We start from the raw sequence: 57,671 nt of genomic DNA, 5'->3' as shown, positions 1-57,671 counted from the left end.
CTCCGGCTTGCGGATCGACTTGACCTTCTTCAGACCCAGCAGTGCCGCGACACCGGCGATGACCAGCATCAAAACGAAAACGATGAGGAATGCAGCCCAGGTTGGCAGCCAAACATCCAGCAGCCAGCCGAGGAAGAAGAAAAAGAAGAACGAGGAGTACAGCGCGACGACGCCGGCAACCGCGAAGAAGCCACCGCCAACTGCGCCCTTCTTAGCCTCGCCAGCAATTTCGGCCTTGGCCAGCTCAATTTCAGAGCGAACCAGAGCGGAAATCTGCGAAGAAGCATTAGACACGAGCTGGCCGACGCTAGCATCACCCGATGCGTTGCTATCCACATCACTCAGCGGGATAGCGGTAACACGCGGTTCGGTGCCGTCGGTAAAGAGACCCTTCGTATCGTCGTTGCTCACGTGTACTTCCTCCTACGCAGATGGTTGGAAAAGATGGTTTGAAACTTTAAAACTGCAGTTACAAACTGCCATACTACCTCTGATTGTGGGTAGGGCGCGCCATAAGGGCGAAAAAGCCAAGAACTCGTTGAAGTTTTTCTCATCTTTGACCATTTCTATATAAGTTTGTCACTTACTTAGCGGTGAAGAATTAGGGTGTGGGATATGAACAATCAGCCTGAGAACGTGCGTGGAGCCGATGGAGTTGGTGCCGGTGCTGGCAATGGTGACGGCAATGGCGCCGGTGTCGGAAAGGGTGGCCTAGCTGGCATGAGCCTGGGTGTGTCCTCCGTGTCGGCGAAGAAGCGCGCAGAGCGTGAGGCAGCGCAGGCGAAGGCATCTGAATCGGGTGCCGGTGGCGCTGACAGTGCTCCCGCCGCTGCTATTCCGCAGCTTGACCCCAAGGACCCCCTCGCGCCCCTGTGGCAGCTCGACGGCGTTGCACACGCGGCTGATGTCGCGGCCAAGGCCATCCAGGCCGTCCACAGGCACAAGGCCAACCTGCGCAAGCACAACGTCACCGGCTCCGAGTCGGTCCTTCGTGGCGCTCGGGCATCGGCGTGGCTAGAAGGCGGCGAGCCATCGCTTCCCGACGACGGCAACATCACCGATCCCGTACTCGCAGCAGCCCTTCGGGTTGCCGACACCATTTCCCCGGAGTCAATTGGTGAGACCACTCGCGTGTGGCAGCGCGCTCCGCAGCAGGTGCTGGCCAAGTTTGCGTTGAACGCATCGCCCGCAGGTGAGACTGAAGACGGTTCCGAGGCGCGGATGAAAGCCGGGCGTCCGGTTGGTGACGACAAGCTCTCGTCTGCGATGAAGGAACAGCGTCTGCACGTGCTCGGTGACTTCATCACTGGCCGCAGCCAGATCCATGCTGGTGTGCTCTCGGCGATTGTGCACGGTGAACTGCTGACTCTGCGCCCCTTTGAGTACCACAACGGCATCATCGCCCGCGCCGCCTCGCGGCTGACGACTGTCGCAACCGGCCTGGATCCGCGTGGCTTGGCCGTGCCCGAGGTCTACTGGACGCGCCACCGCCAGGAGTATTTCGAGGCCGCAGAGGGGTTCGCGTCGGGAAACGCCGATGGCCTGCGTTCGTGGATTCTCCTGCATCTGGAGGGGCTGAAGGCCGGTGCCGTGGAAGCGCGCGGTATCGCCGAAGCGGTGTAGGCGGGCCGGCTGCTGGATGGTGGGTTAGTCGGCCTTTGGCTCGTCGTCGTTTTTGCGCAGTGCCAACAGCGTCGCACCCGCGCCAAGCGCCAGTGTGACGCCGGCAAGAATTGCAGCATTGCGTTTCGACGGCGCGCGAAACAGCGGGACGGGATTCCGGAATTGGCGCACAGGCCACTCACGCTCTGCCGCAATCTTGCGCAGAGCGCGATCGGGATTGACCACAACGGGATGGCCGACTGCAGCCAGCATGGGCTCATCAGTGATGGAATCCGAGTACGCAAAGCATTCGGCCAGGTTGAACTGGCGCTTTTCCGCTATCCGACGCATCTGCACAGCCTTGTTTTCGCCTCGGCAGAAGAACTCCGTTTCACCCGTGAAGAACCCATCGCGGACCTCCAGCTCGGTGGCCACCACGTTGTAGACACCGAGCGCCTGCGCAATGGGCTCAACAATCTGCCGGGCTGATGCCGAGATAATGAACACCTGATGCCCCTGTGCGCGGTGTTTACGAATGAGCTCCAATGCCTCGGCGTAGATGTACGGCGTGATGTTCTGCTCTAGGGTTTCGATGGCGACCTGGCGCAGCTCCCTGGCGCTGTGACCAGCGATAAGGGCGGAAAACTGCTCGCGGGTGGCCTCCATTTGCGCCTCATCGTGCCCCTGCGACATGTACAGGGCATGGCTGAGCGCCATTTGCAGCATGTCCGTCGGCGAAATGATGCCGCGCTCGAGGAATTGCTTGTTGAACGCATATGCCGAGCTCTTGGCAATAATGGTTTTATCCAGGTCAAAGAACGCAGCGACGCGAGAGTCAGCGGTGGCGTGGAGGCCTGCAGCGATTTGGGCATCTTTAGAGCTGCTCGTGTCCGTAGAAGCGCGCGGCTGCGGCGTTGTTGAAGCCTTGTTCTCGCCGGTGTTCATAGACTCCGAGCTTACCCATGGATGTCGGGCACGGGGAGAGCATTATGAGTGTTTAACTGCTGGGTGGGGGACTGGGGGATTGGGGCAGTGGCGGTCGTGGGGGCTTGGCGGCGATTGGGGCGCGGCATTTCCTGGGCGCGATTAATCGAGGAAACGTGACATCGAACATATTGGGCATTAAATCCTTTGTAAGGTATTTGCAGATTCCTCGGGATATGTAATACTTGGACGTGGCTGGCCCCTTCTTGTTCTTTTTAGAAACAGACTGCGAGGCCGCCCCGGCTCAATCCCCCCCCCGAGCCGGTTAAAGACGCCTCGCGCCAATCCCCCCCCGGCGCGGGGCGTCGCCCCTTTTTGGCCCAATGGTGAGGGGTATGTAGTAAAAATTGCGGGCTGCAAATGTGAAACTGAATGAGTTTATGACACTTTCAAGCCATTTTTCGTGCCATTTTTGTCATAAACGCAGTCACTAACTTGCATTGGCTAGGCCGCGCAGTAGTCATGCTACGCAGTAGCATAAGGCAAAGGCGACGTGGCGTTCTGCAGTTATCCACAGTCTGAAAATTATCCACAGACAGCGAGGTTTTGGCCCCTTGTGGGCATCATTGAATCCGCCCTGTAGTGCACGCTATGGCCATGGCGATCAAGAAACTGTCCATGGCTCAGCGAACCGAGGCTCCAACAAATCCAGTAGTCAACGCCGTCGATGATGAAGCGCTGCGTGAAGAGGTTGCGCTCATAGTCGCTGCTACCGGTCGTGACTGTGTGCAGGAGACCGTGCCACCTGTGGCTGCAGCGCCAGTGGCCGCACAAACATTTGCTTCGCCGCCAGCATCACTATCATCATCAGCCCCAGAGCCTTCCCCATCGTCAGTATCGACAGGAGCGGGAGTTTCATCGGCCCTGTGGCGTCGGGCACCAGCGGTGTTCGTCGATGCACCGGCAGCCCGAAGATTAGCCGGGCGGCCTCATTGTGAGGGAGCAATCTTTCTGGTCCGCAGTGATACTGAGGCGGAAGATGCGCAGGTAGCGAAGGTTTTAGCTCCTGTTTACAGTGCTAGTTTGCCCGCGGATAACGTCGATATTGTCGAGCTGCTCGGCCGTGGCGACGTACGCCCGGATGCTCCGAATCCCACCAATCACCAAAACGGCTCGAGCCTCCTGAACCACCATCAGAACCCAGCGTCACCTGCAAGCACCGACGTGATTACGGCACCGGGTACAGAGCCCGTATCGAACACGCCGGCGACTACAACCGACTCCACGGCAACGTGCCTGATGTTGGTTCCTGCGGTCGGCGGTGCCGGGGCTTCCATTGTTGCGGCGGCGAGTGCATTGGTTCTATCCCGTGAAAAGCCAGTCTGTTTGGTGGACTCGGACGCACTGGCAGGAGGCATTGATCTGGTGCTCGGGATGGAAACGGAACCGGGACTGAGGTGGCAGGACTTCTCGGCTGCTGATGGTCGTCTCGACGGGGCGGCACTCTACGAAGCACTGCCATCCTGCCCGCGATCACCCGCTCTGAAAGTGTTGACGTGGACTCGCAGTCGCACGCCCGAGACGACTTACAACCACGCCTCTGCGAACAACAAATTCGACAGCGCCGACAGAACCGACAGGCCCGACGATGTCCGGCACATTGCCAGCACCATTAGTTGCCTTATTCATGCCGGAATTACGGTCATCGTGGACTGCCCGAAGCAGGTGGAGTACGTCACCACTCTCGGCGCACTTGCCGATGACACCGTCATAGTCCTGCCCACCTCCGTTCGAGCTATCGCAGCCGCTGGCCCCTTGGCGAGCATCTGTGCACAGGCGGGGTTCACCCCAAATCTTGCAGTGAGGTACCAGCAGCACCGCGATATCAGTGTCGAAGAGGTGGAATACGCTCTCGACCTGCCCATTGTTGGTGAGATTGAGTACTGCAAGAAGGTAGCTCACGAGATAGATGTGGGCGGGCTCGCAGGAACCGTCGGCAAGCTGACGCGGGGATTGGAAGCGATGTTTGCCCTTGTCGGCGGTGGTGGCGATGGATGACGTCAGGCTGTTAGCGGCGGTGCGGGCGGCGCTTGCGGAGCGGCCTGGGGTGGCATCGCATAGCGAGGTCGCCGACATCATTCGCGCAGAGACCTCGGGGGTTGTCTCCGATGTGAAGGTGCTGGAGATTCTACGCACGATTCGCGAGGAAACAGTGGGCGCGGGTGTGTTGGATGCGCTGTTGCGACGCCCGGGTGTCAGCGATGTGCTGGTAACCGCGCCGGGCGAGGTCTGGGTCGACGCGGGCAACGGACTGGAGCGCGCCGAGATTTCCTTCGCGGACGAGGGCGAGGTGCGCGCGTATGCGGTGCGGCTCGCGTCGCGGTGTGGACGAAGGCTTGACGACGCGCAACCCTGGGCTGACGGCCATATTCCTGGTGGTGTCGGCGGCTGTGGTGTGCGAGTTCATGCGGTGCTTTCACCACCGTCGGCGACCGGCACTCAGATTAGCCTGCGGGTGTTGCGTCCGGCTCGTCGCGGACTTGCGGAGCTATGCGATGTCGGGCTATTTCCACCGGAAATTCTGCCGGTGTTGCGGGGAATCGTGGCGAGACAGCTGTCGTTTATTGTCGCCGGTGGCACGGGTGCGGGAAAGACCACGCTATTGGCGGCGATGCTCTCAGAAGTTAATCCTGACCAGCGCATTGTGTGTATCGAGGACACTCCGGAGTTGCAACCTCAGCACCCGCATGTGGTGAAGCTGGTGACCAGGGCCGCCAACCTGGAGGGTGCCGGTGCGATTGGGCAGCAGGAGTTGCTGAAGCAGGCGCTGCGCATGCGTCCCGACCGCATTGTTGTCGGTGAGATTCGAGGCGCCGAAGTGGTGGATCTGCTGGCAGCGTTGAATACGGGGCATCGCGGTGGGGCGGGGACAATTCACGCCAACCGGATTGGGGATGTCGTCGCGCGCTTTGAGGCCCTGGGGTTGATCGGTGGCCTTGGTCGCGCCGGGCTGCATGCGCAGTTGGTCTCGGCGGTGCAGGTGGTGTTGGTGGTCGAACGCGCTGATGTTCGCCGGCTGGCACAGATCGGGCTGCTGCGCGGTAACCCACCGGAGGTGGTGGAGGTCTGGACTGCTCGGGATGGGCCTGGGCCGGGTTGGGAAGCGTTGCAGAAGTTGCTGGTTGGCGGGGAATAACCGGTGGAATAACCGGTGGAATAACCGATGGAATGACTAGAGGAAAAGTCAGGGGATTAGACGGGGAGATTAACAGCTATGGGGGAAGGGTTTAGCGTGGCGATGTTCATTGGGGGAGCGGCTGCGGCAGTCGCTATCTGGCCGGACAGCTCGGCGGCGGTGCGCTCGCGAGCACTGGCAGGCCGTGCCCGCGAGGTGTCCGGCGGGCTGAAGTGGTTGCAGCGCATGGTTGGGCTTGGTGCTGGTTCCACGGGGTCGAGTCCAGCAAGCACTGGCAGTGCGAATCGAACTGCAGGGCTATCGATTCTCATCGTTGCAGGCCCGGCACTTGTGTTGCTGTGGCTCGCCGGGATTCCAGGTGGCATAGCCGGGCTATTGCTGGGCCGCACCGCAGGAGCCGTAGTGCGCGCTGTGGGGGAGAGGCGCTGTGAACGTCGGGAAGCGGACAGCGCTGCGGTAGCGCTGGAAACCTTGACCGCGCAGTTGCGCGCAGGTGCGGCGGCCTCAAGAGCGCTCAACGCGGCAGCAGCGGAATTGCGCAGGGCAGAGGACATGACTGTGTTGGCCGATCATCTTGCGCACGCGGCGCACCGCGCGAACTTCGCCGACCCGTGGGAGACCAAAGAATCTTCGGAGCAACTGCGTCGGATTGGGCGTATGTGGACGGTGGCGCAGCAACATGGTCTAAGTTTGGCCGGGTTACTGGACTGCGCGCGGGGTGATCTGCAGGCTCGTCAGGCACATCGCTCACAGACGTCGGCCGCGCTGGCGGGACCACGTATGACGATTGCCATTTTGGCTTCGCTCCCAGTCTTCGGGCTGATTATGGGGCAAGCTTTCGGAGCGTCCCCCTTCGAGTTCCTCAGTCGCGGTATTGGAGGAATTGTGCTGGTCATTGGTGTCGGGCTGGTGTGCGCGGGCATTGAATGGGCCGTCGCCATCATCGATCGTGCGGAGGCCGGACAATGATCGCTGCCGCACTTCTCATCGCCGTCTACCTCTGCTTGCCGACGTTCAATCCCGTCCGCAGCCGACTGCCCGAATTGGTAGCGGAGTCGGATGCTCGTACGCGAGGAGGCGTGTGGAGGCAGGTGACCAGTCGGGTGTCGCGGATTGTCGCACAGGTGCGGGAACGTGTGCGAACTGTCATTGGCGGGGAGCGCCTCAGCCCGGCTGTGCTGCTCGATGCCGCAGCGGCCCTGGACATCATTGGCGCTTGTTTGAGCTCCGGTATGCCGTTGTCGCAGGCCATGGCAGCAGCTGCCGATGGCGCAAACCCGGAGTTGGCCGAGCCACTTCGACAGTGTTCCGCCAGGTTGTCTGTGGGCGCGCACTCCGCTTGGGACAGCCTTGCTGCCACACCCGCGCTCGTGCCTCTGGCGACGGCTGGGCGCCGCGCAAGCGAATCCGGCACCGTTCTGGCGCAGGCCTTGGAGGACACCGCTGCCACGTACCGCAGTCAAGCGCACGATGCGGCGCAAGCCGTCGCTGAAAAGGCTGGTGTCCTCATTGCCGGGCCGCTGGCGTTGTGCTTTCTACCCGCGTTTGTGGTGCTGGGTTTGGTGCCCACCATCGCTGGGCTTGCCGACGAAATGTTTGCAGGACTGATGCCGTCATGAAGCGTGGACACTTCTGCGCCCAGCCTCGCGCGCTGGCACGCGCCAGACGCAGAGTTGGTTGCGCTTTCGATTGCGATCTCGTTTGTGCGCGCGGGCCGCCTGCCGCGCTGCAATCCAACACGCATCAACGCGGATCGGCGCGCGCCAATGCGCACCACACCTCACAACTGACCTGTCACTCGACATCCACATAGGGGGAAAGATTCATGACCGCTCAAAACTCCAACCGTCCAACCAGCCTTCCAACCAACTCTTCAACCAATCCGCTGACCGCTGCGCAGTCCCAGCTGCGCTCGTATTTGCACAAGCGCCTGCGCGCACTGGTAACCGAGGAAAACGGCATGTCAACTGTGGAATATGCTCTCGGAACGATCGCTGCCGCCGCTTTCGGGGCCCTGCTCTACACCGTAGTGACCGGCGGCGATATCACCCAGGCGCTCACCGACATCATCGAAAGGGCGCTCAACACCGATGTCTAGCCGCATCCGCTCTACGCTTCATCGCCTGTGCGTCGGCGACGAAGGCCAAACCACGGTAGAGACCGCTTTCGGTCTCGCGGCACTGGTCACGGTCATGGTCACGGCTCTGTCAGGGCTGGTCACCATCGCAATGTACCTAGGGCTTACCGACGCAGCCGGAGCCATCGCACGGGCTGAGGCGCGGGGCGATGCGGAGACAGTAGCCGAGCTTCGCGCAGACGCGGATGGGCAGGTCGCGATATCGGAAACCTCCGGTACCGTGCGCGTGACCATTCGGCGCTCAGCGGGGCCATTTTCGCTGGAAGCACGCGCGGTCGCACTGCGGGAAAGAGCGGCATCGTCATGAGAAACGTGACAGCCCGCCTTCTCCGCGAAGAAGAAGGTTCCACCACAGTCGCAGCTGCACTGTTCATCGCCGCTTTCGTCGTTCTGACTTTGGTTGGAGTTACAGCCGGGGTGAGGGTGGTGCAGGCTCGGCAAGCAGCGGTAGCAGCGGATCTGGCCGCGGTGGCAGGTGCCGTGGCTGCGCAAGAGAGCGACGACGCCTGCAAAGCTGCGGGGGCAATCGCAAAAGCTAACCACGCACGCCTTGTGGCCTGCGAGATTGATGGGGAGGACGTGCAGGTCAGCGTCCAACGAAAGGAGAGAAAAGCCACGTCCAGAGCAGGGCCGGTAGCGGTGAAGGATGCTGCTACTGGCCGCCGTTAAGCGCGCGCGACACCCCACTGAGCACCTTGATTGCGCCGGCCTTGTCCAACGGATCGTTGCCATTGCCGCACTTGGGCGACTGGATGCACGATGGGCAGCCGGATTCGCACTCGCAGGCGGCGACGGCATCGCGGGTCGCGCGAATCCACTGAGCGAAGGCCTCGTAGCCACGGTCGGCAAACCCCGCACCACCAGGGTGCCCGTCGTACACAAAAACGGTGGGCTGCTGGGTATCGGCGTGCATGACCGTGGAAACACCGCCGATGTCCCAGCGGTCGCAGGTGGCAATCAGTGGCAGCATGCCGATAGCCGCGTGCTCGGCTGCGTGAAGAGCCCCCGGCGCGATGTCGGAGCCCACACCCCACGAGCGCAGGGTGGACTCGGGCATTGTGTAGGCCACGGCGCGCGTGACCAAACGTTGCGGAGGGTAGTCAAGTTCAACACTGTCGAGAATCTCGCCGGTATCCAGGCGACGAAGATAGGAGGTGACCTGGTGAAAGACCTCGACCTGGCACGAGGCGACCTGTAAGCCCTGGTAGCGGCGCATATCGTCAACATCGAGGATGCGGATGGTGGTGTCCATGCGCGAGCTGGTGGAATAGCGTGGCTGCTCGGGGTGGACTAGGGCGACGAGGCTGTCGAAGTCCAGCTGGTCGACAAGGTAGGACTCACCGCGGTGCAAGTAGACGGCACCGTCGTGGACCTGCTGCATCGCACGGCCAAGATCGATGGTGCCAAGCAGTCGACCATCGGTCTGGTCGACGATAGCTACTTCCTGACCATCGCCGCCACGGACGTTCACGGCATCGTGGGCAGTGGCAATGCGCGGTCCCTCATCGCGGTCGGTCGGGTAGTAGACGGGCTCTTGTCCGTCCCAGGTGCGCTTGCGCAACCAGCCTGCTGTCACCATGTCCTCGGCTACGGGTAGGGTTCCCCACGCTTGAAGCTGGCTGGTGGTGACGGGTTTCTCCACAGCCGCGCAGTAGAGGTGCGACCACACCACATGCGGGTTGCGGGGATCGAAGACGGTCTTCTCCACCGGTCGGCCCAGCAGCGCGGACGGGTTGTGGACCAAGTGCGTGTCCATGGGGTCATCGCGAGCCACCAACACCACCAGCGCTCCCTGGCCACGACGGCCCGCGCGGCCGGCCTGCTGCCAGAACGAAGCGACCGTGCCCGGGAAACCGGCCTGTACCACCGCGTCGAGGCCGCCGACGTCAATGCCCAGCTCCAGTGCATTGGTGGTGGCCACACCTAGCAGAGTGCCGTCATCGAGCATGCGCTCGATGTCGCGGCGCTCTTCGGCCAGGTAGCCGGCCCGGTAAGACTCGATGCGCTCAGCGATATCGCTGCGGCGACGCTTCTCCAGGCGCTCGCGCACGCCGAGCGCTACCTTCTCAGCACTGCTTCGCGAACGGGTGAAGGTCAGGGTGCGGGCGCCCTCGACAAGCAGGTCGGCCATGATATCCGCGGCCTCGGTCGGGGCGGGGCGGCGCACGGGGGCGCCGTTCTCGCCTTGGAGGTCGGGGAGCAGGCCGGGTTCCCACAGGGCGATAGTCCGCTCGCCGACCGGGGCGCCGTCTTCGGTGATGGCCTCGACAGGCTCGCCGATGAGGCGACGAGCCTGGTCAGCGGGGTCGTTGGTCGTCGCAGAGGCAAAAATCACGGTCGGCGAGGCACCGTACTCACGGGATAGCCGCAGGAGGCGACGCAGAATCTGAGAGACGTTGGCGCCGAACACGCCTCGATAGGCATGGCATTCGTCGACGACGATATAACGCAGGTTGCGCAGCATCCGCGTCCACCGAACATGGTTGCCGAGGACCGAAACATGCAGCATATCGGGGTTGGTAAACACCCAACGGGCATGGTCGCGGATGGCGCGCCGGGCATCTTGCGGGGTGTCGCCGTCGTAAAGCGAAATCAGCGAACTCAGCGACGCCGGTGCCATCGCGCGTGCAGTGTCCAGCTGATCGGCGCCCAGCGCCTTGGTCGGAGAGAGGTACAGCGCGGTGGCCGCGGGGGTGGCGGACAGTTCTGTGAGCACGGGCAGCAGGTAGCCGAGCGATTTACCCGACGCCGTGCCCGTCGCGACGACGCAGTGCACGCCCTCGCGGGCGAGGTTCGCGGTTGTCGCCTGATGAGTCCACAGGTTCTCAATTCCGCGATCTACCAGCACTTCTCTTAGCCAACTTGGCACCCACTCAGGCCAAGGCGCGGTCACGCCAGCACGCGCAGGAAGATCCGCAATGTGCGTCACCGTCGCCCGCGGATGCGCACGAATAACCGGCCCCAGCAGCTCCCGCCCAAACGACTCCACCGACACCACCCTTTCCTGTAAACGCGCACTTCATATGCTTGACGACGCTTCCTACCAGCCACATTCTCGCTATTCGACACCCCAGTTTCTCCGGACTCCGAACACGGGTTTACGGGGGTGGCAAGAAGCTGTTCCTAATCGGCGTTCGCGCCCCAAACGTGGCAGACTTTTTGAGTGTATCGCCCGCCAACGGGCACCCAGCAAAAACTCGCACGAGGCGAAAGGGTGTTCTGGCCGTGTTTACCCCATCGTGTGTGGACGGATGTGTGGCGAATACTTGTTTTATCGAATCCTGAAGTTGGGAAGTTTTGTAATGGCACAGGGTACTGTGAAGTGGTTCAACTCGGAGAAGGGCTTCGGGTTTATCGCCCCAGCTGACGGTGGCAACGACGTGTTCGTTCACTACTCCGAGATCCAGGGCACTGGTTTCAAGACGCTGGAAGAGAACCAGGCAGTCGAGTTTGAGATTGGTGAGGGCCAGAAGGGTCCGCAGGCTCTGGACGTGAAGCCTCTGTAAGTCAACCGTTTCCGGGTTGAACTGGGCTATTGTCTGGTTTGGCGCGCGGAATTTTTGGCTTTTCAAGGTCCATGTTGTGTTCATGGGGTGAGCCTTGATTCTCCCACGTGGAAAGTGATTTCTGCGTGGGATTTTTGCATTTCTGGTGGCAGCGGGTCAATCCGAGTTACTGACTGCGTTTATGACAAAAATGGCCCGAAAAATGGCTTGAAAGTGTCATAAACTCATACAGTTTCACATTTGCAGCCCGCGATCATGCGGCCGCTGCGGCGGCTGCGCCCGCTGCGGCCTGTCGTGGCCAGCCACTGACAGCCACTGGGATAATCATGGCTAGCCGCACAGCAGTCGTCGGGTCGGCAACTGCCGGCCACCGGGGATCCCCCACAGCAGCCCCTTCAGTCACACCCAAAATCCGCCCGATACTTGAGGATTCCACGCGACAAACTAGATTGTGTGTACGGTATTCCTTATATTCTTCATATTCTTTCCAGATAATCTTCCGGGAGAACGCGGCCGGGAACTGATTTGAACTGATCGGAACCGGTTGGAACTGATTGGAACTGATCGGAACTGGTTGGAACCGATTGCGGGCTTCTCACAGCTGAAGCCCAGCCAGAGTCCGGCCAAGAACCCCAAGATTTAAACGAAAACAAGAATCTAAACAGTCAAAAACATTCAACGTTGCAGGATAGAAAAACTTCTATGGCGAATTCAGACGGCCTCAAGCGCCTAGTAATTGTCGAGTCGGCGACGAAAGCTCGCAAGATTCAGCCGTATCTCGGCGATGATTACATCGTGGAGGCGTCGGTGGGCCACATTCGCGACTTGCCCCGTGGCGCAGCCGATGTTCCGGCTCGTTACAAGAAGGAGCCCTGGGCTCGTCTGGGTGTGAATGTCGACAACGGATTCGCTCCGTTGTATGTCGTCAGCGCTGATAAGAAGAAGAAAGTCGCTGACCTGAAGGCCAAGCTCAAGGAAGTCGACGAACTCTATCTCGCAACTGACCCCGACCGTGAGGGCGAGGCTATTGCCTGGCACTTGCTGGAGGTTCTGAAACCCAAGGTGCCGGTGCGTCGCATGGTGTTCCATGAGATCACCAAGCAGGCCATCCTGGAAGCCGCCGCCAACACCCGTGAGCTGGACCAGAACTTGGTTGACGCCCAGGAGGGTCGCCGTATCCTCGACCGTCTCTACGGCTACGAGGTCTCCCCGGTGCTGTGGAAGAAGGTCATGCCGCGCCTGTCGGCAGGCCGTGTGCAGTCGGTGGCAACGCGCGTCATCGTCGAGCGTGAGCGCGAACGCATGGCGTTTATCTCCGCCGAGTACTGGGATGTCGCCGCAACTTTGGACACCGGCTCGGCTTCTGCTGACGCCAACCAGCCGAAGGAATTCGTCGCAACCCTGACCAGCGTTGATGGTCAGCGCGTAGCGCAGGGCCGAGACTTCGATGACCGTGGCCAGCTGAAGAAGTCCGATGGCATCCGGGTCGTCGATAAGCAGCTCGCCGAAACCCTGGCGGCGGACCTCGTGGGCTCTGAGCTCAAGGTCGCGTCGGTGGAGGAGAAGCCGTACACGCGCCGCCCGTACCCGCCATTTATGACCTCCACGCTGCAGCAGGAGGCGGGTCGAAAGCTGCATTACACCTCTGAGCGCACGATGCGTGTGGCGCAGCGTTTGTACGAAAACGGTCACATTACCTACATGCGTACCGACTCCACGACGCTGTCCAAGGCCGGTATCGATGCCGCGCGTAAGCAAGCGCTGGAGCTCTACGGCTCGGAGTATGTCGCCGATGCGCCGCGCCAGTACTCGCGCAAGGTGAAGAACTCGCAGGAAGCGCACGAGGCAATTCGTCCGGCGGGAGAGACGTTCGCAACGCCGGGGCAGCTGGCGGGATCGCTGGATGCCGAGGAGTTCAAGCTCTACGAACTGATCTGGCAGCGCACGGTCGCCTCGCAGATGGCCGACGCACGCGGCACGTCCATGAAGGTCACCATCGCTGGCGCCACCGACACGCACGCCGTCGAGTTCGCCTCCACTGGACGCACGATTCGCTTCCCGGGCTTCCTCAAGGCATACGTTGAGGTCTCCGCGCTTTCCGACGGCCGCAAGGTCGCCGACAACGCTGAGAAGCGTCTGCCACAGTTGACTGAAGGCCAGGGCCTGACGGCCACGGACTTCAGTGCCGACAGCCACTCCACCAACCCGCCTGCGCGCTTCACCGAGGCCAGCTTGGTGAAGAAGATGGAGGACTTGGGAATTGGGCGTCCGTCGACCTACGCGTCGATTATCAAGACCATTCAGGATCGCGGCTACGTCTACCCTCGCGGCAACGCTCTGGTGCCCTCGTGGGTGGCCTTTGCCGTGGTGGGGCTGATGGAGGAAGCGTTCTCCGATCTGGTCAACTACGACTTCACCTCCGAGCTGGAGGATGAGCTCGACGGCATTGCTGCGGGCAATAAGGATCGCACGACCTGGCTGACCGGTTTCTACTTCGGCGATGACAAGGATCACCGCCACAAGGGAGCCGACGCTATTGCGACCCACGGTGGTCTGAAGAGCATCATCGATGTGAACTTGGAATCGATTGATGCTCGGAAGGTCAATTCGCTCCACCTTTTCGACGATGCCGAGGGCAACCCGATCATCGTTCGCGTTGGCCGCTATGGGCCGTACCTGGAGCGTACGCGCCCGGGGGCCGGTGAAAACGGTGCCGACGAGGTGCAGCGCGCCAACATCCCGGAGGCCATGACTCCGGACGAGCTGGATCTGGCCGCTGCCGAGAAGCTGCTGGCCATGCCGCAGGGTGGCCGTGAGCTGGGCATTAACCCGGCCAATGGTCGCATGATTGTTGCTCGTGATGGCCGCTACGGCCCCTACGTCACCGAGCTGGTTACCGATGAAGAGCGCGAAGGTGTCGTAGCCAAGGCTGAGGAGATCATCGCAGCTGAGCGCGCCGAAGAGGACGCTCAGCGCGCTGCCGAGGGCAAGCGAAAGAAGAACTGGGAAACCAAGACCGCTGCCAAGCAGAAGGAAAAGCGCACCGCGGAAATCATCGAGGAAACTCTGAAGCCGAAGACGGCCTCGCTGTTTTCCTCCATGGAGCCGTCGACTGTCACGCTGGAAGAGGCTCTGAAGCTGATGAGCCTGCCGCGCGAGGTCGGTGTCGACCCGGTCGATAACGAGGTTATTACTGCTCAGAATGGCCGTTACGGTCCGTACCTGAAGAAGGGCACGGACTCGCGTTCACTGGCTAACGAAGAGCAGATTTTCACCGTGACATTGGACGAGGCGCGTCGTATCTACGCTGAGCCGAAGCGCCGCGGTCGCGCTGCTGCGAAGCCGCCGCTGAAGCAGCTGGGCGACAACGATGTCTCCGGTCGCCCGATGTCGGTGAAGGATGGCCGATTCGGTCCGTACGTCACCGATGGTGTCACCAATGCTTCGCTGCGCAAGGGGGATACGCCTGAGACTCTGACCGATGCCCGCGCCTGCGAGCTGCTGTCTGAGCGCCGCGCGAAGGAAGCCGCCGATGGTGGCACTAAGAAGGCTGCGAAGAAGTCGACTCGCAAGACCACGAAGAAGGCTGCGAAGAAGACCACCAGGAAGGCAGTCAAGCGCACCACCAAGCGAGTGGTGAAGGCAACGCGTAAGGGCAAGTAGCGCATTGACCGTTAGCCGCGGCAGGGGCGAAATGGGTGCAGAGCACTTAAGCGCCCGGCGCCCCCTGCGGAGCTGGTGCGCCCGGCGCCTCCTGCGGAGTTGGCTTGGGGCCACCGACCCCGGCCACCTCCGCCCGCATCGTCGGCCCGTACGACAGCCGGCGATGCACCTTCTCAAACGGCCCCTGCATGCCGCGACGCTCCATCGCCCACGCGGCCAACAGTGTCACCAACCAGACGCCTACAGCGATGAGCGTTTGCACGAACGCGCCCATGTCGCGCGGGATATCCAGCATAAACGGGTACACCAGCACAAAGAAGATCACCGACTGCATCAGGTAGCCGGTCATCGAACGCTTGCCGAGCGCCACAATCGGCACCAGCCAACCTGGTACAGCGGCGCCCTCGTTCAGGCGTCGCTGGAGCGGCTGCAGCGCCAACGCCAGCCCGGCTAGGATGCCAGGACCGGCGAACACTCCGGCAAAGTTATTAATTACCAAGAAGGCCATGTGCTGTCCGGCTGGAAGAACTCCAATCGCTGCCAACCCCATAGGGATACCGACACCGAAGGCGACAATCACGGCCACCACGAGCCACCGAATAAGCAGGGGACGGTGCGCGTCAACGTCGTCAAGCACGCCTTTGCGCGCCCACACGAAGCCAATCATCATCACCGGCAGGTAGAGGAACAGCTGTAGCGGCAGAGTAGTGATGCTCATTGTCAGGGCCTCGAGATTCGCGGCGAGCATATCCAGGTAACTTGTTTCAATCGCACCGCCGTTGACGAACTGGCTCATGTCGGAGCCGACGAACTCGGCGTCGGGCATCGCAATTGCGAATCCCAAAAACAGCAGGCTCAGTGCAGCGTTGATCGTCAGCGCAATCCACGCGAGAATCGTCAGCACCTTGTTGCTGAGGCCCATAAGTAGCCCGAGGATGATGCCGCAGATGCCATAGAGAAACATGATGTCGCCAAAGAACAGAAACAGCATGTGCGCAACGCCGAACAGCCCCAGGAACGCATAACGCTTTACGACGACCACCCGCGCCCGCGACCGTGGAAAGTTCCTCCTGGCCAAACTGCGGACGATGAGTCCCACACCGAAGCCGAGCAGCGTTGCGAACATCGGCAGCCCGCGGTTATGCGCGGTCACTGCGGTAAACAGCACGGTGGCCTTGTCGGCGATGCTGTCGCTTATGACGCCGCCGAAGAATGCTGCGGGCAGTTCGGGATCTGCAACCAGCCAGGCGGTGGCAATGTTCGCGATCGCGATGCCGAGGAGAGCGAACCCGCGCGCAGCGTCGGGGACGAGCATGCGAGGTCTGGGGTTGGGGCTAGAACTGGGGCGGCTGTCAGTCATTCCTCCAACGTAAAGGATTTGCGGGAGGGTACGCAGGTTGGCGAGACCGACGAGTCCGCTGCCCCCTAGGCCTCGTCGGCAAGCGTCGGGCGCACCGGGCGCGCAAGCTGCGTCATGTGCGTACGACCGCGCAACTCCACGGACTTCAGGGTGGTCCAGCGAGCCTGCTCGTCCTCGTTGGCCAGGCGGATAGTGGAAGCCGTGGCGAGCACGCGGCCCGGGGTGTCCTTAGCCAGCTCAGTCAGACGGGCAGCCTGGTTAACCGCGTCACCAATGACCGTGTACTCAAAGCGGTCGCGGGCGCCGATGTGGCCGGCAACGACGTGGCCAGCGGAGACGCCGATACCGGCAGTGAGCTGGAGGTCGAGCAGTTCCTCGCGCAGTTCACGGGCGGCTGTGAGAGCGTGACCAGCAGTGTCGTCGAGGGGCAGGGGAGCGCCGAAGACAGCCAGAGCCGCGTCACCCTGGAACTTGTTGATAATGCCCTTATTGCGGTGTACGCAGTCAACAACGTGGTCGAAGAAGGCGTTGAGTTCACGGACAACGACCTCTGGCGAGTTCTTCTCCGCGAAGTTGGTTGAACCAATCACGTCCACGAATAGCACTGCGACGAGGCGATTCTCGCCGCCTAGAGTCGGCTTTTCTTCCAGGGCCTTACGAGCGACCTCAGACCCGACATAGCGGCCGAAGAGGTCACGCACCCGCTGACGCTCCTGCAGGCCGCGCATCATTTCGTTGAAGCCCGCTTGGAGGACACCCATCTCGGAGCCGTCGTAAATAGGCACGCGCGTTTCCACCTGGCCCTGGCGGACCTTGTTAATTGCGCCCGTGAGATCCCGAATCGGGTCGACGATGGACATGCTGGCCAGCATCGTGCCGAAATAGCCCGTGATGAGTGCCAAAACTGCCAACGCGGTAATCGTAGGCAGGAGATCCGCCGCATCATCTGTAAACATGCCACGGCGCTGACCGAGCAGCACAAGCAGGATTGCCACCACTGGAACACCGCTGGTCAACACCCATGTCTGGCGCAGGCGGTGACCAATCGGTGGCTCCAGCGAGGAATCCGGAGCCCGACGCGCCAGCGCCTCCACGGCAACCGGACGCACCATGCGCTCCGCAATTAGATAGGTCAACAGTGCCACCATGGCGCCACCGAGCACCGAGGTGAGCAGCACCATCATGCCAATCTTGCTGTCATAGGCGAACGCAACTCCACTGAAGACAATCACGCCCAAAGACCAGATGACGGTACCCAAAAGTGCCTGGTAGACGGGCACGCGCATGACCAGATATCGTACCCGCCGCGGATCGTGCATATCCGGATGACGCTGCCATTTCACCAGCGGTTTGAACAGGATCCAGGTAGTGCCGATACCTGCGATAATTGCCAGAACCAGGTACCCAGCCAGGGCATAAATGACACTATTAGCCAACCGTGGCAAGTGAGTTTCTTGGTTCAGTGGCAACAGCATGCCGAGGAACAAGCCGACAATCATGGCTCCGACAAGGTTGCAGACGAAGATAAATGAGGCATAAGCAGGCCACATTGTCCCGCTTAGCCATTTCAGATTTCGCCAGAGCCGTTGCATGACTACTACCTTAGTGGCAACCCCGGATTGCAGGGAGTAGTTACCTCACAAGAGTCTCGTGGGGCGCGCTAGAGTTGTGGCCATGACAGAGCCCATGACAAAGCGCAGCGTGTTTTCTCGTATGCCCGAAACGGGTGGGGTACGCCAGCGGCTGCAGGCTGCTGTGCGCGCTGCGCATTATCGCTTTGCCAATGGTCAACCGCTGGCAGGCGATGGGGCGGAGGTTTCGCCGGAAGGTGGGGACGCGGGGTCGTCGTTAAGCGATGCGCCACGCGACTCGGACATGACGCACGCCTGGCTGTTCACGGGACCTGCGGGGTCGGGGCGGTCGGTGACGGCGACGGCGTTTGCGGCGGCACTGCTGTGTACGAGGCATGACAACCCCGGATGCGGCGAGTGCGAGGGCTGCCGGACGGCGCTGGCGGGAACGCATGGCGACATCAAAATCGTGCGCCCGGAGGGCACCATTATCTCGGTGGCGACGGTGAGGGACGAGCTGCGGCCCTGGGCTTACAAGATGCCCACGACGGCGGATTGCCGCGTGCTAATCATCGAAGACGCCGACCGTCTCAACGAATCCGCCTCAAATGCGCTGCTCAAGGTGGTGGAAGAGCCGCCGTTGCGCACCGTCATCATCATGTGCGCACCAACGACGAACGCGGAGGATTTCTCCGTTACGCTCCGTTCGCGCTGCCGTCATGTCTATGTGCCGACGCCGCATATCGACGACGTCACAAACCTCCTGCGCGCCGAGCGGCCAGAGCTTACCGACGAGCAAGCGGTCTGGGCCGCGACGGTGTCCAACGGTCACATTGGGCGTGCGCGTGGCTTTGTCTCCGATGAGGGCTCGCGTGCTTGGCGGGGTAAGGCCCTGGATTTCGTGGAGGCCGTGTTCGATCCGGCGAAGTCGTACGTGGCGGCGCGTGAGCTGGCCAACGAAGTAGCAGGCGAGGTCAAGCGGCGGATGGAGCCACTAGAGGCTGAGGAGCTGGAGAACCTTGAGCGTTCGCTGGGTGTTGGGGCGTCCGGTAAGGGAGCGCAGGCGGCACTGCGTGGCTCTAAGGGTGTGATTAAGGAGTTAGAGGATAATCAGAAGCGGCGGCGCAGGCGTGCGGAGTCGGACCTGATTGACCTGTCGTTGACTGACATTATGGGGCTTTACCGTGATGCCCTGGTGCTGGCGTTTGGGGCGGAATGTGCTGGGTCTGCTTTTGACGCTTCTGTTTCAGATTCCGGCGCTGATTCCGAGTTTGGGGATGGCTCCGTCTATCTCATTAATCCGGACCGTCGTCGGACAGCCGCAGAGCTAGCCCGACGTCTTCCGCCGGAGGCGATATTGGCCTCCATCGATGCTGTCACCGAGGTGCGCGGCATGCTGGTGACCGCGGTGAAGTTGACGGTCCTGATGGATGAATTGATGGCTAAATTGCAGATCGCAGGGCAGGTTGGTCGCAGGTAAGCCGCGAAAAGCACCTAATTCAGCGGACTGCAGGCCCCATTTTGGTAGCGATGGGGGCAGTGCAGTAGTATTACCGCTTGTACATTTTGTGCAGGGTTATTTCTGCTTGCTTGAAAGCTCGGCGCAATGTGCGTGCCGCCTTAGCTCAGTCGGTAGAGCGTCTCACTCGTAATGAGAAGGTCGCGAGTTCGATTCTCGCAGGCGGCTCGGTTTGAAACGGGATCCTTGGAAAAGGGTCCCGTTTTTTATTTTTTGGATCGGTCAAACATGAGGAGAGCGAATCCGGCGGCAAGCCGACGTGCGGTGATTCCCCGAAACGAATGGGGGCGGAAATCTCGGAGCCGGGGACTCTCAATCGAGTGTTTGCTACTGTTACTCAGCACATGGCAGGTACGCAGATACTAGGAGAACGCACGATGCGACAGCCCGGACACCAGCGATTAGTAGTGCGACCATCAGCGGGACGACTAGCTGCGGTTTTGGCGGCCGCGGCAATCATGCCTGCCGGTCTTGTGGCCTGCACCATCGACACGGAGGCTTCCAGAGCAGGAAGCGCTCAGCAAGCTGCCTCGGCGGAAACTCAAACGTCCTTGGCAGCTGAAGAAGAGGCCATGCAGATGCCGAACCCCACTCCGCCGAATGAGGAGTTTGCAATGCCTGATTCGGCTAACCCCGACGCAGTCGCTCCGGGCGACGCGCCACAACAGCAAGCTAATCGCGCTACTTCGCGTGCCGACGGCTCCAGCGCTGTAGCCGGCAAGGTCATCTACCTCGACCCTGGGCACGCCGGCACCCCACCACCTGCTGACCTGATGGTCACTGACGGTCGTGGTGGCCAAAAGCCGTGTAATACCTCCGGCACCGCTTCCAACGACGGCTTCCCGGAGCACGAGTTCAATTGGCTGATGGCGCAGGAAATCAAGCAGCTGCTCGAACAGCGCGGTGCTCAGGTGCTACTCAGCCGCGAGGATGACGCAGGTCGTGCAGATTGCATCGATGCCCGTGCAGAGAAGGAAAATGCCTCCAACGCCGATGCCGTGGTGAGTCTCCACGCTGACGGCGCTGGAGAGGGCAACCGCGGATTCCATGTGTCGGCGATTTCTCAGCCACTCGCCAATAATGACGAGCAGGGCTCTACCGCGCTGGCAACCGCCCTGCGCGATGCTTTCGTGTCAGCCGGTTTTGCTCCATCCAACTATCTCGGCAGCGAGGGGCTGAATCCACGCGCGGATCTCACTGGACTCAACCTATCGACGAAGCCAAAGGCACTGGTCGAATACGGCAACATGCGCGATAGCAGCGACATTGCCCTCTTGACTTCCAGCGAAGGCCGTCAGCGCTTGGCAGAGGCCACTGTGGCTGGGTTGGAAGGTTTCTTGGCGCAGTAGCCAACCGGCCAACCCGCTAAATAGCCGGGTTGGCCTTAGCCTTCGGCGTCATCGCTTCGTAAGGCTCCATCATGGGGATATCCAGCATGGTGCTGGGGACACCAAAGGCATCGACAAGTACCTCAGACCAGGGACCAAGGGAATCAACCAGATCGGCCAAGCCCGCTCGCGCGCCCTTGGTGCGAGTACCGGTGAGCAGTGACTGCTCCAAGAACCAGCCGGCGTTATCGCAGACAACCGACAAGAAGAACACATCACGAACCTGCTCGAGCACTTCTTGAGAGCGCTCGTCTGTGATCGTGGATTCGGCTTCGAAGAACGCTTCCAGGATCATGCGATCGATATGCGCCCACGCGCAGGAAATCATGTGGTCCTGGACCTTGTCCACCAGCCTCGCGGCCTTTTCAACAGGCAGTTTCCGCGCCGGGCGCAGCCTGCGAGCAAGGGACTTGAGAAGTCGGTTCTCGCGCTCGATAAGTAGCTGCATCTGGCTGGCGGGGTCAAAGAGCGAGGACTCATCAGCGTCAGTCAGCGCATCCAAGAGGTTCTGGACGACGGCATCTGCACCGGTGCGACGGCGCAATATGCCACTGAAATTGTCGAGGCCGAAGCGCACCATCTCCAGGTTGGAAAAACTCTGCACCTCCCGGGCAAAACCGCCCAAGAGTTCCTTGGTGACCAGCTGCAACATCACCACGTTGTCGCCCTCAAAAGTGGTGAATACGTCAGAGTCTTCTTTGAGAATGGTCAACAGGTTCTCTGCCATGTAGCCGGCTCCACCGGTGGCCTCACGCATCTCCTGGATGGCGTCGGTGGCATGTGCGGTGTTGGCGACCTTCAATGCGGCGGCATGCGCCTCCACTTCACGCAAATCGCGAGCCTGCTCCGGGGTGAGATTCGCACGGTCCAGCCCCTCCGCTTCGAGGTCGTGAATCCGCTTGATTAGCAGGTTGGTGGCAAATTGCAGACCGTACGAACGCGCAATGCGGGGGAGTAGTCGGATTCGGTGTTGGCGGTGCTCAATGAGCTTCTTTTCCGGCAGCGAATCGTCGGGAGCAAATTGGCGCCGCAAGTGTGCGTACTTGGTGCCGATGGTCAATGCGGTGCGGGTTGCCGCACCAGCGGCCGCACCGACTGTCACGCGGCCGCGCACGAGGGCACCGAGCATTGTGAAAAACCGTGCATTGGGGCTGTCAATATCGCTGCTGTACTCGCCAGTGGCCGAGACATCTGCAAAACGGTTAAGCAGGTTCTCCCGCGGCACGCGGTAGTGATCGAACATGAGAGTGCCGTTGTCCACGCCCAAGAGGCCGCCCTTGGTGCCGTGGTCGCCGATAGCAACTCCGTCGACAGGCGAACCATCATCATTGCGGATTCGAGCGACAATGCAGTGCACACCATGGGATTCTTCCTGCCCTGGTGTGTAGAGCTGGCAAAAGACCGCAGCCCAGCGCCCATCGCGCGCGGCATTGCCCAAAAACCACTTCTCAGAGGAAGCCGTAGGGGAATTGAGGATGAATTCTTCCGTCTCGGGGTCGTAGTGCGCCGTGGTCTCGAGTGATTGGACGTCCGAGCCGTGGCCGCGCTCGGTCATCGCAAAGCAGCCGAGAGCCCGCAGCTCAATGAGGTCACGCACCAACTCGCCGTGACGCTCAGTTCCCAAGTTGCTGACAGCGCCGCCGAAAAGGCCCCACTGCACTCCGGACTTCACCATCAACGACAAGTCGGTGTGGCCAAGCATTTCAATCCCGGTGAGAGTGCCACCGGTATCTCCTGTGCCGCCCTGGTCAGTGCGGAAAGCCCCATAGGGCATGCCGGTCTTAAGCACCTTGGACAGTGACTCGGTGGTGTGCTGCCTGGCCTCCTCCACGGTCAGCCCAGAGGTGGGCCGCAGGGAGGGGTCTTCTAGAAGGACGCGGACATCAGCGCGCGCCTCGGGGAAATAGCCGTCCAGGGCCTTTTGCAGTGCACCTGCCACTTCCGGTTCAGGACGGGAGGGGAGCGTCTTCGGACCATCGGTCGAGCGACGGCGGGGGATTCGCGTGGAGCTGGAAGAAGTCTGTGCCATAACCCAACGTTAATGGGATATCTGGGGCTTGTCAGCCGCTTTCGACTGAGAAACTCATGAGGAAATCGGGGCCACGGGTCGGAAACAAGCTACCGGGATAGAACGAAGGCGGAAACGCAAAAGCCGTCGTCAAGCAAATACTGCGTTGTGCAGTGCTTGACGACGGCTCGCGTAATCAGACCCTCGGTGGGGCAGACCCCCTAGCTGTGGGAACTAGACGCGCGACTTAACTTCGTCGAGGTTAGTTTCCGGGTGCTCGATGAGGTCTCGGTCTTCAAGACCCTTCGGCAGCAGGAACAGGGCAATCAGTGCCGGGATAGCCATGGCCATCAGGTAGATGGAGATGTAGAACGGGTTACCGGTGGCGTCCATGATCATCTGGGCAATCATCGGTGCGAATGCACCACCCAGGACAGCGCCGATGGCGTAAGCGATGGAAGCGCCGGAGTAGCGAACCTCAGCCGGGAACATCTCGGAGTACATGGCCGGCTGCGGGCCGAAGGTCAGTGCCAGCGGCAGAGTGAGGACTGCGACGGTCATGACGTAGAGGAACGGGCCCTTATCCAGGAGGCTCCACATGACGGCTTCCCAAATCATGATTAGGACGTAGCCGATGATGAAGGTCTTTGCGCGGCCGATACGGTCGGACCAAGCGCCGGCCATGAACATGAAGATGGTCCAGCAGATACCGGCGACGAGAGTGCCTGTCCAAGCGACGGTTGCGGGGTAGCCCAGTGTCTTCTGTGCGTAAGCGCCGAAGAATGCGATCACGAGGTAACCGGTGGCCTGCTGAGCAGCGAAGATCAGGGCGCCCTGGATAACCTTGCCCCAGTGGTTGCGGAAGAGCTCCGGCAGCGGAGCGGAGCGCTCAGCAGACTCAGCCTGCATAGCCTGGAAGACCGGGGACTCATCGACGGTGCGACGAATCATGTAACCAATCAGAACCAGGATGAAGGACAGCAGGAATGGCACACGCCAACCCCAGTCCATGTAGGCTTCCTCGCCGATGATAGCCATAACAATCAGCATGGTGCCGGTAGCCAGGGTCAGCCCCAGCGGAACACCGGCCTGCGGGAATGCGCCGTAGATACCGCGCTTTTCCTTCGGTGCGTACTCCACGGACATCAGGGCCGCACCGCCCCATTCGCCACCCGCGGAAAGGCCCTGGAAGATACGGAGCAGAACCAGCAGGATAGGTGCAGCGATGCCGATTGACTCATAAGTCGGCAGCAGACCGATACAGAAAGTAGCTGCACCCATGCCGATGAGGGTGAAGACCAGAATCATCTTGCGGCCGTAGCGGTCACCGATATGGCCGGCGACGATAGCGCCAAGCGGGCGGAAGAGGAAGGAAATACCCAGGGTTGCCCAGGCGAGCACCTGAGCGACCTGTGGGTTCGACTTCGCAGCCGGCTCGATGAAGTGCGGAGCGAGCACGATAGCTGCGGCCTGAGCGTAAATCAGGAAGTCATAAAACTCGATGGTCGTACCCACGAGAGTTCCCGTGAGCACCTTGCGGCGCTGCTTGGGATCATTCGCGATGATCGAAGTAGTCATAAAACAACAAGACTTTCTTTACATACCCGTCCGCACGGCCATCGAGGACCTTGGTGATTTCAGCGGTCGTGCAGAAATCGCCCCAGGTTTTTCTCAGCCAGCGTTTGGGGAATGGACAGATTGTTTGACGGTGTCGAATTCTTACACAGCCAGACCGGTAGCGACCAGCGTTTGAACTTCAGCGAGCGACGACAAAAAGTGGGCAACGGGGGTAATGGGGGTTGGTGAATGGCGGTAGATTTCCTTTGTTTGTGACCGAATTCATTTTCTAGATGTCTGAAAAAGGTGGAATCGGGGGTATGTAAAGGGTGTGGAATGGATGCTGCTTAACGATGGGCCGTTTCCGGCCTGATGTGCGCGAGCTGATGGCCGTTTGTGCGTGAGACTGTCTTAAATAGGGGAAATCTGCGTTTTATGGCTGTTCGGCTACCCCCACATTGAACTAATTTGTAATTATATAATCAGAAGTTGTGTGAATAGTGCGGCGAAAGTGGCGCAAGATACGAAAGAAGTAACGGAACAATAACGATGTAGTGTCGAAAAGGTCATTGCCCCCGGATGGGGCAGGGATGCAAGGTCGGCAACATGCCACCCCGAGACGGGGGTGTGAGCCCCAGGTTTCAGGGGCATTTGTGCCGAGACCAACCCGAGGTGACCAAACTGGGCACGCCACCGCATTAGCCACCACTCCACTAGTCGCCACAGCACTAACCGACTCAGTTGCCCCGCCCCGCCTGCTCAACTATCTCGGCACACCTCTTGTGGTTAGCTCCGGTGGCTTAAAATCTGCACCATTGTGCGTAAGGCGCTGGGGACCGTCGTAAAGTAAACGACATGTCTTCTCACGCAGGAACTAACGGCAATGAAAATGAGGTACCTCACGGCAGGGCCAAATCCAATAAAGGCACGCCGTTGTGGCTGCTCGCCGCAATTGCAGTTTTCGCCGTCGCGTGGGGTGGCAATGAATTCACACCGCTGATGGTGATGTACCGCGAAAACGCTGACCTGGCGCCGGTGTTCATTGACCTTCTATTGCTGGTCTACGCTCTCGGCATCGCGCCGGCACTGCTGATTTCTGGCCCAATCTCGGACCGTATCGGCCGTAAGCCGGTGATGCTCGCCGCGCCGGTGCTCTCGATTCTGGGCTCGACTCTCATCGCGCTGGGCGAGACCATCGCCCCGCTCATCCTCGCTGGTCGTTTTATCTCGGGCTTGGCAGTCGGCATTGTCATGGCCGTGGGCGGCTCGTGGGTAAAGGAGCTTTCCGATCCACGCTTTGACCCCAAGGCCACTTCCACCTCGGGCGCGAAGCGTCAGTCCATGGCGTTGACCTTGGGATTTGGCCTGGGTGCGGGTATTGCCGGCACGTTGGCGCAGTTCGCACCGCTGCCGGGGCAGTTGGCTTATATCATCCACATCCTGATTTCCATCCCGACAATCTTCGGTCTTGTGGCTGTGCCGGAGACCCGCCAGTCGCCGCACCTGGGCGGCAGCAACGCTCCGCACGAAAGCGTCTGGGAGTCCCTACACACCCCTTCGGTAACTAACCGTCGCTTCCTGCTCGTCGCCGCGATGGGAGCGCCGTGGGTCTTCGGTGCAGCCGGTGTTGCCTACGCAATCATTCCTTCGCTGCTTCAGGACCACGTCTCCCAGCCAGTGTTCTACTCCGCGATGGTCACACTGTTTGCGCTGCTCTGTGGTTTTGGCATTCAGCAGATTGGTCCACGCTTTGTAACCGAGCACAACGCCCGCGGCTCGCTGATCGCAATGGGCATTGTGGTTATCGGCATGGGAATGGCCGCATGGATGTCCACCAACCCCACCGCAGTGACGGCGTTTATTGCAGCGCTGGTGCTGGGCACGGGCTACGGCCTGGCCATGTTTACCGGCCTCAACGAGGTACAGCGCATCGCCGGCCCGCGCGACATGGCTGGGCTGACCGGTATCTTCTACTGCCTGACTTACATCGGCTTCGCATTCCCAGCAATTCTGACCAAGCTCTCCGAGTCCATCTCCTGGATGACCTACCCGTTCATGCTCGGTGGCGGTATGGTCATCGCCATCCTGATGGGCTTGGTTATTTTCTTCAATTCCACCGTCAACCTGCCACAGCGCGCTGAGTAATCTCGCATTCCCTGGAAGACTAATCAACCCCGTCAATGTGAGGTTGGCACACGTATAAGCGGCTTTCCTTACTAAGCGCCTATAGTTCTTCCTATGGAGAAGCACAAGAACGAATCACCGGCCACCGCGATCACAGAATCGTCGGCAAGCGCGAAACCGCGTGCGCTGGTGACGGGTGGTGCGGGATTTATCGGTTCGACGCTGGTTGACCGGCTGCTGGCTGAAGGGTACGCAGTCACGGCGCTGGACGATCTCTCCCACGGAAAGCTGGAAAACCTCCAGCAGGCATCGCTTAACGACGACTTTGAGTTCATAACCGCCGATGTGCTGGAGGTGGACTGGGACGAGCTACTCGAGCAAAACCGTCCGGAGGTTATTTTCCACCTCGCAGCGCAGATTGATGTGCGGATTTCCGTGGCCGACCCGGTGCGGGATGCGACGCTGAACATCATTGGCACAATCAAACTTGCCGATGCGGCCCGAAAGCACGGTGTCCGCAAGGTTGTGTTTACATCTTCGGGCGGTTCCATCTACGGCACGCCGGAGGAGCTTCCGGTGTCGGAGAACGTGCCGGTTAATCCGATGAGCCCCTATGCCGCCTCAAAGGCGACGGGCGAACTGTACTTGAATATGTTCCGCAATCTTTATGGGCTCGAATGCTCGCACATCGCGCCGGCGAATGTGTACGGCCCGCGGCAGGATCCGCACGGCGAGGCCGGTGTGGTGGCTATTTTCGCCCAGCGTCTGCTGGCGGGAGAGTCGACCAAGGTGTTCGGCGACGGCGGAAATACCCGCGACTATGTGTATGTCGACGATGTGGTGGATGCTTTCTACCGCGCATCCGGCGAGGTCGGTGGCGGAATGCGCTTCAATATTGGCACCGGTGTCGAAACCTCGGATCGGCAGCTGCACTCGCTGGTGGCACAGGCTGCGGATGCCGAGGATAATCCGGAGTTTGCACCGCCGCGCACTGGTGATGTGGCGCGGTCGGCGTTGGACCCTACGCGGGCGCGTGAGGTACTCGGCTGGGAGCCGGCTATGAGTATTCAGGAGGGCGTTGCCCGTACTGTGGAGTACTTCCGGAATCAGGGCTAGCGCAGCTTAAGCGGGCGGCTTCATGCACTCGCCCGCATAAGTTAGCAGCAAGTCAGCGCAGCTTACTTGCCAGCTTCTTCCATGCGCTTAGCGTGGATGAGAGCCAGCTCGATATTGTCCTCGAACACGTCAAGAGGCTGTGCGCCCGAGACGAACTGCGTACCAACGAGGAAGCCCGGAGTACCGGAAATGCCCAGCATGGAACCGAACTGGGTGGCATTCTCGACCGCCTCGGTCCACTTGCCGTCCTTAAGCTCCTTTTCAAAACGCTTCATGTCCGGCACACCGGCCTCGCGAGCGACGGCAATCAGGTCCTTTTCAGTGAACTCCGGGTGGCCCTGGCCCTTTTCCCCGGCCTTCTTAAACAGCGCACGGGAGAATTCCCAGAACTTGCCCTGAGCTGCCGCGGCACGGCCGGCCTCAGCGTCCTTGATGGCCTTCTCACCATTGATGGCCATATCGTTCCACTCCAGGCGGACCAGTCCCTCATTGACGTACTTTTCCACGAGGGCAGACTCGGTTTCGTTTGCGAACTTCGCGCAGAACGGGCATTCGAAGTCCGAGTAGATTGAGATTACGACCGGCGCATCCACTGCACCGAGAGCAAAAGGATCATTTTCATTGCGGCGGTGGACATTGTCCATATCCTCCGGGGACTTCAGCTGCGCTCCCGCCTTTGGGCCGTAGATGCTGGCGTCGAAAGAGCCATTCGGGCCAGGTACAGGCGCAATTTCCCCCTTGCCTGGTGCAACGCCCGCCATGTTGACGGTGCTCACGCCGTTGAAGCTAGCCGAACGCGAGCCAGCGAAGAAGCCCGCTGCGCCGACAACGATCAATGCGACGACAGCTAGCGCCCATGCGGCGTTCGGAATCGAGTACCACGACTTGGTTTTTCCATCACTGTCGGCAGACCAGGACTCCAAGTCCTGTTCAGTGGGTACCGGCTGAGAAGCCTGCTGGGGTTCCTGCTGTGTCCCCTGCGGCGCTGCGTCTGCCGAGGGCTGCTGCGAATCGCTGCTGTTGTCAGCGGCGGCGTTGTCCTTATTTTCTTCGCTCATGGCTTCTATGGAACCACAGCCTCAGATTCACATGCGCTTAGCGTGCCGATTAGTCGGACGGAGCGTTGTTCTCGACCTTCGTCGCGCTGTCCTTTTGCCTGTTGTTCTGGCTGCCCGAAATCACAATTTCTTCTTCCGGACGCACAGCGGTCTTCAAAGCCACTGCACGAGCCAGTCGCGCGTAGCGTAGCTCCTGTTCGCGGAAGCGAATGTAGGACGACACCGTGGTAAACACGAACGCCAACACCAGTACGTAGAGCAGCAAATCGGTGCCCCGGGTCACACCAATCCAGTTGGCCACCACGGTCAGATCGTCGGGACGCACGATTGCCCACAGGCACGCGATGACGAAAACGACGAATCCCAGTTTCACGCCCGCCTTGGCGCGCGCTTTACGACGGTTAGCGACGAAGTAAGCCACCAGGCCCACCATCGCCAGCAGCAAAATAATTTGAACGATGGATGCGGTCATGGCAGCCTCTTCGAAATCAGGGAGTCGGCAAGGATATTGACACCGTTGAACAAGGATTGCCCTTTGGACATGGAGTATTCCGTGTAGAGGATATCCACCGGCTGCTCAGCGGTACGCCAACCTCTGCTGTCCATGACCTCGACAAATTCGGAGGCATGGCTCATGCCGTTCATGCGCAGGTTCAGTTGCTCTGCCACCGTGCGGTTGAAGGCGCGTAGGCCGTTGTGGGCGTCGGTAAGCCCGAGCCGGCGCGTGCGTGGTGACAACATGACCACCGTCTTGAGGACAATTCGCTTAATCAGCGGCACCTGGTCATCCTCGGCGCGAGGGCGGCCGAAACGGGTTCCCACAATGATGTCGATTGGTTCGGTGCGCAGTCGCTGCACCATAGCGACGACGTCCTTGACCTGGTGCTGGCCATCGGCGTCGAAGGTGACAAAGTACTTCGATCCAGCCTGCGCGCGAGCGTATTCCACGCCGGTCTGGATAGCGGCACCTTGACCCAAATTGACAGGGTGGTTGACCAGGTGAGCGCCGGCCCTGTGGATCTCCAGGCTGGAGTTATCCGAAGAGCCGTCGTTGACCGCGACAATGTTGGGGAAGGTCTCGCGAGCGTGCTCGAGAACCTCACGAATAACCTGGCCCTCGTTGTAGCACGGCACAATCAGCCAGGTGTCCGAGAAATCCATGTTGTCAGTCATCGCTCCGAAGCCTACCGCACAAACAATCGTCGATATGCGCGTGACATGAGCTGAGTTGGCAAAAGTCGGAAAAGTGTCCGCACCGCCAAGTTAAATACCGCCCGCGGCCGGGAAATCAGTCCCTCAGCTACCAGCGTGCGCTGGAGCTGGCGTTCACCGCGGATGATGCCGCGCGAGGTTCGTCGCTCGAACATGCCGTCGGCGCGGAAGTACACCAGCGGCTCGGGCAGATTCTTAAACTTCGCGCCGGCGGCCATGAGGCGCACCCAGAGGTCATAGTCCTCCATCAGACGGATGTCGCGATATCCGCCGACCTCACGCACCTTCGCCGTGCGCAGCATCGAGGAGGGGTTATTTACAGGCGAATTGATCTTGATATAACGCGCAATCTCGGCGTGCGTCTGCGGCAGAGTCCGCACGCGCACCACATTGTTCGGCGTGCCCTCGAACTCCGCCATTGCACTGCCCAATACATCCAACTCCGGGTCAGCGGTCAGCGCGTCCCACTGCTTTTCAAATCGGTCCGCACGCGCAATATCGTCCGCATCCAGCCGCGCCACCCATGGTGTTTCCACCAGCCGAAGACCCGCCTGCGAAGCCACTCCCGAGCCACCATTTTCCGCACACCGCAGCACTGTCATCTCCGAATGCGCCTGTTCATGCTTGACGACGACCCGGTCGAGTTCCTGCCCAATCGGGCCATCGATGACCACAATGACGTGCGCGGCCGGACGCGTCTGGTTCCACAGCGACTGCAGCGCAGTATCGAGCTGGTCGGGGACGACGCGGTGGTAGACGGTCATGAGAACCGTGAGGTTAGTGATGGTGGACATGTGAGTCTCGAACCTTGGGAGTTGCAGGGAGATATGGACGGTGCTTTTTGGGACGGCATCGGATGCGGGTGGTGTTATTCCACCGCAAAAGCCTCCGATACGGCTGACCTGGCAGCACGTGGGGAAAGTGTGCGCAGCGCAAGCAGGTGAATGGCAACACCTACTGCAGAGCCTACGGCGATAGCCGCGACCGTGCGTACCGACAGGTGCCCAGGGAGGAAAAGAATGGCAACGGCGATCGTGGTCGCAGCCAACCAACCAATCAGATACATATGGTGCTTCTCCACTGCCAAGGTGACCGAGCCGGTAATCATCAACATGGCGGTCAACGTCGCACCGAGCGTCAGCGCCGCGAGCACCGGCCCGGACACGTGATAGCTATCGTCCAGGATGAGAGTCATGATCCACGGGCCGATGAGCCATGCCAGGCCCGCCCCGAAGGTGCCGAAAGCAGCCAGCGCCCCCAACGGCTTGGCCAGCGCTGCCAGCACGCCCTCGGAGCGATGCCGGACAAAGCTCACAATGATGGCGTTTTGGAACTTCTCCAAGGGCATGAGCAGCGGAGCGCGGGTCAGCGTTACGGCGTAGGCGATTCCCGCAATGGTCACTGCTGCGGTGAAGTTGTTGGCATGCGGCGGGGTAAGTGACTCGGCTATCCCGGCGCCAGTGGTGACCGCTTCGCCGGCAATCTTGACGATTGTCGGAAAACCTGTGACCAGCACAGCAGATGCGCCGGATGCGCCCATGGCCGTGACCATGAGAGTGATGAAGCGGCGCACCGGGACGTCGGCACGCGCGAACATGACCGAGCGGGTTGCCGGGGAAAACAGCGCGAGAATAAGCCAACTGACAGTGCCGAACACCGTGATAATCAGCCAGGCCAGCAGGCCCCAGCCGAAGTACCAGGCGATGAGTGCCAGAGCCACGCGCACGAGAATGTCAATCATGATTAGCGCGGCGTAGGGGCCCCACAGTTGGCGGCCGCTGAGCAGACCCGAGGTGGTTGCCTGCATAGAGTACAGCGCCAGACCAAAAGCCATGAGCAGAATTGCAGTGCCGGCGCCATCCTGCACGACCAGTGGGGCCCACAGCGGACCCGTCACTGCCATGGTGACGAAAGTAACTGCGGCGACGCCCAGGGACACTGTGATGGGACGAGCACCGAGAGTTTGACCCGCTTCCGAGGCTTCCTGCTCCTGGCTCTGCCCCTGCTCTCGATCCCGCTCCCGCGATTCCGCAGCACCGATTGCGCGCGTGGTCTCCTGCATCAGCCCGCCGAGAACACCCGTGAGCGCGAAGAAAAGCCCCCAGAACGCCACGAACTGCAGGTTTACCGCATTGGGAAGTGCGCGGGCCGAGATAATCAGCACCGCGAAGCTGCCTATCGCCGCGACAATCGTGGCCAGCGACAACCATTTGAAACCGGACATTGACGTGCCTCTAGCTCTCTAGTCCTTGGCCTTCGAGTAGCCGAGCTTTTCAAACTGAGCGGCCAGTTCCTCATCCACGATTGGAGCACCATTATCGTCGATGCCCTGGTCAGCAGGGGAGCGCGTCGGATCAGTGGGGAAGTCCGGCAAGGAGCTGCGTGACAGCCAGGAGTCAAAGATGACATCCAGGTGCGAGGTGGTGATGCCACGCTCGCGGCATACACGGTTGGCCAGTGCGCGGAAGTCCACTGCATCGACCACACTGTGGCGGTTGGTGGTGGTCCACTTGTGCACCAGGTCGAAGAACACCTCGTCGCCCAGCAGCAGACGCAGAGCGTGCACAGTCAGCGCGCCGCGCTTGTACAGACGGTCGTCGAACATCAGCTTGGGCCCTGGGTTGGCGATGACGATGTCCTGATCATCTTCAAGCAGGTCCAGGTAGTGCTTGCGGGCGTGCACATCCGCGCTGGCACCGCCGCTGACCTCGGACCACACCCACTCGGAATAGCAGGCAAAACCCTCGTTGAGCCAGATATCGCGCCACTGCGAAATGCCGACACTGTTGCCGAACCACTGGTGCGACAACTCGTGGGCAATCAGTCGATTCCACGTGTCCTTGCCGTCGGCGTGGTTGGCTCCGAAGATGGACAGACCCTGTGCCTCGATGGGGATCTCCAGGTCGTCTTCACAAATGACCACCTGGTAGGCACGGAAGGGGTAAGGGCCAAAGAGCTTGGCGAATTCATCGAGCATGCGTCCCTGGTCGCGGAAGTCGTGGCGGGCATTTGCCACCAACTCAGAGGGCACCCAGGCCACTACGGTCGAGGTCTGGCACGGCAGCTCGACCTTCTTAAACTGGCCGACATTGATGGTGGCCAAGTAGGAGGCCATGGGCTCCTCGGTGACAAACCGCCAGCGGCGGCGCGATCCGCCCACGTTCACCGGAGCGTCGGCAAGCCCTGGTGCGACGACCTCGTAGGGAGCGTCGGTGACCATCGTGAACTCGTAGAACGCCTTGACCTCGGGATCGTCATCGCAGGGGTACCACGACGCCGCGCCCACCGGCTGCGATGCCACGAGTGCGCCGTTTTCCAGTTCCTCCCAGCCAATTTCGCCCCACTTCGAGCGCACCGGACGTGGCGTGCCCGAGTAAGTGACAATCAGCCGCAGCGTTTCGTCGGGAGCCAACTCGCGGTCAAAGGTGACGCGCAGCTTGCGTCCCGAATGGCGCCAGCGCTTTACATCGATTGAGTGTGCCTGCGAATCGGAAATCGCATCCACCGAATCGGCCCCCAGCGCATCCGCAAAGTCGAGCGTGATGTGTGAGGTCCAAGCATTGATTTCGATATGCAGAGTCGCCGTCGCCTTCAGACGATTCGGCCCGACCCGATAATCGAGGTCCAGCTCGTATTTGTTCACCCGGAAACCCAGGTTGAACGCAATACCGGTATAAGGATTATTGAAATCAGCGCTACTCACGGCTGTTACCTTACTTGAGCTTGTTCCACAGCCACGTAGATATGAGTGCCTCGACGAACGCGACCTGCGAATTATCCGCCGCACCGGCGTGGCCTCCTTCGGTATTTTCGTGATAATCCACCGGCTGTCCCGCTTCCTCCAGCAGCCACGCCAGGCTCCTCGCATGTGCCGGGTGGACACGGTCATCCCTGGTAGACGTCGTAATCAACGCTGGTGGGTAGGCGCGCTGCTCTCGCTTGACGACGCGCTGGACCGGCGAATACTGCGCAATCGCAGCCCGCTCGGTGGGGTCGTCCGGGTTTCCATATTCGGCCATCCAGGAGGCTCCCGCGGACAGCTTGTGATAGCGCATCATGTCCGCCAGTGGCACCTGGGACACCACTGCGCCCACCAACTCCGGGTAGGAGGTTAGGCAGACAGCGGTTAGCAACCCGCCGTTGGAGCCGCCACGTACGCCCAGCTGCTCGCGGGTGCAGTAGCCACGTCCAACAAGGTCGCGCAGCACGGCCTGATGATCCTCATAGACCCTCATCCGCTCAGTCTTGACCACCGAGGAGTGCCAGGTCGGACCGAATTCGCCACCGCCACGCAGGTTGGCCTCCACGAAGTAACCGCCGCGCTCGAGCCAGGTCAGGCCACGAATCGCCGAGTACTGCGGGACCAGCGAGACCTCGAAACCGCCGTAGGCGTGCACGAGGGTTGGGGCTGGGTTCGGAGTGGGTGCGTCTGTGGTTGTCTCTGCACTAGCGCCTGCGTCGAAGCGGCCGGTGATGCGATACGGAATCCGCGTGCCATCGGCCGAGGTCGCCCAGTGCTGCCGCGTCTCCATCCCCTCACTGTCGAAGAGCGCCGGAGCACGCCGCACTTCCGTGAGCGGGTTGCCGACTTGCCCGTACCAGAGAGTTGCCGGCTGCGTTGCCGAGGTCGACACCAACCAGATTTCATCGTCGCGTTCAGAGGCCGTATCAATCACGCTCACAGTGGCCTGTGCCGGTAACTCGCCGAAAGCCTCCACCGGCTCCCACGAGCCCTCCCGCAACACGACCAACTTCGTCGCCACATCCTCCAACAGCGTCAACACCAGGAAGTTCTTCGTCCACGCCAGCTGCTGGAACGAGGTGTGCGCATCAGGGGTGAAAATCACCTCCCCCTCACGCGAGCCCGCCAGCCACTTATCGAGCTCCACAACGGCCACGCCACCAGCCGGAATGCCATTGAACTCCGTGCGGGGCATCAGCACCAACCACTGCCGATGGACACTCGTGCGACAGTCCTGCGGCACCTCCAGGATCTGCAGGGAAAAGTCCCCATTCTGCTGCGCCGCCAACTTGCCCGGACGCTCCGCTGCCACGAACCGCTGCGAATTATAAAAATCATGCGCACGCTCGACAAACAGCCGCTCAAAACCCTCCGTCGCGTCGAACCAGCCGCCCACGGCCACATCATCACTGTGGCCCGAGAAAACCACATCCGCGCTTGACGACGGCGTGCCGCGCCGCCACCTACGCACCTGCCGCGGGTAGCCCGAATCCGTCAGTGACCCCGGACCAAAGTCACTGCCAACGAGAATTTCGTCACGACCCAACCAACAGACATCGGACTTCGCCTCCGGGAGGTAGAACGACTCATCCTCGACAAAAATGCAGTTGACGAGGTCAAACTCCCGCACCACAGTGGCATCGGCGCCGCCGCGAGAGAGCAGAATCAACGCGCGGTCATACTCCGGATAGCGGCACACCGTGCCCTTCCAGACCCAGTTTTCTCCCTCGGCTTTCGCCAGCGCATCGAGGTCGATGAGAGTTTCCCACTCGGTCGCCTGCGGATCCTCCTGGCCAGCCAGATAGCTCTGCAACGACGTCCGCCGCCACAGGCCCCGCGGATGCTCGGCATCCCGCCAGAAGTTATAGAGGTACTCGCCGCGCCGCACCGGGTATGCGATCCGGGCATCGGTGTTGAGCGCAGCCAGGATGCGTTGTTCCAGGTTGGTGCGGTCGCTGGTGTCGTCGGCAAGCGAATCGACGCCTGCGACGGTGGCCTCCGACTGCGCGCGGACCCACGCCAGCGCCTGGGAGCCGTCGATATCGTCCAGCCAATCGGGGACAAGGTTAGTGGAGAGGAAGGAGAGATTGTTGCCCAAGTCGGTGTCCGTGTCGGTGCCCATGCCCACCACCGTAGCCGACCGCAGTAGGTAAAACCGGGACTCGCGCGTGAAGTAAAGACAAGTCGTGCGTAGACTTGTGCACGTGGCTGAACATTTTGATCTTGTAGTACTCGGCGGCGGTCCTGGCGGATACGTCGCAGCAATCCGTGCATCCCAGCTGGGCCTGAAGACTGCCGTGGTGGAGAAGCAATACTGGGGCGGTGTCTGCCTCAACGTTGGCTGTATTCCATCCAAGTCTCTGTTGAAGAACGCCGAGGTGGCGCACATTTTCAACCATGAGGCTAAGACCTTCGGTATCTCCGGCGATGTCTCCTTTGACTTCGGTGCCGCACACGCGCGTTCGCGCAAGGTGTCCGCGGGCATCGTCAAGGGTGTTCATTTCCTGATGAAGAAGAACAAGATCACCGAAATCAACGGTTTCGGTGAATTCACTGGCCCGACCTCCATGGCCATCACTGATGGCGATGACAAGGGCAAGGAAATTACCTTCGACAAGGCGATTATTGCAACCGGCTCTGTCGTCCGTTCTCTGCCGGGCGTTGAGGTCGGCGGCAACATCGTTTCCTACGAAGAGCAGATTCTCTCCGACGAGCTGCCGGACTCCATGGTTATCGTCGGCGCTGGCGCCATCGGTATGGAGTTCGCATACGTCTTGGCTAACTACGGCGTGGACGTCACCATCGTCGAGTTCATGGACAACGTTCTGCCGAACGAGGACGCAGACGTCTCCAAGGTTATTGCCAAGGAATACAAGAAGCTGGGCGTCAAGCTCATGACCGGGCACAAGACCACCTCCATCGTGGACAATGGTGACTCGGTTGAGGTCAAGGTCGAGGCCAAGGATGGCGGCGACGAGCAGACTCTGACCGTCGACCGCGTTATGGTCTCCATCGGCTTCGCACCGCGCACCGAGGGCATCGGCCTGGACAAGGCCGGTGTTGAGCTGGGCGAGCGCGGCGAGATTGTCATCGACGAGTACATGCGCACCAACGTCGACAACATCTACGCCATCGGTGACGTCACCATGAAGCTGCAGCTGGCACACGTCGCTGAGGCACAGGGCGTTATCGCAGCTGAGCACATGGCGGGACACGAGACCGAGACCATCCCGGACTACAACATGATGCCGCGCGCAACCTTCTGTAACCCGCAGGTTGGTTCCTTCGGTAAGACCGAGGCGCAGGCCAAGAAGTGGGCAGAGGAGAACGGCCGCGAGATTAAGGTCTCCACCTTCCCGTTCTCTGCAAACGGTAAGGCCCAGGGGCTGGCGGAGCCGGCTGGTTTCGTGAAGCTCATTGCAGATGCCGAATACGGCGAGCTGCTGGGTGGCCATATGGTGGGTGCCAACGTTTCCGAGCTCATGCCGCAGCTGGTTCTGGCTGAGAAGTACGAGCTGACCACTGAGGAAATCGGCCGCGCCGTCCACATTCACCCGACCATGTCCGAGGCTATGAAGGAAGCAGCTGAGGGCGTTATGGGCAAGATGATCAACCTGTAAGAGGTTGTGGCTCTGCCCTGGGGCCAGTTTTCGCTGGTCCTGGCTCAGGTAGATACGAGTTAGTGCTTAAGTTTATGACAGTTTGACCGTGAAAATCGGTGCGAAAGTGTCATAAACTTAAGCACTTTCTTTTTGGGTCTTCCTTTTTTTTGGGGGGGGGGAGCATCCTGCGCGAACCAAGCCCCCGCAAACAGGCCGGCTCCGCGCCCGTCGTAAAGCGAACTAGTACGGCGAGACGGTGGAGCGGTGCATGTTGATGTCGATATCGCGATGGATCGGCGGGAACGCGCGCTGCGGACATGCCTCGCGGGAGCAGACCCTGCAGCCGGCACCGATTGGAGTGGCGGCGTCGAGGTCCGCGAGATCGAGACCATCGGCGTACACGGTGCGCTCAGCGTGACGGGCCTCGCAGCCCAAACCGATGGCAAAAACCTTACCTGGCTTGCCGAAACGTGCCGCGTGATGCTCCACGGTCCGCGAGATCCACATGTACGGCCGACCATCCGGCATGAGCGCGACCTGCCGCATGACCTTGCCGGGGTAGGAGAAAGTCTCGTAGACGTTCCACAGCGGGCAGGTACCGCCCGAATGCGTGAAGTGGAAGCCCGTGGCGGATTGACGTTTGGACATGTTGCCCGCGCGGTCGACGCGCACGAATGTCCACGGGATGCCGCGCAAGCTGGGGCGTTGCATCGTGGACAATCGGTGGCAGATGGTCTCGTAGCCGACACCGTAAGTGCGCGACAACAGCTCGATGTCGTAGCGCTTCGACTCAGCCATCGCATGGAACGACTCATACGGCAGAATCAGCGCCGCCGCGTAATACGTCGCGACTCCGCGCTGCGCCAGCTTCCGCGACTCCTCCGACATGAAATGCCCGGACGCGACGGCCTCGGAAATGGTCTCGCCCTGCTCCAAAAACCCCAGCTCCGTGGCCATGCGGAAGGCCCGCTGTCCCGGCGAGAGGTGCCGCGCGAGGTAGAGCGTCTTCGTCCGCCGATCAAGGCTGTGCTGCACATCGCCTAACGACGATTCCAGCGCAATCCGAATCCCATGGTCGTTGGACAGCCTGTCGGCCAGCACAGAGACCACATCGGTGGTCTCGTCGGTGATGCGCAGCTCGCGGGCCAGCTCCTCAGCGGCGGTGTCGACCGAAGCGATGTAGTTCTGGCGGGCGTAGAAGTAGTCGCGGACCTCCTCATGAGGCATGGTCAGCGCCTGTGAACCGGAGGCGGTGTCGGTGCTGTTGCCGAAGTTGCGCTCCTCGGTGGCCAGAGAGAGTTTGTCCGTGACGTTGCGGTAGCGGCGGTGAATGTCCACCATGATGCGGGCGATATCAGGGTGGTCGCGAACCATTTCCGAGATCTCCTGCAGATCCATGGGAGACTTAGCGATCTCCTTGTCCATTACCACGTCCTGGACCTCAGCGAGGAGGCGGGAGTCGTCATCTCGGGAGAAGAAAGTCGCGTCAACGCCGAATGTGTCCGTGATGCGGAGCAGCACGGGCACAGTCAGCGGGCGGACGTCGTGCTCAATCTGGTTGACGTAACTAGCCGAGAGGCCCAACGCCTGTGCGAGCGCAGCCTGGCTGAGGTCGCGCTCGCGGCGTAGCTGGCGGAGGCGGGATCCGACATAGGTTTTCGACATACTGCCCAGCATATCGCGGGCTTTGCTGAACTTGTGTAGAAAACCGTTGCAACCTTTGCTTACGTGTGTAGGTGCTGAGGTTCTCAGGCACGCTTCACGACGGCCCGGAGTCGACATGTCGATGAACACACAAAAACACCCAGCGAGGGCTGCAAGTGCAACCCTCGCTGGGTGTTGAAGTTAGGTCCTTGACCTAAGCCCTAAGCCGAGTGACTTAGAACTGACCCTCCTCGGTGGAGCCCTTCAGGGCGGTGGTGGAGGAGTTCGGGTCGACGGTGGTGGCGATGCGGTCGAAGTAGCCAGCGCCAACCTCGCGCTGGTGCTTGACAGCGGTGAAGCCGCGCTTCTCGGCAGCCTCGAACTCGCGGTTCTGCAGGTCGACGAATGCGGACATCTGCTCGCGAGCGTAGCCGTAAGCCAGGTCGAACATGCCGTAGTTCAGGGCGTGGAAGCCAGCCAGGGTGATGAACTGGAACTTGAAGCCCATCTTGCCCAGCTCGTTCTGGAACTTGGCGATCTCGTCCTTCTCGAGGTGAGCGGACCAGTTGAAGGACGGGGAGCAGTTGTAAGCCAGGAGCTGGTCCGGGTACTCAGCCTTGACGCCCTCAGCGAACTTCTTAGCCAGCTCGAGGTCCGGAGTACCGGTCTCCATCCAAATCATGTCAGCGTACGGAGCGTAGGACTTCGCACGATCGATGCACGGCTCCAGGCCGTTCTGGACGTGGTAGAAGCCCTCGGAGGTGCGGTCGCCGGTGATGAACTTCTGGTCGCGCTCATCAACATCGGAGGTGATGAGGGTGGCGGCCTCAGCGTCGGTGCGGGCGATGATGACGGTCGGGGTGTTGGAGACGTCAGCAGCCAGGCGAGCAGAGGTCAGGGTACGGATGTGCTGCTGGGTCGGGATCAGGACCTTGCCGCCCAGGTGGCCACACTTCTTCTCGGAAGCGAGCTGGTCCTCCCAGTGGGTACCAGCGGCACCAGCGTTGATCATGGCCTTCTGCAGCTCGTAGACGTTCAGAGCGCCACCGAAGCCAGCCTCACCGTCAGCGACGATCGGCAGCAGCCAGTTGTCGACGGAGTCGTCGCCCTCGATGCGAGCAATCTCGTCTGCACGGAGCAGAGCGTTGTTGATGCGGCGAACGACGTTCGGCACGGAGTTAGCCGGGTACAGGGACTGGTCCGGGTAGGTGTGGCCGGAGAGGTTAGCGTCACCAGCAACCTGCCAACCGGAGAGGTAGACAGCCTTCAGGCCAGCGCGAGCCTGCTGAACGGCCATGTTACCGGTCAGCGCGCCCAGAGCGTTGATGTAGGAGTCGTCCTTAACGTTGACGCCTTCCCACAGGATCTCAGCGCCGCGGCGAGCGAGGGTGTTCTCCTCGACGACGGAGCCCTGGAGCTCAGCAACCTGCTCAGCGGTGTAGTCGCGGGTGATACCTTCCCAGCGCGGGTTCTCGTCCCAATCCTTCTGGATTTCGGCGGCGGTACGTGCCTTACCAACGTTAGACATAAACGGAGTCACTTCCTTTTGCTTGCTTTTTGAACTCCGGGTGCTGACTTAAGAACAATTCCGACAGAACCGATCTACAGGCTGACCCGATAGTGACCGCGGTGTCACGTGAATGCAGGGGGCGCTAGCAAAGTGCTGTACCCCTGCACACAAACACGCGAACAAAAACAATGTCCGCTTCCGCGTGCCATGTCTCACATTTTGGGGCATAGCGCTACGTTCGTCAAGCAGCTTCCGATGTGAATTCAAGTATGTAATACGGATAACACTTGTGAAGATTGCAAACATTGTGATGTGTAGCTTGGCTTTAACAATTTTCGCCTGTGACCGGCCGGTACATTTGTACTGTTATTTCCCTATGGCGGACTCGCGAATAATGTTCCCCCCGCTTTGGGGTGATTTATATTTTGGTATTTATCAAAGCTGGCCGTTAACAGTGTTTGGGGTTTAGGGGGTGTTTCGCTACCCCCGAAATTACGGCCGTAAAGGTGGAAACGGGCTTCTAAATACACTGCCGTTACACCGTCAGTACCCCGCCGGAGCATCCCTGGGTAGTGGCCAGGGTCTCGGTTGTCATCTCGCTTTTATGGTCTGGTTTGAAGGCGGAGGCTGTAGCGACGTGATTGGTCGCTGGCCGTTGATATGCAGGTCGCAATAGTAAATGTCTGTGAGGCGCGACACTTTCCCATTGTGTGTGGTGTTCTGTGGCTGGAGGAAAGAGTGCCGGGGATGCTGCAGTCAATGCGGGTGGGGGAGGGCTGGTTGTGGCGTCAGGACTGAATGCCCGAATGGTCATTGGGGAGGGGTGGGGTCTGTTCGCAGGGTGCTCGTCGTAAAGCGAATGAAATGGCAAATGTGAGCGGCGCTATACCGGGCTGGCGGTTGGCGGTTATGGAAAAAGACGGTTCATAAGTGCGCCGAATCACATACAGTAGGGGAACAACGCATCCAGTGTGAGCCGCTGACGTGGCCGTGGCTGGATGGGCAAATTGCAATCAATAGTTTTGAGGAGAGCAATGGCACAGCGTATTTCGGCAGGTGGAATGCAGGTCGCGAAGGTTCTTTACGACTTCGTTAATGACACCGCACTCCCCGCCGCCGGCATTGAGGACAAGGACGCGTTCTGGAACGGCTTCGGTGACATTGTCGCTAAGTACACTCCGCGCAACCGCGAGCTGCTGGCCAAGCGCGATGAGCTGCAGGAAAAGCTCGACGCTTGGTACAAGGAACACCCGGGCGAGCAGAATCAGGATGAGTACGTCGCATTCCTGAAGGAAATTGGCTACCTCGTTGACAACCCGGGTGACTTCCAGGTCACTACCGCTAACGTCGACACCGAGATCACTTCCACCGCTGGCCCGCAGCTGGTTGTGCCGGTCCTCAACGCCCGTTTCGCCATCAACGCTGCGAACGCACGCTGGGGCTCGCTTTACGACGCGCTGTACGGCACCAACGCTATTCCTGAAGATGGCGGTGCGGAGAAGGACACCCCGGGCTACAACAAGGTCCGCGGTGACCGCGTTATCGCATGGGGTCGTAACTTCCTGGACAAGGCTCTGCCGCTGGTCGACGGTTCCCACGCGGACGTCACCTCTTACGACATCGTCGACGGTCACCTGCAGGCAACCCTGGAAGGCGGCGCTACCTCCGGTCTGCGCGAGCCGGAGACCCTGGTCGGCTACACCGGTGACAAGGACGCGCCGGAGTCCATTTACTTCAAGCACAACGGTCTGCACATCCAGCTGCTGATTGACCCGGAGTCCCCGGTTGGCAAGACCGACAAGGCTGGCGTCAAGGACATCATCCTGGAAGCCGCTGTCACCAACATCATGGACCTCGAGGACTCTGTCGCCGCAGTCGACGCTGCAGACAAGACCCTGGGTTACACCAACTGGCTGGGCCTGAACGTCGGTGACCTCGCAGTCGAGTTCACCCGTGGCGGCAAGAAGCTGTCCCGTACCATCAACGACGACCGCACCTACACCGCTCTTGACGGTTCCGAGGTCACCCTGCACGGTCGTTCCCTGAACCTGGTCCGTAACGTCGGCCACCTGATGCAGAACCCGGCCATCCTCGACCGCGACGGCGAGGAGATTTTCGAGGGCATCATGGATGCCGTCGTCACCGCTGTGTGTGCAATCCCGGGCCTGGATCAGGACAACGCACGTAAGAACTCCCGTACCGGCTCCATCTACATCGTGAAGCCGAAGCAGCACGGCCCGGATGAGGCTGCTTTCACCAACGAGCTGTTCGCAGACGTTGAGAAGCTGCTGGGTCTGCCGCACAACACCCTGAAGGTCGGCCTGATGGACGAGGAGCGTCGTACCTCCGTCAACCTGGACGCCGCCATCAAGGCTGTTTCCGAGCGTGTCGTCTTCATTAACACCGGCTTCATGGACCGCACTGGTGATGAGATCCACACCTCCATCCAGGCTGGTCCGATGTTCCGCAAGGCTGTTCAGAAGACCGCTCCGTGGATGCTGGCTTACGAGGACAACAACGTCGACTCCGGTCTGGCACACGGCCTGCAGGGCAAGGCTCAGATTGGTAAGGGCATGTGGGCCATGACCGAGCAGATGGCCGAGCTGCTGGAGCAGAAGATTGGTCAGCCGAAGCAGGGTGCGTCCACCGCGTGGGTTCCGTCCCCGACCGGTGGTGTGCTGCACGCTACCCACTACCACGAGGTTGACGTCTTCGGTGTTCAGGACAAGCTGCTTACCGACGGTCGCCGTGACACCTTCGGTGACCTGCTCACCATCCCGGTAGCGGCAGCTAAGGCTGGCGAGCCGGGCGCTGACTGGTCCGATGAGGACAAGGCCAACGAGCTGGACAACAACTGCCAGTCCATCCTGGGCTACGTTATCCGCTGGGTTGAGCAGGGTGTTGGCTGCTCCAAGGTGCCGGACATCAACGATGTTGACCTGATGGAGGACCGCGCTACCCTGCGTATTTCCTCCCAGACTCTGGCTAACTGGCTGCTGCACGGTGTTGTCACCGAGGAACAGATCATCGATTCGCTGGAGCGCATGGCCGAGGTCGTTGACCGCCAGAACGAGGGCGATGAGGCATACCTGCCGATGGCTCCGGACTTCGACAAGTCCATTGGTTTCCAGGCCGCCAAGGAGCTCATCCTCGATGGTGTGAACCAGCCGTCCGGTTACACCGAGCCGATCCTGCACCGCCGTCGCCTGGAGTTCAAGAAGCGCGAGGGCATCGACCAGGATTAATTCTTGGTCGGGCTGCGGCTGCCGAGCCTGAAATAACAAAATAGATATCCATACTGCCGGTGTGTAGGTGGTATTGGCTAACCTCTGATGCCAATTCCGCATGCGCGCCGGCAGTTTTGTTTTTGGGGGAAGCGCACCATGATTCTCAGATTCGAGATACCCGGGTTCGCAAGCGGGGCAGGGGCAACGTTGCTAGCGTTGATTGGGAAGTTAATTGAGAAAATGCAGTCTGCAACGTCCAAGGAGCTGCGACCCCCCATGACTAATTCCACGACCGACAGTGCTACCAACCTCGCCAAGGCCAAAGAATTCCTCCATAGCGCGGGCGCAATCCTCTTTGACCTCGACGGAGTGATTACCCCTACCGCCGATGTGCACGAGCAGGCGTGGGCGGACATGTTTAGCGACTACTTCGAGCACAAGGGTGTCTCGGCCTACACAGAGGAGGACTACTTCACCTACCTCGATGGCCGCCGCCGCGATGAGGGCATCGCAGCAATCCTGGAATCTCGCGGCATTTCGCTGCCACACGGTAGCGATGAGGACACAGCGAAAGACGAGACGATTGTGGGACTCGGGAAGCGCAAAAATGATGACTTCTTGGCGCGAGTCGAGAGGGGAATTGAGGCCTACCCGGGGTCGGTTGCGCTGCTCGACGAGTTACAGGGCGCGAGGGACTCGTCGGCAAGCGAAAAACCGCAGTTGGCGGTGGTTAGCTCGTCGAAGAACGCGGTGCCGGTGCTGACGGCCGCTGGGCTGCGTGAGCGGTTCGTGGAGATTGTTGACGGCGTGGTGGCGCATGAGAACAACCTGCCGGGTAAGCCAGCCGCCGATACTTTCGTGTACGCGGCGAAGAATCTGGGGGTGGCGCCGCGCGATGCTGTGGTGGTCGAGGATGCCATCAGTGGTGTGCAAGCGGGTGCAGCCGGCGCATTTGGTCTGGTCATTGGTGTTGACCGCGGTGCTGGTGCGGAAGCGCTGCGCCGAGCGGGCGCCGACGTTGTGGTCAGTGACTTGGCGGCACTCGTCTAGGCTGGCTCGTGACAAATGGCTGAGACAAAACCGGAAGGCATCATGGCCAACGATTCGACCACGGCAGCAGTCGACGAGACCGAGCGTGTGATTCCGCAGGGGCAGGGTCACGACGCGGAGACCGCAGAGGCTGAAAAACAGGAGGAGACGGTGTCCCCAGTTCGTCGTAAGCAGCGTCGTAACTTCCCGGCGGATCGTGCGGATAAGCACCACCACCTTGTAAATGCCGAGGGACTCATGGACCGAGACATCACTCCGGTCGATGAGTGGCGTCTGATTGAGACGAAGCCGAACGGCCTCCCGCTCGGTTTGGGCGAGACGCTGTTTGCGCTGTCGAACGGGTACATCGGCATGCGTGGCAACCCGCCGGAGGGCCGTGACTCCAGTGAGCACGGCACTTATATCAACGGTCTGCATGAGACCTGGCCGATTAGGCACGCCGAGGACGCCTACGGCCTAGCCCGTCAGGGGCAGACGATTGCCAATGCTCCGGACGCCAAGGCAATGCGTCTCTACATTGACGATGAGCCCCTGCGTCTCGGCAATGCTGAGGTCAGCGACTACGAACGTAGCCTGGATTTCCGCGAGGGTGTGCTGCGTCGTCGGTTCATTTGGCGCACCCCGGGTGGCAAGCGCGTTCGCGTCACCTCTGAGCGCATGGTGTCTTTCCAGGAAAAGCATGTCGCCGCGATGAGTCTGGAAGTCGAGCTGCTGGATGCGGATGCTGCGGTGATGATTAACTCGCAGATCCTCAACCGCCAGGACGGCGAGGACGAATACCACGATGCCGCCAAGGCGCAGGGCACTGAACTGGATCCCCGTCGCGCCGAGGCGCTGGAAGACCGCGTTCTCATTCCGGCATTTCAGTCGGAATCGGCGCACGGGCAGCGCTCGACGCTGGGCTACCGCTGCGCGAACTCCGGTATGACCGTGGCTACCTCCATGGACCACACCTTTACTGTCCGCACTCCCGACGGTACGGAGCCGTTCGTAGAGATTTCGCAGTCGACCGAGCCGGATGTGGCCAGCTCCCTGTTCAACCTGGATGCGCCAGTCGGCACTGTCATACGCCTGGAGAAGCTGGTCGCGTACCACTCCTCCCGTAAGGTGCGTGCTGAAGAGCTGGCATTCCGCTGTGAACGCACCCTGAACCGCGTCGGTCGCATCGGCATGCTGGGGCTGATGGAGAACCAGGAGGAGTGGCTCGAACGCTTCTGGGAGCGCTCTGACGTGGTCATTTACAATCAGCCGGAGATTCAGCAGGCAGTGCGCTGGAACATTTGGCAGATTATCCAGGCCGCCGCCCGCGCCGAATTCCAAGGCGTCCCGGCCAAGGGAATGACCGGCACCGGCTACGGCGGCCACTACTTCTGGGACACGGAAATCTACGTGACCCCATTCCTTACCTATACGTCGCCGCAATTCTCGCGCAATGCCATGCGTTTCCGCTGGGACATGCTCGAAGCCGCGTGGGCGCGTGCCGACGAACTGGCGCACGACGGTGCCCTCTTCCCGTGGCGCACTATCAATGGTCAGGAGTCCTCGGCCTACTTTGAGGCCGGCACGGCGCAGTACCACATCGATGCGGACATCGTGTACGCGATGATGAAGTACGTCTATGCCTCCGGCGATGAGGAGTTCCTGCTCAAGGAGGGCACGGATCTGCTGCTCGGCACGGCCAGGTTTTGGATGTCGCTGGGCTTCTTCGATGCCGAACAGCGAGAGTTCCAAATTCACAGCGTCACCGGTCCGGATGAGTACAACACCGTGGTGAACAACAACCTGTACACCAACGTGATGGCGCAGTATAACCTGCGGGTTGCTGCGGACGTCGTCAAGCAGATGAAGCGTGATCGCCCTGCTGCCTATCGCGAACTGACCAACCGCTTCGACCTCACCGAGCGAGAGGTTGAAGAATGGGAGCAGGCTGCTGAGGCGATGTACATCCCGTTCGATGAGAAGCTCGGCATTCACCCTCAGGATGACCAGTTCCTACTGCGTAAGCGCTGGAATCTCGACGATCCCGAGGTCGGACCCCTGCGCCCGCTGCTGCTGCATTACCACCCGCTGACGATTTACCGGCACCAGGTCATTAAGCAGGCGGACGTCGTCCTCGCACTGTTCCTCATGGGCAATCGCTTTACGACGGAACAAAAGCGCGCAGACTACATGTATTACGATCCGCTCACCACCGGTGATTCCTCGCTGTCCGCCGTTGTGCAGTCCATTGTTGCGGCCGAGTTGGGCTTGCAGGAGCAGGCAATGGACTTCTTCCTCCGCGGACTCTATGTGGACCTGGCGAACTTGCATGGCAACGCTGCCGATGGTGTCCACGTCGCATCTGCCGGTGGTGTGTGGCAGTCCCTGGTCTATGGCTTCGGTGGTTTCCGCGATCATGACGGCCGCTACAGTATTGACCCGCGTCTGCCGGAGGACTGGAGTGGTCTGACGTACCGAGTCACTATTCGTGGTTGTCGTATCCGAGTGACGGTGCGCGGGCGCACGGTGGAAGTCGTCCTGGAGGAGGGAGACCACCAGGTTGGGCCGATTATGGTCGCAGGCCATGAGGTAATCATTGGCCCGGAGCCGTTGACCGTGGTGATGGCGAACTCGGATCAGAGCGAGGATTAGTCGGACGGCTTCGGCCGTACACGGCGCCAATGGGGGGGATTGCCTGTTGGGGGTGGTTGTTTGGGCCTTTGGGGAATTCGGCAGGGGTAAAAATAAAGAATTTCGCAACATAATTATTGAGTATTAAATCCGTCCACCTGAGAAAAGTGGGCGGTTTTTTATTTTCGTGCTATTTATGTTGCGTTATTAGCTGGTTAGGGCAGGTGAAAAATCGGCAAAAGTCGGGGTAGGCGCATTTTTATGGTGGGGGAGAGGGTTTATGCAGTGACGACGTCAGAAGTGGCTAAAATGCGATAACCTGAGAAAAGGCGGAGAAAAGACCTAGGTAACCTGTGAAAATCCCCACCCAAAAGGGGGAAAAATGTTTACCAGGCGCTGTGTGACTTTAGAGTGAATATGACACTGGAGGTGCCATGACTGTTAAAAGTTCAAACCGTGACGCAATCGCGCACGGCAAAATTAATGTAGAACCGCTGCGCGAGCAGCCCAAATACCCTTCATGGGCTCTGAAGCTGACCATGGCCGTCACTGGCGTGCTGTTTGGTCTCTTCGTTATTGTCCACATGCTGGGTAACCTGAAGATTTTCGCTGGCGAGGAAGACTTCAACGCATACGCGACCTTCCTGCGCACTGTCGGTGCTCCGGCAGTTCCGAACGAGGGCATTCTGTGGATTTTCCGCATTGTCCTGCTGGTAGCTATTGTCCTGCACATTTTCGGTGGCCTCACCCTGGCTGCACGTGCTAAGCAGTCCCGCGGCAAGTTCCGCCGTCAGGGCATGGTGTCCAGCTGGAACACCTTTACCGCACGTTCGATGGTGATCACCGGCATCGTGCTGCTGGCCTTCATCATCTTCCACCTGCTGGACCTGACCATCGGTGCTGGCGTTGCTCCGTCTTCTTTCGAGCACGGTGAGGCATACCAGAACGTGGTTGCGTCCTTCTCGCGTCCGGGTGTTGTTGTTTGGTACATCATTGCGCAGCTCGCTCTGCTGCTGCACCTGTCCCACGGTCTGTGGACCGCTACTTCCGACCTCGGTATCACCGGTAAGCGCTGGCGCAAGGTTCTGCTGTTCCTGTCCGGCCTGCTGCCGCTGCTGGTTGTTGTCGGCAACATCTTCATCCCAGTCGCCGTCCTGACCGGTCTGGTCTCGTAGGTCGAGGAGGAAATTTACTATGACTAACACTGAAGCAACCGTCGCTGCGGACTTCCGCGCGCCGGAAAGCGCTGTCGACGGGGTCAAGATCGGCAAGGTTCTGTCCGATAACTCCCCGGGTGACAAGGTCTCCATGAAGGACCACTGGCAGTACCAGAAGGATCACGCCAACCTGGTTTCGCCGCTGAACCGTCGTAAGTTCCGCGTCATGGTCGTCGGTACCGGCCTGGCTGGCGGCGCTGCCGCTGCTGCCCTCGGTGAGCTCGGCTACGACGTGCAGGTTTTCACCTACCACGACGCTCCGCGCCGTGCGCACTCCATTGCTGCACAGGGTGGTGTCAACTCCGCTCGCGGTAAGAAGGTCGACAACGACGGCGCTTACCGCCACGTCAAGGACACCGTTAAGGGCGGCGACTACCGCTGCCGCGAGAACGACTGCTGGCGTCTGGCTGTCGAGTCCGTCCGCGTCATCGACCACCTGAATGCGATCGGTGCTCCGTTCGCTCGCGAGTACGGCGGTACCCTGGCAACCCGTTCCTTCGGTGGTGTGCAGGTCTCCCGTACGTACTACACCCGTGGTCAGACGGGTCAGCAGCTGCAGCTGTCGACTACCTCGGCTCTGCAGCGTCAGATTGGTCTCGGCAACGTCGAGATCTTCACCCACAACGAGCTGGTTGACATCATCGTCGCCGACGGCCGTTGCCAGGGTGCCATCATGCGTAACCTCATCAATGGTGAGCTGACCGTTCACACTGCTCACGCAGTCATTCTGGCTACCGGTGGTTACGGCAACGTCTACCACATGTCCACGCTGGCCAAGAACTCCAACGCTTCGGCCATCATGCGTGCATACGACCAGGGTGCTTACTTCGCATCCCCGTCCTTCATCCAGTTCCACCCGACCGGTCTTCCGGTCAACGCGCACTGGCAGTCGAAGACCATTCTGATGTCCGAGTCCCTGCGTAACGACGCACGTATTTGGACCCCGAAGAAGAAGGGCGACGAGCGCCCGGCCAACGACATCCCGGAGGACGAGCGCGACTACTTCCTGGAGCGTCGCTACCCGGCATTCGGTAACCTCGTCCCTCGTGACGTCGCTTCCCGTGCCAACTCTCAGCAGATTAACGCCGGCTACGGTGTTGGCCCGCTGAAGAACTCCGTCTACCTGGATCTGCGTGACGCAATTGAGCGCCTGGGCCAGCCGGTCATCAAGGAACGCTACTCGAACCTGATTCAGATGTACGAAGAGGCAATCGGTGAGGACCCGTACAAGGTTCCGATGCGTATTGCTCCGACCTGCCACTTCACCATGGGTGGCCTGTGGTCTGACTTCAACCAGATGACCTCCATCCCGGGTCTGTTCACCGGTGGCGAGGCATCCTGGACCTACCACGGTGCAAACCGTCTTGGTGCAAACTCCCTGCTGTCCGGTTCGGTCGACGGTTGGTTCACCCTGCCGTTCACCATTCCGAACTACCTCGGCCCGCTGCTCGGTACCGACCGCCTGGCTGAGGATGCCCCGGAGGCCAAGGAAGCACTGGACCGCGCTCAGGCTCGCCTGGACAAGCTGATGAGCATCCAGGGTAAGCACGGCGCTGAGTACTTCCACCGTCAGCTCGGTGAGATTCTCTACCGCGACTGTGGTGTGGCTCGTAACAAGGAAGACCTGGCTCGCGGTATCGAGGAGATCCGCGAACTGCGTAAAGCATTCTGGTCTGACCTTTTCATCCCGGGTGAGCCGAACGAGATGAACCAGCAGCTCGAGTACGCTAACCGCGTTGCTGACTACATCGACCTCGGTGAGCTCATGTGTGTCGACGCCCTCGACCGCGATGAGTCCTGCGGTGCTCACTACCGCGATGACCACATCTCTGAAGATGGCGAGGCAGAGCGCGATGACGCTAACTGGTGCTTCGTTTCCGCATGGGAGCGAGGCAACAATGGTCCTGCATGGGATCAGTCCGGTCACGAATTCATTCGCCACGCCGAGCCGCTCACCTTCGAAGCCGTCCCGCTCATGACAAGGAACTACAAGTAATGAAACTGCACCTTGAAATCTGGCGCCAAGCAGGTCCGAACGTCGAGGGACACTTTGAATCCGTTGACGTTGACGACGCCGTCGCAGAGATGTCGATCCTGGAGCTGCTTGACCACGTCAACTCCAAGTACGTCGAGTCCGGCAAGGAGCCGTTCGCGTTCGCATCTGACTGCCGTGAGGGTATCTGTGGTACCTGTGGTCTGAACGTCAACGGTCGTCCGCACGGCCCGGGCCAGAACACCCCGACCTGTCAGCAGCGTCTGCACCAGTTCAGCGATGGTGACACCCTGAAGATCGAGCCGATGCGCTCCGCCGCATACCCGGTCATCAAGGACATGGTCGTTGACCGCTCCGCTCTGGACCGTGTCCTCGAGCAGGGTGGCTACGTCTCCATCAACGCTGGTACCGCTCCGGATGCAGATACTCTGCACCTGAACCACGAGACGGCTGAGTTCGCACTTGACCACGCAGCCTGCATCGGCTGTGGTGCTTGTGTCGCAGCTTGCCCGAACGGTGCTGCACACCTGTTCACCGGCGCAAAGCTGGTTCACCTCTCCCTGGTCCCGCTGGGTAAGGAAGAGCGTGGCAAGCGTGCTCGCAAGATGGTTGACGAGGTCGAAGGCACCTTCGGTCCGTGCTCCCTCTATGGTGAATGTGCTGACGTCTGCCCGGCCGGTATCCCGCTGACTGCGGTTGCCGCCGTTACCAAGGAACGAGCTCGTTCGTTCTTCCGCGGTAAGGACGACTAAACTCTTTCTCGATTAGAGTTTTCCAGAAGGGACATAGATTATGGCGAATGCAGTCAAGCGTTACCAGGGCGAAGAGCACTTCGTCGACGGTTACGTGCCTCAGAGCATGAATGCCGAATACTCCTCGCTTCACAAGAGCATTACCTGGATTGGCATGGGACTCATGCTCGCCTCTCTGGCGGCTTGGGGCACCTTCATTTTCGGTCTCGCAACGACCGTTTTTGCCGACCAGACTGCTGCCTCTCACAGCAACGGTTTCCTGGCTAAGGATGCCGCCAACTACACCGACTACACCGGTGGTTGGAACTTCGACGGCAGCGTGTTCATGTGGGCTGGCCTGGTAGTCGGACTGGTTATGGTTATTGCGGGTCTGGCCTGCATCTCCATCGGTCGTCGTGACTACAAGGCTTACCGAAAGGAATTCGGCACTCACCACTAAAGGCTTGCCCCAGTTTAAAGGGGCTCGCCTCTAGGCGGATGCAACGCTAGCCTTTTGAACTAGCACCTCCACAGTTGATGCCACTGTGCACAGTGCGCTGGGGTAGGGAAGTATTGAGAAGTACCTCTCTCACCAACAGCGGACCGCGGCGCGGTGGCATTTTCGCGTTTTCGGCGCCTAATCTATACACATGGATAACAACCCCGCTAAGCTCCCGGCAGCTGTAGATACGGTCTCGGGCCGTCTCGAAGTTCCCGGGCCATCACCAGAGGTTGAGGCGGAAAAACGTGCGCAACTGCGTAAGGCCAAGGCCTTCGCTACGATGCTGCTGGTCATCGCAACCGCTGTGTATTTCACATGCCGCGGTATTGAGTCTTCACACTTATCCGCAGGCGAAGTTGTGCCCGCGTGGGTGGGCTACGTTCGCGCTGCTTCTGAGGCCGGCATGGTCGGTGCCCTCGCCGACTGGTTCGCAGTCGTAGCCCTGTTCCGCCACCCGCTCGGCATTCCTATCCCACACACCGCTATCGTCCGCCGCAAGAAGGACCAAGTCGGTGAGTCCCTGGCGCAGTTCGTCGGTGATAACTTCCTGAACCCCGCTTTGATTGTGGACAAGGTGCGTAAGGCCGAGATTCCTGAGCGTATCGGCGAATGGCTGGTAGCGCCGGGAAACGCCGACAAAGTGTCCGCAGAGGTCGGTAAGTTCACCGGAAATGTGCTGGAGGCGATTAATCCTGACGATGCCGCCGCAGTGCTGAAGTCAGCAGTCATCGACGAAGTTGCAGCCCCGGAGTGGGGGCCACCAGCGGGTAAGGTTCTCGAGCAGCTCATCGAAGAGGGGCGCACCGAGCCTATTGTCCAGCAGATGGCTGAGTGGCTGCACCGGAAGTCGCTGGGCTCGCAGAATCTTATCGACCGACTTGTCGGAGAGCGCGCCCCCTCCTGGGCACCGAGCTTTGTCAACGATCTCATCGGCGACAAGGTCTATCGCGAGCTGGTTGACTGGACCTGGCAGGTGCAGCATGACCCTAAGCACGACGCGCGCCTGGCGCTCCACCGCTTCCTCACGCAGCTCGCCGTTGATTTGCAGAACGACGAGAAGACCATCGCCAAGGTCGAAGAAATTAAGACTGACATTCTTTCGTCCGCCACCGTCACACAGGCACCGGCGAAGATTTGGGCATCGACATCCGCAAAGCTTGTCGACGCTGCCCGCGACCCGGACTCCCTGCTCCGTCGGAAGGTCTCGGAAACGGCCGCCCGCTACGGCGAGCGGATCCAGTCTGATCCTGAGTTGCGCAAACGAATGGACCGCCGTCTGGAAGCGGCTGTCGTCTTCATCGCTGAGAACTACGCGGGCGAGATTACCTCGATCATTTCCGAGACCGTCGAGCGTTGGGACGCCGATGAGGCTTCCGACAAGATTGAACTGATGGTCGGTCGCGATCTGCAGTTCATTCGCGTTAACGGCACTGTTGTCGGATCACTGGCCGGTTTGGCTATTTACACCCTGTCGACCTTGGTGTTTGGGGCTATTTAGCAGCACAACCCAGCACATCAGACCGTGTGCGTTAGCATGTAAAAAGCAATGCATCCCTGTTAAAGGAGTTGTTCCCCCGGTGCGCCTGTTACCATCTTTGCCCAGTCTTGCGGATTCGCCGCTGATGGCAATTTCCGTCTATGTGGACGTCCTGTTTCAGTTCGCCATTCCGTTTGTCATCGGCATCTTGGCGCTACTCGGTGCGGTGCTTGTCATCACCACCCGCGCGGATGCCTTTGACGCTGCAGACCGCAAGAGCCGCAACGTCTGGGCCGGCATGCTGGTCGGTTCGGCTATCTTCCTACTCCTGCCGTGGCTGGGCTGGGCAATGCTGGGCATCCCGCTGATTGCCGGACTAGTCATCACGGGGATTTACTGGCTGGATGTTCGCCCACAGATCAAGGACATTTTGTCGAACGCACAGGGCGGTTATTAGTCCCGGGCGGGTGTTAGTCCAGGGCGGGTGTTAGCCCGCACAACTGAGAAAGTGTCTGGGTTTATGACAGTTTCTGGGTGAAAAACCCGGTTATTTTGTCATAAACCCAGACACTTTCTTTCTGGGGGAGCGGATAGGGATAGGTCTGGCTCCCCGAAAACCTACTGGAACACCACGGTGCGGTTGCCGTAGACCTGCACACGGTCCTCCAGGTGCCAGCGCAAACCGCGGGCGAGGACCTGCTTCTCCGCATCGCGGCCCTCACGCTGCATGTCCGCAGCGGTGTACTTGTGGGAGACACGCATGACGTCCTGCTCAATAATCGGGCCGTCGTCGAGGTCCTCAGTGGCGTAGTGGCAGGTGGCACCGATGAGCTTCACACCACGTCGATAAGCCTGCAGGTACGGGCGCGCGCCCATGAACGACGGCAGGAAGCTGTGGTGGATATTGATTGCGCGGCCTTCCCACTTCTCGCACAGATCCGGCGGCAGAATCTGCATGAAACGTGCGAGCACGATGGCATCCGGGTTTTCGGCATCGACAATCTCGGCGACCTCATCGAATGCCTTACGCTTGCCGACGGCATCCTTGGGGAAGGGCACGTGGTGGAAGGGAATGTCATACGCTGCGACCAGTGGCTCCAGATCGCGGTGGTTACCAATTACTGCAGCGATTTCCATCGGATAGTCGGACTGTGCGACGCGGCCGAGCAGATCCTGCAGGCAGTGGCCTTCCTTGGTCACCAGGATGACAGCGCGCTTCGGGACAGCGTTGTCGGTGACCTTCCAGCGGACCTCAGGGCCCCAATCACCGACGAGCTCAGCGAACTTCTCGCGCAGCTCTTCTACCGTCAGGTCGAGAGCGTCGGCGCGGACCGCCTGGCGAGTGAAAAACCATCCGGTCTCCGGGTCGGAGAAGAAGTCCGCCTCGGTAATCCACGCACCTATGTCGGACAGGAAGGTCGACAGGGTGGAAACGATACCGGTACGGTCTGGACAGCCGAGCGAGAAGATGTACTGGCGCTCGGTGGGAGTACCGCTATTTGCGGTGATGAGAGAGCGAGTCATTCTCGGTATCTTACCTGCTAGCTAAAGGTAAGTTCGCTCACGGTCGACAAAGGCAGATTTGCGCCCGTCAGCGTCAACGCCAGGCCCTCCCCGGTGACGTGCGCTTCCTCCACCTGCATACCGTGGCCGATGTCGTAGCTCAACAGCGTACCGCTCGCTTCTCCCAGCCAGCCGGCCAGGCCATCGAGGTTTAAGCCGAGGATTGAGCCGCCCTCCAAGTTGATTTCGATATGACCGCCGTTGGCAATCGGGCGGAACTTGGAGGTCGCAAATCCGGAGGCGAATTCAATGTTGAACAGGCCTTCGTCCGGCAACGGCGTGATTGTGGAAGCGCGTACACCGCTTTCCCGGTTAATTAGCGCCTGCAGCAGTTGAGGTGGGATTGTGACGTCTACTCGCAGCGACTCTGCCGTCGGATCCGCACGATTGCTCAGATCCACGTTTTCCAGGTGCACTTCCGCTGCCGGGTCACCGTTGATCTCCGGTGCGCCACCCAGCGCCTCCGGGTTCTTGACCTCCAGTGTGTTCGGAGTGGACAGATCCATCGAGGGCACTGACTTGGTGGCCAAGGCGAGCAGCATCGGGCGGGTGCCGAAAGAAACCTTGGGGTCTTCAGTGACCGTCGCACCACGCTCTTCGGCGGAGGTGCGGTAGCCGTCGGAAATCTCCTTGCTCACGAACATCCGGACGCCGATTTCGCCGGCGATCGCAATGAGTGCCACCACGATGATGACACCGAGGACGGTGGGCAGGACTTTGACGCTCGACGAGCGTTTAGCAGAACTCATGGTTCCCAGTCTTGCTTAACGACGGCTCCGTCGCTACCACCTTTCTTCGCCCGGGTGTCCGCCCCCGGTGCCGCCTCGGTGTGCCCCGCTGCGCAACCTACTTAGTGACGTAGTCCGCCAGCACAGCGGTCTCAGCGTTGAGGACGCGTTCCAGGTACGGAGCTGCCTTCTCCTCGAGCTTGCCACCGAGCAGCGGCACGTTGATGGCGAACTCGGAGTTGGTGGTCAGCACGGAACCTTCACCCTGGGCGGTGAGCTTCTGGGACGCACTGAAGGACGCCGGTACGCCCGAAGCTTCTGTGGTCAAAGTAGAGGTCGCGCCGTCGTCGTTAAGCGGGCTGATGACGAACGTGCGCGTCATGCCGACCCCGGACTTGACGAACTTCTGTGCCTGCGCCGGAATCTTGTCAGCAGAGACGGTCTGGCGAATCACGACGGTGGTGCCAGCGTCGGTGGTCTCGAACTTTTCCACCTTGCCGTCAGCCGCCGAGAAACGGTTTGCGACCTTCTCCCAGAAACCGGCGTCGGTGAGGGCCTCGTAGACCTTCTCAATCGGCTGGTCGAAGTTGACGGTGTGCGTGTTAGTCGTAGTCATGCGCTTGATGATACGTAATTTGCACTACGCTAGGGGCGTGGAAAATCTCGACCAATCGCCGAACCCAATTCACCTGACCTCCGACATGGAAGAAGCCATCGATGGGCTTGCGGGGCTAGAGGGGGTGGAGCTCAGCACGCATACCGCTTTCGCGGATTTGACGACGCTCCGCCTCGGCGGGGTGCCGCGTGCCGTCGTCCGGTGTAGCACGACGGACGCTGTGGTCGATGTTGTACGCGCGCTTGACGACGCTAACGTGCCCCTCCTCATCGTGGGAGGCGGATCCAACCTGGTGGTAGCCGATGAACTCGAGCCGCTGGTGGCCGTGGTGATCGAGGCCGACAACGTGACCATGAGCACTCGCGGACACGGGCTGGAGTCCGTGTCGGCAATCGTGGAGGCCGAGGCCGGTGCGGTCTGGGACGAGGTCGTGGAGATGAGTGTCGACGCAGGTTTTGGCGGCCTTGAATGCCTGTCGGGTATTCCGGGATCGGCCGGAGCCACTCCGGTGCAGAACGTTGGCGCCTACGGTGCTGAGGTGTCGCAGGTCCTGGACTCGGTGCAGCTTTACGATCGCGCAACCGGCTCGGTCGAGTGGGTGGAACCGGAGTCTCTCGACCTTTCCTACCGCTACTCGAACCTGAAGTTCACCGCACGGGCAGTGGTGCTGGCCGTGCGGTTCGAGCTCAGTGTGGATGGCATGTCCGCGCCACTTCGCTATGGCGAACTGGCGCGGCGCCTGGGCGTCGACGAGGCCGAGGCTGCGGCTGGCGAGATTCGCAGGCCGGCTGAGTTGGTGCGCGAAAAGGTGCTTGAGCTGCGCCGGGGCAAGGGCATGGTGCTCGAAGATGCTGACCGCGATACCTGGTCGGCGGGTTCTTTCTTTACCAACCCGATCATTCCGGAGAACTCGGTGGAGGCCGTGCGTGCAAAGGTTGCCGCGCTGCGTGGGGCCGATGAGGCCGCGAATATGCCCGCATTCCCCGCTGGCCCCGGCCACGAGGGAGCCGTGAAGCTCTCGGCGGCGTGGCTTATCGAGCGCGCCGGGTTCCCGAAGGGCTACCCCGGTGACGGTGCGCCCGCACGACTGTCGACTAAGCACACTCTTGCCCTGACCAACCGCGGGGAGTCCGGCGACGGTACGCCTACGACCGCCGCCGACTTGGTGGCTTTGGCGCGCGATGTGCGCGCTGGCGTGGAAAAGGCCTTCGGCGTGACCCTGGTGCCCGAGCCGGTGTGGGTCGGCGTGAGCATCGATTAGGCCCGCGGCGGGTGGCTGATGGCCAGTGGGGGCGGACTGGAGAGGCTGGCGTGCCTGATGGGGCTGGCGGGGGTGATGGGGCTGACCGGGGCGCTGGGGCTGATAGAACCGCCGGGTAGTCCTCAGTTTGCGCTCCCGGGCCTTCTCCCAATGGCGGGGATAGAGAAAGTGACTAGGTTTATGACACGTGAATATTATTCACCCTCAGTTTTTTGTCATAAACCTAGTCACTAAGTCTGGGGGGGGGGGAGCCGGGG

At 60.5% G+C, this 57,671-nt stretch carries 45 protein-coding genes and 1 tRNA gene (1 of these 46 cut by a window edge); 26 read left to right on the top strand and 20 right to left on the bottom strand.

Features of this window, described 5'->3' with window-relative positions; genetic code table 11:
* A protein-coding gene (locus tag HMPREF2547_RS05075) for a phage holin family protein (protein WP_016421928.1) crosses the window boundary here: on the bottom strand, positions 1-411 show its 5' portion. The gene continues 90 nt to the left of window position 1, outside the view; only the first 411 of its 501 coding nucleotides appear in the window; it begins with the start codon at positions 409-411; its stop codon lies beyond the left edge, outside the window.
* 204 nt (positions 412-615) lie between these two features.
* Between HMPREF2547_RS05075 and HMPREF2547_RS05070 the strand changes: the two genes are divergently transcribed.
* A complete protein-coding gene (locus tag HMPREF2547_RS05070) occupies positions 616-1,623 on the top strand; it encodes a Fic family protein (protein ID WP_083296861.1) in 1,008 nt (335 codons plus the stop codon).
* Positions 1,624-1,647: 24 nt separating this feature from the next.
* On the opposite strand, the gene HMPREF2547_RS05065 is transcribed toward HMPREF2547_RS05070, so the two are convergent.
* Positions 1,648-2,547: an HAD family hydrolase gene (locus HMPREF2547_RS05065; RefSeq protein WP_083296860.1), complete on the bottom strand. Its 900-nt coding sequence runs from the start codon at positions 2,545-2,547 to the stop codon at positions 1,648-1,650.
* 636 nt (positions 2,548-3,183) lie between these two features.
* Here HMPREF2547_RS05065 and HMPREF2547_RS05060 point away from each other — a divergent pair.
* From HMPREF2547_RS05060 to HMPREF2547_RS05030, 7 genes are all read left to right on the top strand, one after another.
* Entirely contained in the window at positions 3,184-4,584 is a 1,401-nt protein-coding gene (locus HMPREF2547_RS05060) for a CpaE-like family protein (protein WP_246819627.1), read from the top strand.
* Complete coding sequence (locus HMPREF2547_RS05055) at positions 4,577-5,722, top strand: TadA family conjugal transfer-associated ATPase (protein WP_080985603.1); 1,146 nt, start codon at positions 4,577-4,579, stop codon at positions 5,720-5,722. The genes HMPREF2547_RS05060 and HMPREF2547_RS05055 overlap by 8 nt, the downstream gene beginning before the upstream one ends.
* Before the next feature lie 78 nt (positions 5,723-5,800).
* Complete coding sequence (locus tag HMPREF2547_RS05050) at positions 5,801-6,691, top strand: type II secretion system F family protein (RefSeq protein WP_070604952.1); 891 nt, start codon at positions 5,801-5,803, stop codon at positions 6,689-6,691.
* Entirely contained in the window at positions 6,688-7,341 is a 654-nt protein-coding gene (locus tag HMPREF2547_RS05045; protein ID WP_070604949.1) for a type II secretion system F family protein, read from the top strand. Before HMPREF2547_RS05050 ends, HMPREF2547_RS05045 begins: the two co-directional genes overlap by 4 nt.
* Positions 7,342-7,547: 206 nt before the next feature.
* Positions 7,548-7,820 (top strand): DUF4244 domain-containing protein, encoded by a 273-nt coding sequence (locus HMPREF2547_RS05040; RefSeq protein ID WP_070604947.1) that lies wholly within the window; start codon positions 7,548-7,550, stop codon positions 7,818-7,820.
* The gene (locus tag HMPREF2547_RS05035; RefSeq protein ID WP_053092999.1) at positions 7,813-8,166 is read left to right on the top strand and encodes a TadE family type IV pilus minor pilin; all 354 of its coding nucleotides are present in this window, start codon (positions 7,813-7,815) and stop codon (positions 8,164-8,166) included. The genes HMPREF2547_RS05040 and HMPREF2547_RS05035 overlap by 8 nt, the downstream gene beginning before the upstream one ends.
* A complete protein-coding gene (locus HMPREF2547_RS05030) occupies positions 8,163-8,528 on the top strand; it encodes an Rv3654c family TadE-like protein (protein ID WP_049193087.1) in 366 nt (121 codons plus the stop codon). The genes HMPREF2547_RS05035 and HMPREF2547_RS05030 overlap by 4 nt, the downstream gene beginning before the upstream one ends.
* Here HMPREF2547_RS05030 and HMPREF2547_RS05025 read toward each other — a convergent pair.
* A complete protein-coding gene (locus HMPREF2547_RS05025; RefSeq protein WP_070604973.1) occupies positions 8,512-10,848 on the bottom strand; it encodes a DEAD/DEAH box helicase in 2,337 nt (778 codons plus the stop codon). The genes HMPREF2547_RS05030 and HMPREF2547_RS05025 overlap by 17 nt on opposite strands.
* A gap of 313 nt (positions 10,849-11,161) precedes the next feature.
* On the opposite strand from HMPREF2547_RS05025, the gene HMPREF2547_RS05020 reads away from it, so the two are divergent.
* On the top strand, positions 11,162-11,365 hold the full coding sequence (locus HMPREF2547_RS05020) for a cold-shock protein (protein ID WP_005511370.1): 204 nt from the start codon (positions 11,162-11,164) through the stop codon (positions 11,363-11,365).
* A 253-nt stretch (positions 11,366-11,618) separates the two neighbouring features.
* Here HMPREF2547_RS05020 and HMPREF2547_RS11065 read toward each other — a convergent pair whose 3' ends face one another.
* Positions 11,619-11,750, bottom strand: coding sequence for a hypothetical protein (locus tag HMPREF2547_RS11065; protein WP_255466839.1), 132 nt, complete (start codon positions 11,748-11,750; stop codon positions 11,619-11,621).
* Between the two features lie 317 nt (positions 11,751-12,067).
* On the opposite strand from HMPREF2547_RS11065, the gene topA reads away from it, so the two are divergent.
* A complete protein-coding gene (gene topA, locus HMPREF2547_RS05015; protein ID WP_070546343.1) occupies positions 12,068-15,028 on the top strand; it encodes a type I DNA topoisomerase in 2,961 nt (986 codons plus the stop codon).
* 46 nt (positions 15,029-15,074) lie between these two features.
* Here topA and HMPREF2547_RS05010 read toward each other — a convergent pair whose 3' ends face one another.
* Positions 15,075-16,388, bottom strand: a complete 1,314-nt coding sequence (locus HMPREF2547_RS05010; protein WP_371325767.1) for a DUF418 domain-containing protein — start codon at positions 16,386-16,388, stop codon at positions 15,075-15,077.
* A 65-nt stretch (positions 16,389-16,453) separates the two neighbouring features.
* Positions 16,454-17,980, bottom strand: coding sequence for an adenylate/guanylate cyclase domain-containing protein (locus tag HMPREF2547_RS05005; RefSeq protein WP_210383943.1), 1,527 nt, complete (start codon positions 17,978-17,980; stop codon positions 16,454-16,456).
* An 82-nt stretch (positions 17,981-18,062) separates the two neighbouring features.
* Here HMPREF2547_RS05005 and HMPREF2547_RS05000 point away from each other — a divergent pair, with 82 nt between their 5' ends.
* The 3 genes from HMPREF2547_RS05000 to HMPREF2547_RS04990 all read left to right on the top strand — a co-directional run bounded on the left by HMPREF2547_RS05000 (position 18,063) and on the right by HMPREF2547_RS04990 (position 20,827).
* Positions 18,063-19,439 carry a DNA polymerase III subunit delta' gene (locus tag HMPREF2547_RS05000; RefSeq protein WP_070604938.1) on the top strand — a complete coding sequence of 459 codons (1,377 nt, stop codon included), beginning with the start codon at positions 18,063-18,065 and terminating at the stop codon, positions 19,437-19,439.
* A gap of 134 nt (positions 19,440-19,573) precedes the next feature.
* Positions 19,574-19,646 (top strand) — tRNA-Thr (locus tag HMPREF2547_RS04995).
* Between the two features lie 209 nt (positions 19,647-19,855).
* Positions 19,856-20,827, top strand: coding sequence for an N-acetylmuramoyl-L-alanine amidase (locus HMPREF2547_RS04990; RefSeq protein WP_070604936.1), 972 nt, complete (start codon positions 19,856-19,858; stop codon positions 20,825-20,827).
* Between the two features lie 16 nt (positions 20,828-20,843).
* Here the strand turns inward: HMPREF2547_RS04990 and HMPREF2547_RS04985 are convergent, their stop codons facing one another.
* Positions 20,844-22,895, bottom strand: a complete 2,052-nt coding sequence (locus HMPREF2547_RS04985) for an acyl-CoA dehydrogenase family protein (RefSeq protein ID WP_069359067.1) — start codon at positions 22,893-22,895, stop codon at positions 20,844-20,846.
* A gap of 213 nt (positions 22,896-23,108) precedes the next feature.
* On the bottom strand, positions 23,109-24,452 hold the full coding sequence (locus HMPREF2547_RS04980) for an MFS transporter (RefSeq protein WP_048732297.1): 1,344 nt from the start codon (positions 24,450-24,452) through the stop codon (positions 23,109-23,111).
* An 834-nt stretch (positions 24,453-25,286) separates the two neighbouring features.
* Here HMPREF2547_RS04980 and HMPREF2547_RS04975 point away from each other — a divergent pair.
* Together HMPREF2547_RS04975 and HMPREF2547_RS04970 are read left to right on the top strand one after the other, a co-directional pair.
* Positions 25,287-26,576: an MFS transporter gene (locus HMPREF2547_RS04975; protein WP_070604933.1), complete on the top strand. Its 1,290-nt coding sequence runs from the start codon at positions 25,287-25,289 to the stop codon at positions 26,574-26,576.
* A gap of 93 nt (positions 26,577-26,669) precedes the next feature.
* On the top strand, positions 26,670-27,671 hold the full coding sequence (locus HMPREF2547_RS04970) for a GDP-mannose 4,6-dehydratase (RefSeq protein ID WP_083296858.1): 1,002 nt from the start codon (positions 26,670-26,672) through the stop codon (positions 27,669-27,671).
* Positions 27,672-27,733: 62 nt separating this feature from the next.
* Here HMPREF2547_RS04970 and HMPREF2547_RS04965 read toward each other — a convergent pair whose 3' ends face one another.
* The 7 genes from HMPREF2547_RS04965 to HMPREF2547_RS04935 form a co-directional block, all read right to left on the bottom strand.
* Positions 27,734-28,729 carry a DsbA family protein gene (locus HMPREF2547_RS04965; protein WP_070604928.1) on the bottom strand — a complete coding sequence of 332 codons (996 nt, stop codon included), beginning with the start codon at positions 28,727-28,729 and terminating at the stop codon, positions 27,734-27,736.
* Positions 28,730-28,778: 49 nt separating this feature from the next.
* Positions 28,779-29,201, bottom strand: a complete 423-nt coding sequence (locus HMPREF2547_RS04960; RefSeq protein WP_070604925.1) for a DUF2304 domain-containing protein — start codon at positions 29,199-29,201, stop codon at positions 28,779-28,781.
* Positions 29,198-29,890: a glycosyltransferase family 2 protein gene (locus HMPREF2547_RS04955; RefSeq protein WP_038629309.1), complete on the bottom strand. Its 693-nt coding sequence runs from the start codon at positions 29,888-29,890 to the stop codon at positions 29,198-29,200. Before HMPREF2547_RS04955 ends, HMPREF2547_RS04960 begins: the two co-directional genes overlap by 4 nt.
* A 23-nt stretch (positions 29,891-29,913) precedes the next feature.
* A complete protein-coding gene (locus HMPREF2547_RS04950; RefSeq protein ID WP_070604922.1) occupies positions 29,914-30,735 on the bottom strand; it encodes a glycosyltransferase in 822 nt (273 codons plus the stop codon).
* A 74-nt stretch (positions 30,736-30,809) separates the two neighbouring features.
* Positions 30,810-32,165, bottom strand: a complete 1,356-nt coding sequence (locus HMPREF2547_RS04945; RefSeq protein ID WP_070604918.1) for a lipopolysaccharide biosynthesis protein — start codon at positions 32,163-32,165, stop codon at positions 30,810-30,812.
* 18 nt (positions 32,166-32,183) lie between these two features.
* Positions 32,184-33,644 carry a M1 family metallopeptidase gene (locus HMPREF2547_RS04940; RefSeq protein WP_070604916.1) on the bottom strand — a complete coding sequence of 487 codons (1,461 nt, stop codon included), beginning with the start codon at positions 33,642-33,644 and terminating at the stop codon, positions 32,184-32,186.
* A 10-nt stretch (positions 33,645-33,654) separates the two neighbouring features.
* Positions 33,655-35,805: a prolyl oligopeptidase family serine peptidase gene (locus tag HMPREF2547_RS04935; RefSeq protein ID WP_070604914.1), complete on the bottom strand. Its 2,151-nt coding sequence runs from the start codon at positions 35,803-35,805 to the stop codon at positions 33,655-33,657.
* 82 nt (positions 35,806-35,887) lie between these two features.
* Between HMPREF2547_RS04935 and lpdA the strand changes: the two genes are divergently transcribed.
* Positions 35,888-37,303 (top strand): dihydrolipoyl dehydrogenase, encoded by a 1,416-nt coding sequence (gene lpdA, locus HMPREF2547_RS04930; protein WP_049189521.1) that lies wholly within the window; start codon positions 35,888-35,890, stop codon positions 37,301-37,303.
* A gap of 222 nt (positions 37,304-37,525) precedes the next feature.
* Here lpdA and ramB read toward each other — a convergent pair whose 3' ends face one another.
* Together ramB and aceA are read right to left on the bottom strand one after the other, a co-directional pair.
* Positions 37,526-38,950: an acetate metabolism transcriptional regulator RamB gene (gene ramB / locus HMPREF2547_RS04925; protein ID WP_038629316.1), complete on the bottom strand. Its 1,425-nt coding sequence runs from the start codon at positions 38,948-38,950 to the stop codon at positions 37,526-37,528.
* 214 nt (positions 38,951-39,164) lie between these two features.
* Positions 39,165-40,457, bottom strand: coding sequence for an isocitrate lyase (gene aceA, locus HMPREF2547_RS04920; RefSeq protein ID WP_070604911.1), 1,293 nt, complete (start codon positions 40,455-40,457; stop codon positions 39,165-39,167).
* Positions 40,458-41,473: 1,016 nt separating this feature from the next.
* On the opposite strand from aceA, the gene HMPREF2547_RS04915 reads away from it, so the two are divergent.
* The 9 genes from HMPREF2547_RS04915 to HMPREF2547_RS04875 all read left to right on the top strand — a co-directional run bounded on the left by HMPREF2547_RS04915 (position 41,474) and on the right by HMPREF2547_RS04875 (position 53,703).
* Entirely contained in the window at positions 41,474-43,684 is a 2,211-nt protein-coding gene (locus HMPREF2547_RS04915) for a malate synthase G (RefSeq protein ID WP_048732321.1), read from the top strand.
* Positions 43,685-43,942: 258 nt separating this feature from the next.
* On the top strand, positions 43,943-44,716 hold the full coding sequence (locus HMPREF2547_RS04910) for an HAD family hydrolase (protein ID WP_172620228.1): 774 nt from the start codon (positions 43,943-43,945) through the stop codon (positions 44,714-44,716).
* A 15-nt stretch (positions 44,717-44,731) separates the two neighbouring features.
* Positions 44,732-47,347, top strand: coding sequence for a glycoside hydrolase family 65 protein (locus HMPREF2547_RS04905; protein WP_070604907.1), 2,616 nt, complete (start codon positions 44,732-44,734; stop codon positions 47,345-47,347).
* Positions 47,348-47,760: 413 nt separating this feature from the next.
* Complete coding sequence (locus HMPREF2547_RS04900; RefSeq protein ID WP_049189509.1) at positions 47,761-48,501, top strand: succinate dehydrogenase cytochrome b subunit; 741 nt, start codon at positions 47,761-47,763, stop codon at positions 48,499-48,501.
* A gap of 19 nt (positions 48,502-48,520) precedes the next feature.
* Positions 48,521-50,539, top strand: coding sequence for a fumarate reductase/succinate dehydrogenase flavoprotein subunit (locus HMPREF2547_RS04895; protein WP_016421965.1), 2,019 nt, complete (start codon positions 48,521-48,523; stop codon positions 50,537-50,539).
* Positions 50,539-51,288 carry a succinate dehydrogenase/fumarate reductase iron-sulfur subunit gene (locus HMPREF2547_RS04890; RefSeq protein WP_016421966.1) on the top strand — a complete coding sequence of 250 codons (750 nt, stop codon included), beginning with the start codon at positions 50,539-50,541 and terminating at the stop codon, positions 51,286-51,288. The genes HMPREF2547_RS04895 and HMPREF2547_RS04890 overlap by 1 nt, the downstream gene beginning before the upstream one ends.
* Before the next feature lie 40 nt (positions 51,289-51,328).
* Positions 51,329-51,727: a hypothetical protein gene (locus tag HMPREF2547_RS04885; protein WP_016421967.1), complete on the top strand. Its 399-nt coding sequence runs from the start codon at positions 51,329-51,331 to the stop codon at positions 51,725-51,727.
* A gap of 190 nt (positions 51,728-51,917) precedes the next feature.
* Positions 51,918-53,267, top strand: coding sequence for a DUF445 domain-containing protein (locus HMPREF2547_RS04880; protein ID WP_070604904.1), 1,350 nt, complete (start codon positions 51,918-51,920; stop codon positions 53,265-53,267).
* 79 nt (positions 53,268-53,346) lie between these two features.
* A complete protein-coding gene (locus HMPREF2547_RS04875) occupies positions 53,347-53,703 on the top strand; it encodes a DUF2516 family protein (RefSeq protein WP_370545760.1) in 357 nt (118 codons plus the stop codon).
* A 161-nt stretch (positions 53,704-53,864) separates the two neighbouring features.
* Here the strand turns inward: HMPREF2547_RS04875 and purU are convergent, their stop codons facing one another.
* The 3 genes from purU to HMPREF2547_RS04860 all read right to left on the bottom strand — a co-directional run bounded on the left by purU (position 53,865) and on the right by HMPREF2547_RS04860 (position 56,153).
* Positions 53,865-54,770: a formyltetrahydrofolate deformylase gene (gene purU / locus HMPREF2547_RS04870; protein WP_016421970.1), complete on the bottom strand. Its 906-nt coding sequence runs from the start codon at positions 54,768-54,770 to the stop codon at positions 53,865-53,867.
* A gap of 17 nt (positions 54,771-54,787) precedes the next feature.
* The gene (locus tag HMPREF2547_RS04865; protein WP_016421971.1) at positions 54,788-55,558 is read right to left on the bottom strand and encodes an LmeA family phospholipid-binding protein; all 771 of its coding nucleotides are present in this window, start codon (positions 55,556-55,558) and stop codon (positions 54,788-54,790) included.
* Between the two features lie 97 nt (positions 55,559-55,655).
* Positions 55,656-56,153, bottom strand: coding sequence for a DUF2505 domain-containing protein (locus HMPREF2547_RS04860; protein ID WP_049172369.1), 498 nt, complete (start codon positions 56,151-56,153; stop codon positions 55,656-55,658).
* An 85-nt stretch (positions 56,154-56,238) separates the two neighbouring features.
* Here HMPREF2547_RS04860 and HMPREF2547_RS04855 point away from each other — a divergent pair, with 85 nt between their 5' ends.
* The gene (locus HMPREF2547_RS04855; RefSeq protein ID WP_070549788.1) at positions 56,239-57,414 is read left to right on the top strand and encodes a UDP-N-acetylmuramate dehydrogenase; all 1,176 of its coding nucleotides are present in this window, start codon (positions 56,239-56,241) and stop codon (positions 57,412-57,414) included.
* The last annotated feature ends 257 nt before the right edge of the window (positions 57,415-57,671 follow it).

This window comes from Corynebacterium sp. HMSC055G02, assembly GCF_001809065.1.
GTDB classification, from domain to species: Bacteria; Actinomycetota; Actinomycetes; order Mycobacteriales; family Mycobacteriaceae; genus Corynebacterium; species Corynebacterium jeikeium_D.
Note: the sequence above shows the minus strand (reverse complement) of the source record. Positions and strands in the feature narration are given on the sequence as shown.

Coding starts and splice junctions, on each gene's coding strand:
- HMPREF2547_RS05005 (WP_210383943.1), bottom strand. CDS start 17,980: ATGCAACGGCTCTGGCGAAATCTGAAATGGCTAAGCGGGACAATGTGG.
- HMPREF2547_RS05045 (WP_070604949.1), top strand. CDS start 6,688: ATGATCGCTGCCGCACTTCTCATCGCCGTCTACCTCTGCTTGCCGACG.
- HMPREF2547_RS04910 (WP_172620228.1), top strand. CDS start 43,943: ATGACTAATTCCACGACCGACAGTGCTACCAACCTCGCCAAGGCCAAA.
- HMPREF2547_RS04980 (WP_048732297.1), bottom strand. CDS start 24,452: ATGACTACTTCGATCATCGCGAATGATCCCAAGCAGCGCCGCAAGGTG.
- HMPREF2547_RS04895 (WP_016421965.1), top strand. CDS start 48,521: ATGACTAACACTGAAGCAACCGTCGCTGCGGACTTCCGCGCGCCGGAA.
- HMPREF2547_RS04985 (WP_069359067.1), bottom strand. CDS start 22,895: ATGGCACAGACTTCTTCCAGCTCCACGCGAATCCCCCGCCGTCGCTCG.
- HMPREF2547_RS04970 (WP_083296858.1), top strand. CDS start 26,670: ATGGAGAAGCACAAGAACGAATCACCGGCCACCGCGATCACAGAATCG.
- HMPREF2547_RS04900 (WP_049189509.1), top strand. CDS start 47,761: ATGACTGTTAAAAGTTCAAACCGTGACGCAATCGCGCACGGCAAAATT.
- HMPREF2547_RS04885 (WP_016421967.1), top strand. CDS start 51,329: ATGGCGAATGCAGTCAAGCGTTACCAGGGCGAAGAGCACTTCGTCGAC.
- HMPREF2547_RS05040 (WP_070604947.1), top strand. CDS start 7,548: ATGACCGCTCAAAACTCCAACCGTCCAACCAGCCTTCCAACCAACTCT.
- HMPREF2547_RS05010 (WP_371325767.1), bottom strand. CDS start 16,388: ATGACTGACAGCCGCCCCAGTTCTAGCCCCAACCCCAGACCTCGCATG.
- HMPREF2547_RS05065 (WP_083296860.1), bottom strand. CDS start 2,547: ATGAACACCGGCGAGAACAAGGCTTCAACAACGCCGCAGCCGCGCGCT.
- purU (WP_016421970.1), bottom strand. CDS start 54,770: ATGACTCGCTCTCTCATCACCGCAAATAGCGGTACTCCCACCGAGCGC.
- HMPREF2547_RS04975 (WP_070604933.1), top strand. CDS start 25,287: ATGTCTTCTCACGCAGGAACTAACGGCAATGAAAATGAGGTACCTCAC.
- HMPREF2547_RS04890 (WP_016421966.1), top strand. CDS start 50,539: ATGAAACTGCACCTTGAAATCTGGCGCCAAGCAGGTCCGAACGTCGAG.
- HMPREF2547_RS04915 (WP_048732321.1), top strand. CDS start 41,474: ATGGCACAGCGTATTTCGGCAGGTGGAATGCAGGTCGCGAAGGTTCTT.
- HMPREF2547_RS04935 (WP_070604914.1), bottom strand. CDS start 35,805: ATGGGCACCGACACGGACACCGACTTGGGCAACAATCTCTCCTTCCTC.
- HMPREF2547_RS05020 (WP_005511370.1), top strand. CDS start 11,162: ATGGCACAGGGTACTGTGAAGTGGTTCAACTCGGAGAAGGGCTTCGGG.
- HMPREF2547_RS05050 (WP_070604952.1), top strand. CDS start 5,801: ATGGGGGAAGGGTTTAGCGTGGCGATGTTCATTGGGGGAGCGGCTGCG.
- HMPREF2547_RS05060 (WP_246819627.1), top strand. CDS start 3,184: ATGGCGATCAAGAAACTGTCCATGGCTCAGCGAACCGAGGCTCCAACA.
- HMPREF2547_RS05070 (WP_083296861.1), top strand. CDS start 616: ATGAACAATCAGCCTGAGAACGTGCGTGGAGCCGATGGAGTTGGTGCC.
- aceA (WP_070604911.1), bottom strand. CDS start 40,457: ATGTCTAACGTTGGTAAGGCACGTACCGCCGCCGAAATCCAGAAGGAT.
- HMPREF2547_RS04945 (WP_070604918.1), bottom strand. CDS start 32,165: ATGTCCGGTTTCAAATGGTTGTCGCTGGCCACGATTGTCGCGGCGATA.
- HMPREF2547_RS04955 (WP_038629309.1), bottom strand. CDS start 29,890: ATGGATTTCTCGGACACCTGGCTGATTGTGCCGTGCTACAACGAGGGC.
- HMPREF2547_RS05030 (WP_049193087.1), top strand. CDS start 8,163: ATGAGAAACGTGACAGCCCGCCTTCTCCGCGAAGAAGAAGGTTCCACC.
- ramB (WP_038629316.1), bottom strand. CDS start 38,950: ATGTCGAAAACCTATGTCGGATCCCGCCTCCGCCAGCTACGCCGCGAG.
- HMPREF2547_RS05035 (WP_053092999.1), top strand. CDS start 7,813: ATGTCTAGCCGCATCCGCTCTACGCTTCATCGCCTGTGCGTCGGCGAC.
- HMPREF2547_RS04950 (WP_070604922.1), bottom strand. CDS start 30,735: ATGTCCACCATCACTAACCTCACGGTTCTCATGACCGTCTACCACCGC.
- HMPREF2547_RS05000 (WP_070604938.1), top strand. CDS start 18,063: ATGACAGAGCCCATGACAAAGCGCAGCGTGTTTTCTCGTATGCCCGAA.
- HMPREF2547_RS04965 (WP_070604928.1), bottom strand. CDS start 28,729: ATGAGCGAAGAAAATAAGGACAACGCCGCCGCTGACAACAGCAGCGAT.
- HMPREF2547_RS04880 (WP_070604904.1), top strand. CDS start 51,918: ATGGATAACAACCCCGCTAAGCTCCCGGCAGCTGTAGATACGGTCTCG.
- HMPREF2547_RS04960 (WP_070604925.1), bottom strand. CDS start 29,201: ATGACCGCATCCATCGTTCAAATTATTTTGCTGCTGGCGATGGTGGGC.
- HMPREF2547_RS04990 (WP_070604936.1), top strand. CDS start 19,856: ATGCGACAGCCCGGACACCAGCGATTAGTAGTGCGACCATCAGCGGGA.
- topA (WP_070546343.1), top strand. CDS start 12,068: ATGGCGAATTCAGACGGCCTCAAGCGCCTAGTAATTGTCGAGTCGGCG.
- HMPREF2547_RS04905 (WP_070604907.1), top strand. CDS start 44,732: ATGGCTGAGACAAAACCGGAAGGCATCATGGCCAACGATTCGACCACG.
- HMPREF2547_RS04865 (WP_016421971.1), bottom strand. CDS start 55,558: ATGAGTTCTGCTAAACGCTCGTCGAGCGTCAAAGTCCTGCCCACCGTC.
- HMPREF2547_RS04860 (WP_049172369.1), bottom strand. CDS start 56,153: ATGACTACGACTAACACGCACACCGTCAACTTCGACCAGCCGATTGAG.
- HMPREF2547_RS04855 (WP_070549788.1), top strand. CDS start 56,239: ATGGAAGAAGCCATCGATGGGCTTGCGGGGCTAGAGGGGGTGGAGCTC.
- HMPREF2547_RS05055 (WP_080985603.1), top strand. CDS start 4,577: ATGGATGACGTCAGGCTGTTAGCGGCGGTGCGGGCGGCGCTTGCGGAG.